Source organism: Streptomyces sp. NPDC005483, assembly GCF_040606035.1.
GTDB lineage: Bacteria > Actinomycetota > Actinomycetes > Streptomycetales > Streptomycetaceae > Streptomyces.
The window spans coordinates 1-55,228 of sequence record NZ_JBEXEA010000020.1 but is presented as its reverse complement, the minus strand read 5'-3'; the positions used below and the strand labels follow the sequence as shown (position 1 = coordinate 55,228).

The following is a 55,228-nucleotide window of genomic DNA, read 5'->3' as shown; positions in this document are numbered from 1 at the left end:
CTCCCCGCGAGGGCCGTCCCGACACGGCTCACCGGGGCTCCGGCGGTCGCTGCCGGGGCATGTTCGGGCGGGCCGACGGCCCCGGGGGCAGCGGAAAGCGGCCCTGAGCGCCCCCGGAGTCCTGACGTCCGCCGGACGTCACCGCCCCCTGGATGCCCATCGGCGCGGACCCGTTGCGGAACTCCACGATCCAGTCGGCCGTCTCCACCCGGATCAACTCCGACACGTCCTCCGAGAAGCGGCGCAGGACGCCCAGGCAGCGCTCGGTGGCCTCGGCGGCCGTGCCCTCCGTGGGGCCGAGCACCTCACGGACGCTCTCCGAGGCCCAGTCGAACTGGAGGGCCTGGAGGCGGCGCTGCACGGCCTGTGCGGTGGCCACGTCCCTTATCCAGCCGGAGGTCACACCGAAGAAGCGGTCGACGGCCACGCAGGCCACCGCGAGGAGGAGGGCGAGATAGCCCCAGGGCGCGATCCCGGCCCCCACCACTCCCGTCAGCCCCAGCAGCGGCAGCACGGACCCGGTCACCGCCCCCATCGCGGCCCCGCCCCGCAGGGCCCGCGCACAGCGTCGTTTCCCCACCCGGTCCGCGAGATACCAGGACGCCGCCTCCAGCGCCCCGTGCTCCACCCACCGGTACAGCTCGTCCAGCCGTTCGGCGGGCTCGCCCCAGTCGCCGAGCGGAAACGTCCGCCCGGCCAGATCGGCCCGTCCGTCCTGAGGCGGGCCCTCGGGCTGCATCTCCGGCTGACCCACCCGGCGCTCCCTACTGATCGGTCACCCTGCGTGACGCCTGATGCTGATGTGCCGGACCCTTCCTACCGCCCAATGGGTGGCGAAGGGGGTGCTTTGGTCGCTTTTCCGCTCGGAAGAGGGTCTTGATCAGGTATAGGAATCCAGGCCGACTCACTCGAAAGAGTGCTGGGGCGACGCCCGTCCCGACCACGTAGGCTCGTGCCAGGGAGGAAAAACCTCGCCCACACAGCCGTATCGACACAGGAGCTGATCGTGATCCCCGGTGGTGGCCAGCCCAACATGCAGCAGCTGCTCCAGCAGGCCCAGAAGATGCAGCAGGACCTGGCGAACGCGCAGGAGGAACTGGCCGGGACCGAGGTCGACGGCCAGGCGGGCGGCGGTCTGGTGAAGGCGACCGTCACCGGCGCCGGAGAACTGCGCGCGCTGAAGATCGACCCGAAGGCGGTGGACCCGGAGGACACCGAGACCCTCGCCGACCTGATCGTGGCGGCCGTGCAGGCGGCGAACGAGAACGCCCAGACCCTCCAGCAGCAGAAGCTCGGCCCGCTCGCCCAGGGCCTCGGCGGCGGCAGCGGCATCCCGGGTCTGCCCTTCTAGGGGGCCCGTCTTCCGGAGTCGGGTGTCGGCCAACTAGCGTACGTATCGCAAGGAACCCAGGAAGGACGGCAGTCCGTTGTACGAAGGCGTGGTCCAGGACCTCATCGACGAACTGGGGCGGCTGCCCGGCGTCGGTCCCAAGAGCGCCCAGCGGATCGCCTTCCACATCCTCCAGGCGGAGCCGACGGACGTCCGTCGGCTCGCGCAGTGCCTGATGGAGGTCAAGGCGAAGGTCCGCTTCTGCGCGACCTGCGGCAATGTCGCGCAGGAAGAGCTGTGCAACATCTGCCGTGATCCCCGCCGCGACCTCTCCGTCATCTGTGTGGTGGAGGAGCCGAAGGACGTGGTCGCGATCGAGCGCACCCGGGAGTTCCGTGGCAAGTACCACGTCCTGGGCGGCGCGATCAGCCCCATCGAGGGTGTAGGACCCGATGATCTGCGCATACGAGAACTGTTGGCCCGGCTGGCCGACGGCACGGTCACGGAGCTGATCCTCGCCACCGACCCGAACCTGGAGGGCGAGGCCACAGCGACGTACCTCGCCCGCATGATCAAGCCCATGGGCCTCAAGGTCACCCGCCTGGCCAGCGGCCTCCCGGTGGGTGGCGACCTGGAATACGCGGACGAGGTGACCCTCGGCCGCGCCTTCGAGGGGAGACGACTCCTAGATGTCTGACGCCACACTGCACGCTGCCCAGGACCCCGACGACTTCGCGGTCCAGATCGCCGACCAGGTCGAGAGCTTCCTGGTGGCCGTCATGGAGGTGGCGAAGGGCGACGAACCCGACTCGGCCGTCCCCTTCCTCCTTTTGGAGGTCTCCCAGATCCTGCTGGCCGGCGGCCGCCTGGGCGCCCACGAGGACATCGTCCCCGACGAGCGCTACGAGCCCGACACGGGCCCGGACGCCGACGTGGACGACATCCGCGAGAACCTGGCCCGGCTGCTGGACCCGATCGACGTCTACTCCGAGGTCTTCGACCCCTACGAGCCCCGCAAGGCCCCGGTTCCGGCCCGTATCTCCGACGACCTGACCGACGTCATCGCCGACCTGCGCCACGGCATGGCCCACTACCGCGCGGGCCGTACCTCGGAGGCCCTGTGGTGGTGGCAGTTCTCCTACTTCTCCAACTGGGGCTCCACGGCCTCCGCGACCCTGCGGGCCCTGCAGTCGGTGGTGGCGCACGTGCGCCTGAACCAGCCGCTGGAGGAACTGGACGGCCTCGACACCGACCAGGCGGTGGGCGACGAGACGCTGGAGTTCGAGGCGGGCAAGGTGATGGTGGAGGAGATCGCGGCTCCACTGGGCCTGCGATCCCCCAAGTAGCGGCTATGTGACGCGGGTCATACGAGAAGACTTCTGGAACGGCGTAATGCGCGGGCACCTGGGGTGGTCTGACTGCACAACGGCCACACCCGGCCCGTGCCCCCCGCCGACTTGGAGCCCCGCATGCATGTCACCCTCCAGCAGCCGACAGGCGCCCGCCTGATCACGGCCGCGAACCAGGAGCTCGCGATCCCCGCGACCCTGCGCTACACCTCCGCCGACCCGCTGGCCGTGCACATCGACTTCCCGCCGCACGTCACGGTCGACGGCGAGGTCACGACGTGGACGTTCGCCCGCGTCCTGCTGAAGGAGGGGCTGCGCGTACCGGCCGGCATCGGCAACGTCCGGGTCCGCCCGGCCGGTCCCGCCCACACGTACGTGGAGTTCCGCGCGTCGCAGGGAGTGGCCGTCCTCCGGTTCACCTCCGCGGACCTGACCCGCTTCCTGGCCCGCACGTACACGGTCGTCGCCGCGGGCGAGGAGACGGTGGGGGCTGAACTGGACCACGGGATGGTGGCGTTGTTCGGGGGGGCGGGTGTGATGCGCGTCGGCACCCGGGGTCCGCTGTCCGCCCCGCACGCGTACGTCCTCGGCCACCGGTTGCGCGAGGTCCGCGAGGAACAGGGCCTGACGCGGGGGCAGGTGGCCGTGACGGCCGACTTCTTCCCCGCGTGGGTCACCCAGATAGAGGGCGGCGAGATCCACGACCTGCAGACCATGCGCGAGTACGCCCGCGCGCTGGGGGCGCGGATCAGGGGGACGTGGGCCGCGCGGGTACGGCGTTCGTGACCACGCCGAGCAGGAGCTGGGCGTCGACATACGGGGCGGTCGGCGTCGGCTCGCTGTACCAGCGCAGCGGCCAGGTGTTGCCGTCCAGCGCGGGAATCCCGATGTACGTGACGGCGCGTGAGCCCCGCTCGCCGAAGCGCTGCACGCCGAGTGGCCAGCGGTGCCCGCGCACTTCGCCGGGCGCCAGCAGGAAGTACATCCACCGGTACCCGGTCACCTCGCACACGACGGGTCCCGCGTCCCCGTCGGCCGCCTCGCTGGAGTTCATCAATGGGAAGGTGCAGGTCAAGCCCGTGCCGGACGGCAACCACAGCGAGATCTACATGTGGCTTCTGGAACGGTGCATGCAGTCGCGCCAGGACCTGCGGCTTCATCCGGAGCGAGGACTCAAGACCGAGGCCTACCGCAGGGGGCGCGCTCGGGTGGACGCAGTACTGGTGCCCAAGGGCAGCCTCAAGGGGCACGGCGAGTGGTCGGAAGCCGATGGCGTGCTGATGGTCGAGATCACCTCGCACGACTCCGACACCAACCGGGGTGACCGAGTCGAGAAGCCCGACGGCTACGCCGCCGCCGGCATCCCCGTCTACCTCCTCATCGACCGCGACGACTGCTCGGTAGTCGTCTTCAACCAGCCCAGGGACGGTCGGTACCGGCACGAGGAGAAGCTGCCGTTCGGCGCCACCGTCAGGCTCCCCGAGCCGGTTGGCTTCGCCCTCGACAGCGAGCCGCTGAAGGAGTTCGTGGGCTGATCAGAGGCCCCAAAGGCCTTTGCCGACGGCTGCGACCCCGCCCATCAGGGCGAGCGACAGCACCAGCAGGCGGGCTCGCTTCTCCGGTGTCCGGGAGGCGAGGCCCCTGCCTATCAGGCCGCCCGCCACCATCGCCGCACATACCAGGGCCCACTGCGTCCCGGTCAGCCCCGGCACCCCGTTCGACGCCACCGAGAAGGCGTTCACGATCACGCCGTAGAACATCGCGTTCGGCACGAACTCCCGTACCGTCCAGCCCGCGTTGACGGCGTAGAGAGAGAACGGCGGGCCGCCCACCCCCGCCGCGGAGTTCATGAAACCGCCCGCCGCGCCCGCGAACACGGCTCCCCGGGTGCCTTGCAGTGCCGCCGCCCGCGCGCCCCGCATGACCAGCAGGACCGCCACCGTGACCAGGCCGCCCGTCATCAACAGCAGCCAGGGTGCGGGGAGCCGGTGGGTCATCCAGGTGCCCGCCGGGACCGTGCAGGCGGCTGCCAGGCAGAAGGGGAGCATCGCCCGGGGGCGGATCAGGCGCCGGCCGCCGGCCAGGCCGACCAGGCAGATCACCCCGGCCGCGCAGTTGGCGAGGACCACCCCTTGCGTCGGGCCGAGGAGAAGCACCAGCGCGGGCACGGCGACCAGGGCGAACCCCATCCCCGTGAGCCACTGCACGGAGGAGCCGAGCAGCACGATTCCCGCCAGAAGCACGTCTCCCGCCATGGTCATGGTGTACCCCACTACACCGCCGGTTCGGGAGAGCACCCCCTCGTGACCGTCCCCCGCAGACGGGATCGTCGATCTCGAAAGCGAAGCCCCCTGCCGAAGGAATCGACATGAAGTCCCTCCTCTCCGCCCCGCCCGTCCTCTGGTTCCTCTTCCTCTTCAACCTCGTCGTCGCCGTGGCCGCGCCGTTCGTCGTGGACGGAGCGCAGGGTGTGATGACCGCCGTCGGGATGGGCGTGGTGTCCTTGGGAGCCGGGGTCGGGCTGCTGCGCGGACAGCGACCGGGTCATCGCACGGCGTGAATTGGGCGTCGGCTGGCCGTGCCCTGTACCTGGGCTGCACGGGCCCTAACCAGCGTGAAGAGAGGCTGGAGTCACTTCACAGCACCACCTCTCACCGCACTGGAGACAGCGATGACCCGTCGTTCCATAACCAAGCGCGCCGCCCTCGTCACCGCCACCGCACTGGTGGCCGTCGGCACCGTGGGGACGGTCGCGGCCACCGCCGGTCCGGAGCACGCGAAGAAGCCCTCCAAGAAGCAGATCGCGCACCTCTTCGACACCTGGAACGCCACCCTGCAGACGGGTGACGCCGACAAGGTCGCGGACCTGTACGCGAAGGACGCGGTCCTGCTGCCCACCGTCTCCAACAAGGTCCGCACCAACCACGCGGAGATCGTCGACTACTTCGAGCACTTCCTGCAGAACAAGCCGGTCGGCAAGAAGGTCTGGACGATCGTCAACGTCCTCGACGCCGACTCCGCGATCGACACCGGCGTCTACGAGTTCACGCTCACCGACCCGAAGAGCGGCGCCCAGCGCGTCGTCGAGGCCCGGTACACGTACGAGTACGAGAAGCGGAACGGCACGTGGAAGATCGTCAACCACCACTCCTCGGCGATGCCCGAAGGCTGATCTCCACCTTCAGCCCACCCCCCGGCGCGTCCGCCAGCGTCACGGTTCCGCCGTCGTCGGTCACCAGCTGCTTGACGACGGCGAGGCCGAGACCTGAACCGGAGCGTCCGGTGAGGCCCTGACCGCGCCAGAAGCGGTCGAAGGCGCGGGACTTGTCGGCATCGGGCATGCCAGGTCCCTCGTCGAGGACGGACAGCACCACGGTGTCCGCCCGGGACTCGACCTCGACGGTGATCCGCCCGCCGTCCGGCGAGACCTCCAGGGCGTTCGAGAGCACGTTGTCCAGCACCTGGTCCAGGTGACCGGGGCTGGCCAGCACAGACGGCCGGTCGTCGACAACACTCCCCCTGAGCGCGATGGTGACTCCGCGCTCGTCGGCGGCCGGCCTCCACACCGTCAGCCGCTCGTCCACGATCTCCCTGAGCGGCAGCGGCTCCGCGGCCGTCACCTTCGCCTCGGCACGGGCGAGGACGAGAAGGCCGTTGACCAGGCGGCTCATGCGGACCACTTCCGCCGTCGCCTGCTCCACGTCCTCCCGTACGGACTCGTCGTCCACCCCGTCCGCGATGTTGTCCAACGACAGGCGCAACGCGGTGAGCGGGGTGCGGAGTTGGTGCGAGGCGTCCGCCACGAAGATGCGCTGCGAGGCCACCAGCGTGTCCAGACGTTCCGCGCCCTGGTTCAGGGTGCGGGCGAGCGTCTGCGTCTCCGGCGGGCCCGTCACCGGGGAACGCGCGGTCAGGTCGCCGTCGCTGAACTTGCTGGCCATGGAGTTGAGTTCGCGCAGCGGCGCGGTGATCCGGCGGGCGGCGAACGCGCCGATAGCGGCGGCCGCGCCCAGGACGAGCACCGCGAGTCCGGCCCGGAAGCCCCAGATCTGCCAGAGCCGTGTGGTCATGTCGGAGGTCGAGTACACGATCCGTACGGCCGCGTGCCCCTTCGCGGGGACGGTGACGGTCAGGTGCTTGCCCCAGACGAAGTCCGAACCCCAGTCCGTCGTGGCCTCGTTCTTCTGCACGGCCCGGGTCAGCGCCGCGTCCGCGTCGGGCTCCTGGAGCTTCGGGTCGCAGTCGGCGGTGGGGGTCGCCTGGACGTCGCCGTACGCCGTGGCCACCTCGGTCAGGGCCTCGCACGAGGTACTGGTGCCGTTGCTCAGCAGCAGCGCCATGGTGTTCGCCTCACGCAGGACCGACTGCCGGGTGTCGTCCCGCAGTTGTTTGGTCAGTGTGAAGGCGACCGGGACGGTGAACAGGAAGATGGCCACCGCCACCAGCAGGATGTAGCTGCGGATGAGCTGCCGGTTCATGAAGCGCCGTCGTCCCCGGCGATCTCCAGCCGGAAGCCCACGCCCCGGACCGCCTCGATGACGATCGCCCCGGCGAGCTTGCGCCGCAGCGCCGCCACGTGCACGTCCAGCGTCTTGGTCGGCCCGAACCAGTTCGCGTCCCAGACCGCTTCCATGATCTGCTCGCGGGACATCAGCGCGCCCGGCTCCTCGGTGAGGAAGGCCAGCAGGTCGTACTCCTTGGGCGCGAGGGGCACCTCCTCGCCGTCGAGGCGGACCCGGGCGGCCTTGCGGTCGACGGTCAGGCGGGAGCCGTAGGTGTCGGGGCCCGCCGCGGCGACTCCGGTACGGGGCTGCGCGCGCCGCATCACGGCCCGTATCCGCGCGATGACCTCCCGGACCCCGAACGGCTTGGAGACGTAGTCGTCGGCGCCGAGCTCCAGGCCGACCACCCGGTCCGTCTCGTCGCTGCGCGCGCTGATCACGATGATCGGCACGTCACCGCGTTCGCGCAGCGCCCTGCACACGTCGAGGCCGTCGGTGTCGGGCAGACCGAGATCGAGGAGGACGACGTCGTAGGGGCCCTGGTGGCCGAGCGCGGCCCCGCCGGTGGAGACCCACTCGACCTCGAACCCGTACCGGACCAGGCCCCGTCGCAGGGACTGGGCGACCGGCTCATCGTCTTCCACCAGGAGTACGCGCACAGCCGCACCCTAATCCTTGAAACTTAATTCACACTCGTCACACAGGTCCCACTGGGCCATGTGACGCGGTGCACTTTTCCCGAGGTCCGCAGATGGGCATGCGCTGACCTGGGCGTCCGAATCTCACGATGCGATACCGCAGAGGGGGAAACCGGGCGCTCGTTAAACTGAGCCGACACACACGGACTGAGCGAGGAGCGCACGTGGGCCTTGTCGTGCAGAAGTACGGAGGCTCCTCCGTAGCCGATGCCGAGGGCATCAAGCGCGTCGCCAAGCGAATCGTCGAAGCGAAGAAGAACGGCCATCAGGTCGTCGTCGTCGTTTCCGCGATGGGCGACACGACGGACGAGCTGATCGATCTCGCCGAGCAGGTATCTCCCATGCCTGCCGGGCGTGAGTTCGACATGCTGCTGACCGCCGGAGAGCGGATCTCCATGGCGCTGCTGGCCATGGCGATCAAAAACCTGGGCCACGAGGCCCAGTCGTTCACCGGCAGCCAGGCCGGCGTCATCACCGACTCGGTCCACAACAAAGCCCGGATCATCGACGTCACGCCGGGCCGTATCCGTACGGCTCTCGACGAGGGCAACATCGCCATCGTCGCCGGCTTCCAGGGCGTCAGCCAGGACAAGAAGGACATCACCACCCTCGGCCGCGGCGGCTCCGACACCACCGCCGTCGCGCTCGCCGCGGCGCTCGACGCCGAGGTGTGCGAGATCTACACCGACGTCGACGGCGTGTTCACCGCCGACCCGCGCGTGGTGAAGAAGGCGAAGAAGATCGACTGGATCTCCTTCGAGGACATGCTGGAGCTCGCCGCCTCCGGCTCGAAGGTGCTGCTCCACCGCTGTGTGGAGTACGCCCGTCGCTACAACATCCCGATCCACGTCCGGTCGTCCTTCAGCGGACTGCAGGGCACATGGGTCAGCAGTGAGCCGATCGAGCAAGGGGACAAGAAGGTGGAGCAGGCCATCATCTCCGGTGTCGCGCACGACACCTCCGAGGCCAAGATCACGGTCGTCGGTGTGCCGGACAAGCCGGGTGAGGCCGCGGTCATCTTCCGCACGATCGCGGACGCCGAGATCAACATCGACATGATCGTGCAGAACGTCTCCGCCGCCTCCACCGGGCTGACGGACATCTCCTTCACGCTCCCCAAGGCCGAGGGCCGCAAGGCCATCGACGCCCTGGAGAAGAACAAGTCCGGCATCGGCTTCGACTCGCTGCGCTACGACGACCAGATCGGCAAGATCTCGCTCGTGGGCGCGGGCATGAAGACCAACCCGGGTGTCACGGCCGACTTCTTCACCGCCCTGTCCGACGCCGGCGTGAACATCGAGCTGATCTCGACCTCCGAGATCCGCATCTCGGTCGTCACCCGTGCCGACGACGTGACCGAAGCCGTGCGTGCCGTGCACAGCGCCTTCGGGCTCGACTCCGACAGCGACGAGGCCGTCGTCTACGGGGGCACCGGCCGATGACCGTACGTCCGACGCTCGCGGTCGTGGGGGCGACCGGGGCCGTCGGCACGGTCATGCTCCAGATCCTGTCCCAGCACGCGGACATCTGGGGCGAGATCCGACTGATCGCCTCCCCGCGCTCGGCCGGCCGCAAGCTGGCCGTGCGTGGGGAGCAGGTCGAGGTCGTGACCCTGTCGGAGGAGGCCTTCGACGGGGTCGACGTCGCCATGTTCGACGTACCCGACGAGGTGGCCGCGCAGTGGGCGCCGGTCGCCGCCGCGCGCGGTGCCGTCGTCGTGGACAACTCCGGTGCCTTCCGGATGGACCCGGACGTGCCCCTCGTCGTGCCCGAGGTCAACGCGCACGCGGCCCGGATGCGGCCGCGTGGGATCATCGCCAACCCCAACTGCACGACCCTGTCCATGATCGTGGCCCTGGGCGCTCTGCACGCCGAGTTCGGGCTGCGCGAGCTGGTGGTGTCCTCGTACCAGGCGGTGAGCGGCGCCGGCCGGGCCGGCGTCGAGACCCTGCGCCAGCAGCTGTCCCTGGTCGCGGGCACCGAGCTCGGCACGCACCCCGGCGACGTACGGCGGGCCGTCGGCGACAACACCGGGCCCTTCCCGGAGCCGGTCGCCCTCAACGTCGTACCGTGGGCCGGTTCGCTGCGCGAGGACGGGTGGTCCTCGGAGGAGATGAAGGTGCGGGACGAGTCCCGCAAGATCCTGGGCCTGCCCGCGCTGCCGGTCGCCGTGACCTGCGTACGGGTCCCGGTGGTCACCGTGCACTCCCTCACCGTCCACGCCCGCTTCGAGGGCGAGGTCACCGTCCGCAAGGCGCGCGAGATCATCGCGACCGCCCCCGGGGTCGTCCTCTTCGACGATCCGGCGGCGGGGGAGTTCCCCACCCCCGCCGACGTCGTCGGCACCGATCCCACCTGGGTCGGGCGGGTACGGCGGGCCCTCGACGACCCGACCGCGCTGGAGCTCTTCGTGTGCGGGGACAACCTGCGCAAGGGTGCCGCGCTCAACACCGCGCAGATCGCGGAGCTGGTGGCGGCCGAGTTCGTGTGACGCTCGCCCCGCGGCCGATCTGTCGTACGCAGTTGTGCCTACGGGAAAAGCCATGGCCATGACCTGAACGCTTTGTAAGATCTGTGGGCGACATGTGGTGCGACCAATAGTCCGTACCACTTGATCCCGGCGCCCGGGCGTCCGAAGATTTTCCTCCCCGCTCTCCGCAACCGTGCGAAGGGCGGGGAGCGTCTTTGCGAACGCCCTTTCAGGGGGCGCGGGGATGTATGCGGGGCGTGGGGACGCCTCGGTCTATTGACACAGGGGAAGAGCGGGTAGGGCATGAGCGCGTTCGACGCACGGTCAGTTGTGCTGCCTGAGAGAAGATGGACGGCCGCGTACAACCCTCACCGGGGTGAGCGTGTCCAACTGTCGTGGCTCAGGTACTCGACTTCCCTGCCGCGCCGAGCGGCGCGGCTGTCCTCCGGCCCCGCAGGCCAGGGGCGCCCGGTGGCATGCCGGTGATCGCCCCCATGCCCGCAGCGCGGCCCGCCCGCATACCCAGTCAGCGTGACGGCGCCGAGGACGTGACGGCAGCCGGTACCACCGTCGATCACCTCACCGAGACCTACCGGGCGCACTACCGCTCCCTGCTCGGTCTCGCCGCCCTCCTGCTCGACGACACCGCCTCCTGCGAGGACGTCGTCCAAGAGGCCTTCATCCGCGTCCACTCGGCGCGCAAACGCGTCCGCGACCCGGAGAAGACCCTCGCCTACCTGCGCCAGACGGTCGTCAACCTCTCTCGCTCGGCCCTGCGCCGGCGCATCCTCGGACTCAAGCTGCTGTCCAAGCCGATGCCCGACATGGCGAGCGCCGAGGAGGGGGCCTACGACCTGCTGGAGCGCGACTCCCTGATCAAGGCGATGAAGGGCCTGCAGCGCCGCCAGCGCGAGGTCCTGGTCCTGCGCTACTTCTCGGACATGACCGAGGCCCAGGTCGCCGATACCCTCGGCATCTCGCTGGGCTCCGTGAAGGCGTACGGCTCCCGGGGGATCGCGGCCCTGCGGGTCGCCATGGAGGAACCGGTATGAGTGACTCCGGGGACTCAGAGGAACGGCGCCATGAACCGTACGAGTGGCATGAGCCGACTTGGGTCGGCAAGCAAGATCCGAAGCAATCGCACGCTGGGAACGGAACTGTGAACCACGGCCCCGACGATCTGAGCTCCACCGGGGAGTTCGACTCGGACGAGCTGGCACTGCGACGGATGCTGCGTCAGGCGGTCCAGGAGATGGAGCCGCGCGACGGCACCCTGGACCATCTGCGCAAGGCGGTCCCCGCCCGGCGGGCGCGCAAGCGGCAGGCCGTCGTCGGCATGGCGGCCGCGGCCCTCTTCTTCGGCACCGCGATCCCCGCCGTCGTCCACGTCTCCTCCACCGGCACCAGTGCCAACACCTCCAACGCTGGGCACACCTCCCAGATGCAGGGCGGCGCGGGCCAGGGCAAACAGGAGAACGGCGGCGAGTCCACCTCCGGCGGCTCTTCGGGCAGGACCGAGGACAAGGGCAAGGGCGAGTCGAAGGGCGAGGACAAGGGCAAGAACACGGGCGCGAGCACCGGCGCGAGCAGCGGCACCGACCCCTCCGCGACGACCTCCGCGAGCACCCCGGTCTGTACGGCCGCACAGCTCGGCACTCCCACGGCGAGCACCGCGGTGCCGGACGCCTCCGGGACGGTCTACGGCACGTTCCACGTCACCAACAGCTCCACCGCCGCCTGCACGGTCACCGGGCCCGGTGCCGTGAGCGCGAGCGCGCAGGGCGCCGCCGACAGCAGCAAGATCGGCGCGGTCCGGCACGTGTCCGGGGACGCGGCCTCCGCAGGGCTGCCCGACCCCTCCCAGGAGGTCTCTCAGCTGCTGCTCCAGCCGGGCTCCTCCTACGACGTGAAGTTCGCCTGGGTGCCGTCCGAGACCTGTCCCACCACGGAACCCTCGACCGACCCCAGCCCCGACCCCACGACCTCCCCGGACGCCTCCGCCGGCGGCGAGGGCACCTCCACCGGCGGCGACACCGGCACCTCCACCCAGCTCCTCACGGACGGCGGCACGGCCGACGGCAGCGTCCTGGTGACGAACACGGCGCAGGCCGGACCGTCGGTGTCGACGACGGTGTCCAATGCGTGCGCGGGGGTCGTGTACTGGACGGGCGTGCTCACGTCGTCGTGACGCACCGCTGGAGCGGGTTCAGGCGGTCGCCTGCTCCTGGGGCTGCCGGTCCCGCTCCTGCTGTTCGTCGTCCGGGTCCGGGAGGATCCCCAGCTCCGCGTCCCGGATGAACTCCACCTCGCGGCGCACCAGCCGGAACCACATGAAGACCACGAACCCAGCGAAGACGAACCACTCGCCGGTGTAGCCGAGGTTCTGGAACGCCTTCAGGTCCAGCCCGCTGTCGGCGGGCGCGGTCGCCGGTACCGCCTTCATCCCGGCGTCACCGGTGTTGAGGGTCACCCACGCGTCGTACACGTCGTACGGCACGATGTTGATCAGCGAGGCCGCGCTGATCGCCGCGGTCTGCCCGGCCGGAAGCCCGCCCCGCGTACTGACGCCGTTGTCCCCGGGGGTCTCCGACGCCTGCAGCGCACCGGTGACGGTGACCTCGCCCTTCGGCGCTGCCGGGACCTTCGCCGGGTCCGGGGTGCCCGGCAGCCAGCCCCGGACCACGGGCAGGGCCTTGCCGCCGTCGGTGCGCAGCAGCGCCAGGACGTAGTAGCCGTCGCGGTCGTCGAGTTGCCGGTCGGGGACGAGCAGCTGCTTGTCGTACCGGCCGGTCGCGGTGACCTGCTTGCCGGAGGTCGCCTTGTCCACCGGCAGCAGCTCGGCCAGCGGCCGCGCGGCCTCCCGCTCGTCGGTGACGACCGACTGCTTCGCGTCCCGGCTCTCCGCCATCCGGTCCTCGAACCGGCTCAGCTGCCACGACCCCATGAAGACGCAGAACGGGATGGCGAGCAGCACGAAGACGTTGATGCCGAACCAGCGGGGCGTCAGCAGAAACCGGTACACACTCCCACGGTACGGGGCCGCCCGGGGCCGCCGGGGCGCGGGGTCAGTACCGCTCGGTGAGGTGGTCCCGGCCCGCCGGGGGCTCGTACGGCTCCGGCCAGAAGTCCGTGACGGTGGATATCCGGCCGCTGTCGTCCCCGGTGAAGAACGAGATGGCGTGCATCTCCTCCAGACCCACCGTGAAGTGGGCCCAGGTGACGACCTGGCCCGGCTCGGCGACGATCCGCTCGATGCGCAGGTGCCAGTCGCCCGGGTACTCACGGTTGAACTCGACGTACCGCTCCCGTCCGCTGATGCGCTCGCGGGTCTGCGGCAGGGTGTAGACGACGTCCTCGGCCAGGGTGTCCGCGAACGCCGTCCAGTCGCGGGCCTCGGCGAGGGCCCAGAAACGCTCCACGGTCTTGCGCAGATCGGTCATGGGGACGAGTGTGCACCCCGCCACTGACAACGGGCCCGGCCGGCCTTTTCGACCAGCTCGGAAGGGGTTCGGGTAAGCGGCTTGTAGAAGTTGTCCACAGGCTGGGGGCCTCGTCTACGGATTGTCTGTGAGGGCAGGCAGTATGGGGTCATGACTGAGAGCAACGGGTCCGCCGCGGCCGAGCGGAACGACGAGATGCCGGACTGGGAGAAGCGCTTCCGGGCACCCCGGGTGTCACTGCCCGACTGGGCGGAGGACGCCCCCGACCGCTCCTTGTTCGTGTCCAACGCGACGGGGACGTACGAGCTGTACGCCTGGGACCGAGTGACCGGCGTCCAGCGTCAGGTCACCGACCGGCCCAACGGCACCACGGACGGCGTGCTCTCACCGGACGGCGCGTGGATCTGGTGGTTCGACGACAAGGACGGCGACGAGTTCGGTGTCTGGCGCCGCCAGCCCTTCGAGGGCGGCGCGGACGAGCTCGCCGCGCCGGGCCTGGAGGCGTCCTACCCGGCGGGCCTGGCCCTGGGCCGGGACGGCCGGACGGCGGTCGTGGGCCGCTCGACCGACGACGAGGGCACCTCCATCCACCTCGTGCGCGACGGCGAGGACCCGGTGGAGATCTACCGGCACCGCGAGTCCGCGGGCGTCGGCGACCTCTCCCACGACGGCTCGCTGATCGCGGTCGAGCACACCGAGCACGGCGACGCGATGCACTCGGCGCTGCGCGTGGTGCGCCCCGACGGCAGGGCGGTCGCCGAGCTCGACGACACCGAGGGCGGCAGCCAGGAACTGGGCCTGGAGGTCCTGGGCTTCGCCCCGGTCGTCGGCGACACCCGGCTGCTCATCGGCCATCAGCGGCGCGGCCGTTGGGAGCCGCTGGTGTGGGACGTGGCCACGGGCGAGGAGACCGACCTCGCCCTGGACCTGCCCGGTGACGTGGGCGCCGAGTGGTACCCGGACGGCACCGGCCTGCTCATCGTGCACAGCTTCGAGGCGCGCAGCGAGCTCTTCCGGTACGACCTGGAGAGCGGCAAGCTCGAGAAGGTCCCGACGCCGCCCGGCTCGGTCTCCGGGGCGACGGCCCGCCCCGACGGCAGCGTGGAGTACCTGTGGTCCTCGGCCGCCGAGCCGTCGGCGGTGCGCTCGACGACGGGCGAGGTGGTTCTGGACCCGCCGGGTCTGAGGTCACCCGGTTCGGTGCCGGTGGAGGACGTGTGGGTGGAGGGTCCGGGCGGCCGGATCCACGCCCTGGTCCAGAAGCCGGCGGGGGCGACTGGGCCGCTGCCGACGGTCTTCGACATCCACGGCGGCCCGACCTGGCACGACAGCGACTCCTTCGCGGCGGGTCCGGCGGCGTGGGTGGACCACGGGTACGCGGTCGTCCGGGTCAACTACCGCGGTTCCACGGGGTACGGGCGCGAGTGGACCGACGCGCTGAAGCACCGGGTCGGCCTGATCGAGCTGGAGGACATCGCGGCGGTGCGGGAATGGGCGATCACGTCCGGCCTCGCCGACCCCGGCCGTCTGATCCTCACCGGGGGTTCGTGGGGCGGCTACCTCACCCTCCTCGGTCTGGGCACCCAGCCGGACGCGTGGGCGCTGGGCATCGCGGCGGTACCGGTCGCGGACTACGTCACGGCGTTCCACGACGAGATGGAAGCGCTGAAGGCGATGGACCGGACGCTGCTGGGCGGCACACCGGAGGAGGTCCCGGAGCGCTTCGAGGCGTCGTCGCCCCTGACGTACGTGGACCAGGTCAAGGCACCGGTGTACATCTCGGCGGGTGTCAACGACCCCCGGTGCCCGATCCGGCAGGTCGACAACTACGTGAAGCGGCTGGAGTCCCGTGGGGCGGTGCACGAGGTGTACCGGTACGACGCGGGGCACGGCTCGCTGGTGGTGGACGAGCGGATCAAGCAGGTGAAGCTGGAACTGGACTTCGCGGAGAGGTATTTGGGGTAAGCGGGATTGTCGTCGGCTGCGGGTCCGTCGTGGCTGGTCGCCCAGTTCCCCGCGCTCTCGAAGGGGCGATCAGGCCTCGCCTTTCAGGGGCGCGGGGAACTGCGAGACCAGCCGCCCCACTCGCCCCCGCCCGCAGCCGCACAACGACCCGCCCTGGCACGGCGTTCGGGTACGGCTATGCCCCCGCCCGCCCCCTCCGCCCCAGCAACTCCGCCAGCCCCCGCCGGGTGGCCGCCAGCACCACCCGGTCCGACGCCTGCAGCACATAGGTGTCCGGCAGGTCCCACGCCAACCCCGGCGCGTCCCCGGACTCCTCCCGGGCCAGCACCCGCCAGGACCCCGCCCGGAACGCCTCGCCGACCGTTCTCCCCTCCAGCTGCGGATGCCCGCCCACGTCCAGCGCCGCGAACAGCAGCACCCGCCGCTCGACCGGGAACGCCCCCAGGATCTGCCGCCCCATCATCGCCCCGGCGAAGGCCGGAGCCGCCAGATGGGAGACACTCCGGCTGCGGGTGGAGGCGCGGGGATGCGCGGCCCGCAGGGTCCGGTACACCGCCGTCGCGAAGTCGTCGTCGTACAGCCGCAGTACCACCCGCAGGTCGGGCCGCACGGCCCGCGCGTACAGCACGGCCTCCAGGTTCGTCGTATCCGCGCTGGTCACCGCGAGCAGCGCGTGCGCGCGGTGGATCTTGGCGGCCTCCAGGACCCCCTCCTGGGTGACGTCCCCGAGCACCACCGGCACCCTCAGCCTCCGAGCCGTGGCCAGTCCCCGGGCCTCGGGGTCGGACTCGACGCACACCACGGGGATGTTCAGCTCCCGCAGCCGCGTCAGCACCCGGGTGCCGATCTTGCCGAGGCCGAGCAGCACGACATGGCCGCCGAGGCCCCGGGGCGGTTTGCGCAGGGAGGACGCGGTGCGGAAGGTGCCGAGCACCTCAAGGACCGCCGCGAGGAGCACCGGAAGCAGCAGCAGCCCGGCGAGCCCGGAGAGGAGCTGGAGGATCTGGCGCCCGACGGACTGCCCGATCGCGGGGTCGTCGATCGCGAACAGGTCGAGCAGCGTCAGATAGAAGGCGCGCAGGGGATGGATCCCCGTCACCAGCCACAGCGCGACGGCGAGCGCGATCACGCACCCCACCATCCCGGCCAGCGACCACCGCAGCCGCCTCGAGAACAGCGAGGCGAACCACGGCATCACACCCCGCCCGTCGGGCAGCACGGGCCCGGCGTACGAGACCTGCTCCAGCACGACGGTCGCGCGCCCGCCGCCGTTGCGCACCGCAGCCGCGTCCGGCAGCAGCGCCGGGCCCTGGTCGCCGCCGGGCCCGGCGCTGTCGGTCGGCGAGAGCAGGGCGAGAGTGGCAAGACCCGGATCGGCGGTCTCGCCGGCCCCGGCCGGGGGCCGTTCGACCGCCCGCAGCAGCAGGCCACCGGTCTGGAGGACCTTGCTGGTGCCGGTGAGGGCGGTGGCGGCCAGTGCGGGCGCGGCCGTGTCGGCGTCGGAGAGCACGGTCGTGGAGGCGTCTAAGCCGGTCCCGTCGGCCGGGTCGCCGGAGGCCAGCACGGCGGCCTGGTCGAGGAGTTCCTCGATATGCTGGCCGAGGCGCCGGTTGTAGAGCCGCAGGACGAGCCGCAGCCGGGGGTTGAGGCGGCGGGCGGTGAGGGCGGCGCGGATGTTGGTCTCGTCGTCGTCGTACACGAGCGCGAGCGCGTCCGCGCGTTCCACGCCCGCCGCGGCGAGCGCCGCCTCGTTCGGCTCGGCGGCCTCCATCAGCCGTATGCCGCCCGGGGGTTCACCGGCGGCGGTGACGGTGGCGTTGGCGTTGGTGTTGCCGTTCCCGTTGCCGGTCAGGCCGGCGGCGGCGGTGACCACTCGGTCGAGGAGTGCGGAGGCCGACCGGGCCCGCACCACCACCGGTGGCCGCACGGACCGTTCGGAGGCCGGTACGACGAGCGTGACCTGCTCGCCGTAGACCCCTCTGAGCTCGGCGGCCAGCCGGTGCGCGAGCCCGTCGTCCCCGCACACCACCATGTGCGCGGCGGCGTCAGCCGGCAGCCCTGGACTCTGGTTCGGAACGCTCCCCACGAGGGAGAAGACTGCCCTACCGGGACGGGTGGTGCCACGGGCGGCAGGTGATGAGCCTCTCTGCCAAGAATTCCCCAAACCGCCGCGCACGCTGAGCAAAGGGACCTTCCCTGTCGTACGCACCTGCAGGGGAACCAGCACCTCACCACCGGAGGGATCCCGGCCGTGGCCGTCACCAAAGCACCCCCGCCCACGCGGGACACCGGCGAGGACCGGCGCCCGGCACCGGACGCGGAGGCGCGGCGTCTCAACTCACCGCTCGCTCTGACGCTGCTGATGCTGCTGGTGGTGCTGTGCCAGGGGCCGATCCGCGGGGCGCTGGGCGCGCCGGTCATGCAGAGCTGGATGACGGTGTTCGTCGCCGTGCTCGTCCAGGCGCTGCCCTTCCTGGTGCTCGGGGTGCTGCTGTCGGCGGCGATCGCGGTGTTCGTGCCGCCGTCGTTCTTCGCCCGGGCTCTGCCGAAGAACCCCGTCCTCGCGGTGCCGGTGGCCGGGGCGGCGGGCGTGGTGCTGCCGGGCTGCGAATGCGCGTCCGTGCCGGTGGCGGGCGCGCTGGTCCGGCGCGGGGTCACCCCGGCCGCGGCCCTCGCCTTCCTGCTCTCCGCACCGGCGATCAACCCGATCGTGCTGACCGCGACCGCGGTGGCCTTCCCACGCGACCCCGAGATGGTCGTGGCCCGGCTCGTCGCGAGCCTGCTGGTGGCCTGTGCGATGGGCTGGCTGTGGCTGCGTCTCGGCCGCACCGACCTGCTGAAGGAGCCGGCTCGCCACTCGTACGAGGGCCAGGGCAAGGGCGCCGCCTTCTGGGGTTCGGTCAGGCACGACGTGATGCACGCGGGCGGTTTCCTGGTCGTGGGGGCGATGGCGGCGGCGACCCTGAAGGCCGTCGTCCCGCAGACGTGGTTGCGTACGGCGGCGGAGAACCCGGTGATCGCGGTGCTGGCCCTGGCCGCCCTCGCCGTGGTGCTGTCGATCTGCTCGGAGGCGGACGCGTTCGTGGCCGCGTCGCTCACCCAGTTCTCGCTCACCGCGCGGCTGACCTTCCTGGTCGTCGGCCCGATGATCGACCTCAAGCTGTTCGCGATGCAGACGGGCACCTTCGGCCGTGCCTTCGCCCTGCGGTTCGCGCCCGCCACTCTCGCCCTGGCGATCGTGGTCTCGGTCCTGACCGGGCTGGTGATGCTGTGAACCGGCAGGCGCAGTCGGCGGTCCTGTTCGTCCTCGGCGCGGCCCTCCTGCACGCGGGCCTCACCGACCTCTACCTCCGCTACGTCAAGGCGGGCCTGCGCCCGCTGGTCCTGGCGGCCGGGGTCGTCCTCATCGCGACGGCGCTGGCGACGGCCTGGTACGAGTGGCGGGCCAGGCCCAAGGAGCAGGGGCGTGAGGATGAGCAGGAGCATGAGGATAAGCAGGATCATGGGCATGGGCATGGGCAGGAGCACGCCCACCGCGAACCCCGCGTCTCCTGGCTCCTCGTCCTGCCCCTGTTCGCCCTGATCCTCGTCGCCCCGCCCGCCCTCGGCTCCTACAGCGCGATGCGCACGGGTACGGCCCTGCAGCAGTCGTACGGCTACATGAAGCTCCCGAAGAGCGGACCCCTGCGGCTCGGCCTCGCCGACTACGCGGGCCGCGCCGTCTACGAGCACGGCCGGGGCCTGGCCGGACGGCAGATCACCATCACCGGGTTCGTCGCCCTGGACCACTCCGGCGCGCCCTACCTGGTCCGCATGGCTCTCAACTGCTGTGCGGCGGACGCCCAGCCGGTCAAGGTCGGCCTCACCGGGCAGATCCCACCGGTCCTCAAGCCGGACGGCTGGCTCCAGGTCACCGGCACCTACACGGCCAAGCGGACCAAGGACACGGTGAACGGCGGCCCGATCCCGTACCTGGACATCACGGAGGCCAAGCCGGTCCCGACGCCACACGACCCGTACGACGAGACCTGGAACAACTGAGTTCGGTTCCTTCGGTGTCCCGTCCCCTTGTGACCACGCCATGGCCGAGGGCTGACATGATCACTTGATATCGCCTCAACGCCCGCCCCGTCTGGGCTGACGGACGGGTCCTGAGTGACTGGCGGCATGTGCAGGGCGTGAGCGAAGATGAGTAACAACGGGGAGCCAACGGGGAGTTGGGTATGGCGGAGCAGTACAAGGTCGATCTGAGCGAGATCGAGGGCACGATCACGAAGCTGAATCGTGCCATCAGGGACATGGGGACGTCGGGTTCGAACGCGAAGAACTCGACCTACCTGCCTGCCGGGGCACTGGGCAAGAACTTCGGCGAGGCCGAGGCGCTGTACAAGGCCCACGAGCAGATGAAGGAACGTCTCTACGAGATCGTCGCGCACCTGGAACGGGTGCTGGACTCCTTCGGCCAGAAGACGAAGAAGACACATGACGCGTACGCCGACGCCGAGGCGGAGAACCTCGCCGCGTTCAACAAGAGGTGAGCCGGTGTTCTTCTCTGTGGAGAGCTGCATCGAGATGAGGGGGCTGTAGTCATGGCAGACGAGGGCATCGACAACTTCGAGTACGTCCCCGCGAACCAGTGCTTCGCGATGAAGCACACCACGCAGTTCGGCGTCGACTCGGACATGGACCAGATGAAGGAGATGGTCCGGGACGCGGACCCCGGAACCGTGAAGTCGGTCGCGGCGGGCTGGTCCCGGCTTGAGAAGGATCTGGTGGGACCCGGCGGAGTGAAGGAGATCCTGGACACCGCCGTAGAGCATGTGATGGCCCACTGGGAGGGTCAGAGTGCGGATCTGTTCCGGGAACAGGCGCAGATCATCAGCACGAAGCTCACCGACAGCTCCAAGTACGCCCACAACGTCTCGCAGTCCCTCACGGGCGCCGCCGCGATTCTCGAGAAGGTCAAGCCAGAGGTCCTGGCGATGGAGAAGCCGGGCACGGTCTCGCGCGCGGCGGACTTCCTCGCCAACGGCGGCGACCGCAGCGGCGGCAAGGCCGCGGACGACGCCATCAAAAGCGGGGTCAGTTCGCAGGAGGCCCTCGACAGCTACGGGACCAGCCTGTCGGAGGGGCGGGAGGCGCAGCTTCGGATGGCTGCGAAGATGGAGGTTCTGGGGGCGGCTTATAACAGTCGGGCTGCGGAGATGGGGTCGTGGAAGCAGAAGGCTCCAATCTCACCAGGAAAGACGAATGATGATAAGGATTTTCCCGGTGATCCGGGCGGAATTGCGCCTGCTCCCGTAGTAATCCCAACGGAGCTCGCACCTCGAAGCCCGCAGGCCGTAACTACGGGCGTTTCGCGACGCGGTCAGGTCGGCCCGATTAGCTCGTCGAAGCCCGTTGCACCGCCGTCGGGCGTCACGGGCGGCGCGCACAAGCCGACCGTGTCACAGCCCCAGGTTGGCACGGCGATTGACGGCATCTCCGGTGGCCGGACAGGGGCACCTGCAGGCGGCGTCGGCCCGGTCGGCGGCGGATCCGCTGTCGGCGGTGGTATCGGTGGTGGTGCCGGTTTCGTCGGTGGTGCGGTGGGCGGGGCTGCTGGAGCCGGTGCCGCTCGCGGTATGACGGGGCGTGCCGGGAGCATCGGTGGCGTCGCCGGCGCGGGTGCGGCTGCCAGGGGTGGCGCCGCGCGGGCTGGAGGCGCGGCCGGCCGAAGTGGCGGTGTAGTCGGTGGCACACCCAAGGCCGGTGCCGGTGCCGGTGCCGGTGCGGGCGGGGGCCGGGGCACGACAGGTGGTTCGGGCTTGCACAGTAGCCGCGGTGCTGCAGCACGGGGAGGAGCCAGCGCTGTCCGCAAGGGCGGCGTCGCAGGCGCCCCGGGCTCCCGCACGGGGCGCCGTAAGGATGACGAGCAGCGCGAGGGCGAGCGTCCCGACTATTTGGTCGAGGACGAGGAGACTTGGACCCCGCAGACCAACGCGGCGCCTCGGGTCATCGAGTAGCCGCTGGGCGCTTACCGGCACATGACAGGATGCGTGGGCGTGGCCTTCGGGTCACGCCCACGTCTGCGATGGGAGAGGGAGACGGAATGGCCTTCACACGAACGGTGCGTGTGCTGGGCGCCACGGCACTGACGGGCGCGCTGATCCTGGCGGCGGCGCCTGCCGCTTCCGCCGACCAGACCAGAAGCGCCCAGTGGGCACTGGACACACTGCAGGCCGAGTCCGCATGGCAGTACTCCAAGGGAAAGGGGGTGACCGTTGCTGTAATCGACACCGGCGTGAATGCCGAGCATATCGACCTGAAGGGAAATGTGCTTAGGGGTAAAGACTTTGTCGACGGAGACGATGATGCTTCGCCAGATCTTTCCCAGGATAAGGCAACTCATGGTACGGCAATGGCCTCGATTATTGCTGGCCACGGGCATGGTGCAGGCGCGGCTGACGGTGTGATGGGGTTGGCGCCGGAAGCCAAGATTCTGCCCGTCCGGGACAATACCGAGACCGACAATAGTTTTGCCGACGAGATTCGCTACTCGGTCGACCAAGGCGCTTCAGTCATCAATATTTCCGGATTTGTTGGCCTGGATAACCCTGAAGATCGCGAAGCGGTGTCCTATGCATTTGAACACGATGTTTTGATCGTGACGGCATCAGGAAACGATGGGCGCGCTCACAGTACTTACTTCCCTGGGGAATATCCTGGCACTCTGACGGTCGGTGGCGTTGGAGCGGACGGAAAGATTTGGGCAAAGTCTAACTATGGCCCTGAAGTACTACTAACGGCCCCCGCCACGCAGATCGTCACTGCAGGCGCTCCAGGTAACAAGCTTCGCATCGGAGATGGAACTTCTGACTCGGCAGCTTTCGTCTCCGCAGCCGCAGCCCTACTCCGTTCAAAGTTCCCCGACCTAACGGCGGGGCAAATCGCCAATCGCCTCACAAAGACCGCCGCCCTCCCCGCTTCCGCTAAGGGCCTTTCCCTCCCCGACGAAAAGTACGGCTACGGCGAGATCCGCCCGCTCGCCGCGCTGACAGAAGACATCCCCGCGGGCCCGAAGTACGGCCCCCTCAAGGCCCCGGTGTCTGCGTCAGCGAGCTCCCCCGCGGCTCCGGGCGCCAGCAGCAAGTCCGACGCTGACTACGCCGCAGAGGCCGAACAGGCAGACCAGAAGCAGACGCTCTTCGTCACCGTCGCCGGTGTCGTCGCCCTGGCGGTGCTCGCCCTCGTCGTGTTCCTGATCGTCAAGCGTTCCCGGCGCAACAAGGACAACAACGGCGGCCCCGGCGGCCCGGCTGGCTTTCCGCAGTACGGCCAGCAGCCCGTCCCGCCGCAGCAGTACCCGTACCAGCAGCAGCCTGTCCCGCCGCAGCAAAATCCTTACCAGCAGCCGCCTACCCCGCCCCAGGGCCAGTGGCCGCCCCAGCAGTAGCCACCCGAATACAGCCCCGACCACCGGCGGGCGTGATGCGACCAGGCATCGCGCCCGCTCGGCGTTCCGGATGGAATGCCCGGTCAGACCTTGATGCCCGTGGCCCGTCCGTCGCACAGGATGGCCAGGAAGTCAGGATCGAAGGTGAGGTCGGTCGACGCTGATCGATGGCACGGATGCAGGCGTCCCCACGTCGACTGCCCGAGCCTGGAGGTGCGAGAGGTGATCAGTCTCGGACTCTGAAGGAGCCTATGGCGGTGGGGCGGGCGCGCGTCTTGAGGCTGCCTACGAAGGTGGCGAAAACGCCGGTCGGGAAGTTGAGGGTTGCCCTGGTCGGGGTCTTGGAGTCGCGTATCGCCACCCGGGTGAGGTCGTTCGCGATTTCCACGCAGGAGTTGCCGTCACCCGGACCCGAGTAGGACGACTTCCGCCAATTGTCGGGGGTGTTCATGAAGCACCTCACAGCTCTTTCGTCAGTCCGTGGATGAGGTCACGCGAACCCTTGGGGTCGAGCGACGCGTCTTCCACCTTACGGAAGAGCGTTCGAAAAGCGCCGAGTTGTGCTTCGGAGTCGATGAGGGCCGTGCCGTGGGGTGCGTCGCGTACGACGGTGTCCAGCTTGGGTACGGCGCCACCCGCGTACACCATGGCACTCGCGGCGCCGGCGAAACCGTCCAGTGCGAAGGGGATGATCCGTACGGTGGTGTTGTCGGTTTCTGAGAGTTCGACGAGATGCTCGAGTTGAGCTCGTGCGGCGGCGCGATCGCTGACGTTGATGCGTAGGGCCGCCTCATGGATGACCGCTTCGTACGGAGTGCTTCCGAGGATCACCTTGCGCTGCATCCGGTGGCGGACACGCAACTCAAGCTCCTCCTGGGGCAGCTCCGGCACCCGGTACGCGAAGATCGCGCGGGCGTAGTCCTCCGTCTGAAGCGGGCCGGGGATGAACAGGAACTGGACCTCCCTCAGGAACGAGGCGTGGTGCTCCAGCTCGGCGAGGTCGAGAAAGGGCGCGGGCAGCACACCCCGGTACTCGCTCCACCAGCCACGTGTCCGGTCGGTCGCCATGAAGACCAGGGCATCGACCAACTCCGTGTCCGTGCAGACGTAGTGAGAGGCAAGGCTGCGAAGTCGTTTCTCGCTCACTCCCGCGAGGGCTGACTCGATGTGAGTGATCTGTGCAGGGCTCACCCCGAGGAGAGCAGCCGCCTGACGGGCGTTCAGGCCTGCGGCCTCTCGCAGTCTGCGCAGTTCCACCGCCAAGCGCATCTGACGTGCTGTCGGCTCGCGCCTCAAGGCCATGGAACCGCTCCCTGCTCCCAACGCGCTGGTGTGCGCGACTCGTTCGGGGGTCAGATTACGCGACCCACTTGCGAGACATGTAGATATAGACCTACCGTCAGTGACGCGACGCATACGCCGCGGAAGTCTTGGGAACCCCGGAAGCGCACCGCCCTGTCCTGCCACGACGGCTGCGGCACTGCCACCGCCCGTCAACCGCGGACTCCGAAATACCCACCAGTGAACGGGAGTTGACCCATGACCGAAAACGACCCCTGGGAATACACGCTGTACGTCCCGAACGACGTCCGAGCCGTCACCGTCAGTCGCCGCACCCTCCGCCTGATCCTCACGATGCACGGCCTGATCCGCCTCGTTGACCTCGCGGAGTTGCTCGCGGCCGAGCTGGTCACCAACGCCGTACGTCACACGAAGGGGCCCGCTGCCCTCAGGGTGCGCTGGTCAGGGGGTGTGCTGCGGATCGGGGCATGGGATGCCGACCCCGAACCGCCGTCGCCACCAATGGAGTTGGAGGAGATCACCGAACTTAAGGCGGGGAGGGGGCTCGCGATGGTCCGGGCGTGCGCCGACCTGTGGGGGTGGCAGCCCTTGTCGAGGGACGGCAACCGAGGGAAGTTCGTATGGTGTGAGCTGGCCGCGGCCTGACCTGCCTTCGTTGAGGATCTTGTGCCTCCGGCGTCGGTGGTTCGCCAAGCCGGGTGACCGGAGCGGGTTTGACGAACCATCGGTAGGTGCGAGGGGAGGAGTACCTGAAGCTTCCCGTCGATCCTTGCCTCAGCAGCCGTTGGCTTTCGCCACGGCAGGGACGATCTCTCTCAGCAGTTGCGTGAGCGACTTTTCTACCGAAAACACGTCTTTGGGGAAGTACGTAACGACCTCCACGGAGAAGCTCTTCCGTGGTAGACCGTCCGTGTTGGACGGGTAGCCGGGACACGCTTCCGTCGCTACACCACCGCGGGAGTACACGGCGACATCGCCCGAGGCGGCGACTATGACCTTCGTATCTCCGCGCCCGTACTGTGTGGCCCTGTGCTGTGCTATCTGGCGGGCAGTCGGTGTGTCCTCGTGGAAGAAGCTGGTCACCAGGAGTGTTTTTGTGCCGTCGACTGCGTAGTCGCACCCCGAGGCATATTTACCGTTATCGAGGGCGTCGCCTGTTTTCGTCAGCTTGCCGCCAGGTGGGAAGAAGGGCTTGAGGACTCCCTTCCCGAGGTGCGCTCCGCACAAAGTGGTCGGCAAAGCGTATTCGACTTCGGGTTTCTTCTCGCCAGAGCAGGCTGCAAGGAATAGTGCGGCGAGTGATAGCACCGCGCAGCCGATTCGATACAGGGGGGCGTTCAACATCCGTCAGCTTTTGCGGCTGTGGGAAGAAACGTCTTCATGAACTGAGTGAGTTTAGTCTGCGCTTCCCGCCAGTTCTTGGGATTCCCGATGCTCGCCGTTATCGCGTAGCTGTGAGCTTCCTCGCCGTCAACATCTGAGGGAAGCCCTGAGCACTCCGCTACGCCTACGGCATGTCCTCTGTACGTGGCGATGTGGCCGGAAGAGGTGACTGTAATCTCGTTGTGCTGGCTGTCGGGGACGGATTTTATGAGGACTTCCTGGGCCGTCAGCTTCTCCTGGTAGCGCTGATCCGAGAAACTGACGGCGGTATTTCCGTCTACCAGATAGGAACAGGCGGACTGAACCTGGCCGTCCGCAAGGGCTCCGCCGGTCTGTGTGAGTTCATTACCAGCAGGGAAGAGTGGCTCGATCACGCCCCGGCTGACCGATACTCCGCACAGACTTTCCGGCAGTGTGTAGTCCTGCTGCTGCTCGGTTGAGCATCCGGACATAAGTGCCAACAACCCTAGGAGTGCCCAGACTGGCTGTTTCGGAATCCGCCGAGAGTCATCCATGGCGCGCATCCTCCCACTTGGCTCCGGCGGCGTGACTCTGGAAGGCCTCCCCCGCTACCTCATTCTTGATGTCACGCACGGTGTCGGCGCTGTAGCTGCCACGCTGTGCTGCCTGCTCGACGGCGGCCTGCGCCGACCTCTGCGCCTGTTGACTACCGTTGGTGTAGTCCCGGCTTGTCTCGTCCTGTGCCTGAGTGGTCGTGTCGCGCTGGATGCTGTCCATCACGCTCGACTGAATGTCCTCGATCGCCCAACCTGCGACGTCGCCGACCACAGGCACCTTGATGGCACCTGTGGCCAAGCCCAGGCCCCGGCCGACCCACTTGCTGGCCGTTTCAGCCGACTCGTTGAAATCCGCGTCCTTGGCTCGATGAGTTTCGAAGATGGCATCCGCGCGGGCCTCGCTCATGATGCCGGCGATGGTCGCGCCAGGACGGACAGCGCTGGATGCCCGCGCTTCGACGGACACGGTCGAGTCGGTGTCGGCATTCATCGCCCGGTCGACCTCAGCTGCTGTGTACGCCTGCTGTGAGGCGGTGATCGCCGCGTATGCGTCAGGATCCTGGCCGACTTGGGACAGAAACGCCTCAGTGCGCGCGGGATTGAGCTCTGCGGCGGAGCCGAAGACCGGCAAACTCTCCTGAGTGGAGACGGCCCGCTGAACATCACCCATGTAGTCGGCGGCGATGTTGCCAAGGCTGTCGCGGGCGGCCTCATAGGGGGCGCCGTCTTTCCCGTTGAGGAGTTCGGAGCCTCCGTCGCCGCCGAACTTGTCCACGATCTGACGGGCCAGACTGGCCTGGTCAGCGGTGTGTGAGACAGAGTCGGCACTGGGATCGCCGTCCCACGGGCGGCCGTTGGTGGCTGCCTCCAGGGCATGCCCCAGCGCGTCTGGGAAGTTCTTCATCGACTTCTCCGCGGCGTCCGGATCGTGCCCTGTGATGTCCGGGAACGACTCGTAGTCCTTGTTGACCAGGTAGTCGAGGTAGCTGTCGGCGCCGCCGATCTCGATCGTCTGCCGTTCCCCGCCCTTGGGAGTGCCGTCCTCGGCGTACTCCTGCCAAGGCGGGGAGAAGTAGTCCGTGGCGGCCTGCGGACTGTGCCCCAGTGCCTCCAGGACGCTGTTCATCGGGTCGTAGCCGGCGCCGTTCTTGCCCGAGGGGTTGAAGCCGTACTCGGGGTCGCCGAAGTCCGCCTTGGTGCCGGCGAAGAACATCGGGTTGTCGGCGTGGAGTTGCGTGACGTGTTCCGCGATCGGGGTCAGGAAACTGGAGTCGTAGTCGCCGTAGCGGAGGATGCCGCCGAGGAGCTGGTAGCCGTAGGGGCCCTCGTTCATGCTGTCGGGGTACAGCTGGACGTGCTGCGTGCCGAGCTTGCGGAACTCCGCGGACCACTGCTCGGACAGGTGTGGCTTCTTGTCCGGGTCGGTCGCGGTGGCCAGCGTGTTGCCCATGTTGCGCTGCATCTCCCGGAGCAGCGCCTTGCGTTCGTCGCTCGCGTCGGAGGTCTGCAGGGCGAGCTGGCCGTAGAGCTGGAGGCTGCCCTTCTGGCCGAGCTGCTGGTAGAAGTCGGTGGAGAACTCCGCGTCGCCCCGGTTGGACTTCATCAGGTGGTTCAGCTCGGTCAGTTCGGTGTCGGTGAGCTTGTCGCCCTTCTTCATCAGCTCGGCCGCATGGGTGGCGTCGGCGGCGTCGAGGGATGTGACGACCTTGGAGTTGAAGTCGTCCGAACGGCCGCCCAGATCGCGGTTCAGCGCCCAGCAGGCGCTCTCGTCGGCGTCGGCGGCCTGTTGCAGGACGGCTTCGATACGGCGGACCAGTGCGTCGCAGGCCTGCTGCTGCTCGCGGATGAGGGCCTGGCCGTCGGGGTCGTGGCGGGCGGCGCCGTGGGAGAGGTCGTTGCGCGGGGTGACGACCCCGGTCGCGCTGACGTGCAGGTCCTGTTTCTGGGCCTCGACGTCGGCGAGGTGGTGGAGGTCGTTCTTGGCCTTCTGCAGCGCGGTGTGCAGGGTGGTGAGGACACCGGCGATGCCGGTCGCCTCCTCGTGGGCGTCGGAGAACTCCTGGTGGGCGGCGCGTACGTCGCTGTCCGCCTTGGCCGCCGTCAGCACCGGCTGCCGCCAGCCCGCCTGCTTGAAGGGCCGGGCGACCTCGTCGCCGAACCCGGTGTGCAACTGCTCGAACTTGGTGGCCGTCTCCTCCCAACGGGCGGCGGCGGCTTTGAGGTTGCTGAGGTTGAGGTGGTAGAGCTGCTCGTACGTCGGCATGGCTGCGGTGGGCCCCCATGGCTCGCGTGTCTCGTCAGACGGCGTGGTCAGTGGTCGTGGGCGGGCCGAACTACCCGAAGGGCGACGGCTCGCCGGACAGTGATCGCATGGTCTGCGTGTTCGCCGCCTCGGTGTTCTGGTACAGCAGGCCCGAGCTGCCGCACTGCCGGGAGAGGCCTTCGCATTTCTCCGCCAGCGACGAGACCTGGATCGACCACGTCTGCGCCAGACCGCTGAGCGCCCCGCCCAGCCCGCCGTCCCAGTTGCCGCCGGCGAAGTCCCGGGACGCCGAACGCGTCTCGTCCACCGGGTGGGCGCCGGTGGTGCGCGTGCGGCCCGCGATCTCGTGCGCACCGCTGCCGGCCCGGTTCAGGGCTGTCGGATCGTCGATGTCTGTTCCGTCTGACATGCCACACTCCCGTGTCTCTCGCCGCATGAAGGAGCGGAATCCTTCATTGTGCGAGGCAAATGAACCAACGATCAGCAAAGGGAAACTAGCACCGCGACACGCCGTCGCCCCAGGCGTTCGCGGCCTTCCGAGTGGGATGTCGCCACTGGAGGGCTTCCGTCTCTTGCCGTCGCAACACCCCCCCTCTAGCCTGAATCTGACGACCCATCAGATACCGGCTAGGGGGCAGGCAATGGCCGTCACCACCGAGAGCGGAACCGGACCGGGACCGGGCACCAGGGACATCCCCAAGGTCATCAGCGTGGACGATCACGTGATCGAGCCCGCGCATCTCTTCGAGACCTGGCTTCCGGCCAAGTACCGGGACCGGGGGCCGAAGCCGCTCACCGCCGGCATCGGGGACCTCGCGTACGTCGGCGGGAAGTACCGGTTCACCACCGATCCGGAAGGCCAGCTCACAGACTGGTGGGAGTACGAGGGAGAGCTCTTCCCGTACAAGCGGATCATCGCGGCCGTCGGCTTCTCGCGGGACGAGATGACCCTCGACGGGATCACCCGCGAGCAGATGCGGCGGGGCTGCTGGGATCCCAAGGCACGGCTGGAAGACATGGAGATGAACCATGTCGAGGCATCCCTGTGCTTTCCGACCTTCCCGCGCTTCTGCGGGCAGACCTTCGCCGAGGCCAAGGACAAGGAGGTCGGGCTCGCCTGTGTGCGCGCCTACAACGACTGGATGGTGGAGGAGTGGTGCGGGGACAGCGGGGGCCGGCTGATCCCGCTGTGCCTGATCCCGCTGTGGGACGTCGAGCTGGCGGTCCAGGAGATCCGGCGCAACGCCGAACGGGGCGTACGGGCCGTCACCTTCAGCGAGATCCCGACCTATCTGGGGCTGCCGTCGATCCACTCCGGCTACTGGGACCCGTTCTTCGCCGTCTGCGAGGAGACCGGGACGGTCGTCAACATGCACATCGGCAGCAGTTCGCAGATGCCGGCCGCGTCCCCCGACGCCCCGCCCGCCGTGCAGGCCTCCCTGTCCTTCAACAACGCCATGGCGTCGATGATGGACTTCCTGTTCTCCGGGGTCCTGGTGAAGTTCCCGCGGCTCAAACTGGCGTACAGCGAGGGCCAGATGGGCTGGATCCCGTACGCCCTGGAACGCGCCGACGACGTCTGGGAGGAGCACCGGGCCTGGGGCGGGGTCAAGGACCTGATCCCGGAGCCGCCGTCGACGTACTACTACCGGCAGATCTTCTGCTGCTTCTTCCGCGACCGGCACGGCATCGAGGCCATCGAGACCGTCGGCGTGGACAACGCGACCTTCGAGACCGACTATCCGCACGTCGACTCGACCTGGCCGCACACCAAGAAGGTCGCCGAGGAGCATGTGGCCGGGCTGTCCGAGGACGTCACCTACAAGCTGCTGCGGGGGAACGCGATCCGGATGCTGGAGCTCGGCTTCGACAGGTAGCTCGACAGGTAGTCCAACAGGCCGGTCACCGCGCCGGCGAGAGAGCAGCGCCTCGTCCGGCCGTCCTCCCGTGCGGGCACGAAAAGACCCGACCGCTGGCGACGGGGGATGCACCAGCGGTCGGGCTGTGGCCAACACTAACAAGGCCGCAGGAACAGCGGGAGCGGACTGCTCGGCTGTGGAGAGAAGTTGTGAGCGGGATCACGTCATGCGCTTCAGTCGCACGGAGGATCGTACGAGAGCCGCGGCAGGTACTCCTCCCAGGCCCGGCGGGTCAGAACGTTCGAGGTCGTGGCACAGATGCGGCTGATCGCGTCGTCGACGTCCAGGTCCCACAGCCGGATGGTGTCCGAGCCGCTGGAGACCCCGAGCATGCGGCTGTCGGGGCTGAAGGAGAGGAAGCTGCCGGTCTTGGCGCTGGGGCTCATCGACTGCCCGATGGGGCCGGCCGAGGACGGGTCGGCCACGTCCCAGAGCCGGACCGTGTTGTCGTTGCCGCCGCTGGCCAGCGTGGATCCGTCACGGCTGTACGTGAGCGACACGACCGCCTCGGTGTGCCCGGTGAGCGCGGCGCCCGTCCGCTCGGCGTGCGCGGGGTCGGCCACGTTCCACAGCCGGACCGTGTCGTCGTTGCCGCCGCTGGCCAGGGTGTGCCCGTCCGGGCTGAAGACGAGCACGTTGACGGGTCCGGTGTGGCCGGTGAGCGGTTCGCCGAGCGGGGTCGTCCGGGCCGGGTCCGTCACCTTCCACAGCCGGATCGTGCCGTCCGCGCTGCCACTGCCCAGGGTCCGGCCGTCCGGGCTGAAGGCGAGGCCGTCGATGTACCCCTTGTGGCCGGCGATCGGGCCGTGGGAGGCCGGGTGGGCCGGGTCGGTGACGTCCCACAGCTGGAGGCTGCGGCTGTCGTAGGCGGTGGCCAGGGTGCGTCCGTCCGGGCTGAACGCCAGTGCGTCCGGACCCATGAACCGGGAACGCAGGACTAGCGCCGGGCCATAGGGGACGGGGTGGGCCGGGTCGGTGACGTTCCACAGGTGGACCCGGCCGGTGGTGAGGACCGCGAGGGTGCGGCCATCGGGGGAGAACAGCACCTGGGAGTCCGGGTCGCGCACCACGGGTGTGAACGGATCGCTCAGGGCCACGGGCCGGGCCGGGTTCGTCACGTTCCACAGCCGGATCCTCCCGTCCCGCCCGGCCGTGGCGAGCACCTCGCCGTCCCGCCGGAACGCCCCGCTGCTGCCCACCAGGTCCCCCGCCGGGATCGACCACAGGCGCACCTTGCTGTCGCCGCTGCCGGTGACGAGGGTCCGGCCGTCGGGGCTGAAGCCCAGCGCGTACATCTCACCGCTGCTTCCGGCGAGGGGCTCGCCGATCTGCGAGGGGTACGCCGGGTCCCTCACGTTCCACAGGCTCGCCGTGCTGTCCGCGCTGGCGGCCGCCAGCATGCCCCCGTCGGGGCTGAAGGCCACCGACCAGATGGGACCGGTGTGCCCGGTGAGCGGCGAGCCGACCGGACTCGGCTCGGCCGGGTCGCTCACGTCCCACAGCCGTACGCTGTCGTCCGCGCTGCCGCTGGCCAGCTCGGTGCCGTCCGGGCTGAAGGCGACCGAGTGCACCAGACCCGTGTGCCCCTTCAGCACCTGGTCGTACTCCCGGGGCCGCCGCGGATCGGCCGTGTTCCACAGTCGGACCGTGTTGTCGTCACCACCGGCCGCCAGCGTGCGCCCGTCGGGGCTCCACGCCACGGACCGCACGGCGGCACCGGCACCGGCCAGCGTGGTGGGCGGCCTCTTGGCGCCGCGCATGTCCCAGAGCCGTACGGTCCTGTCCTCACCGGCGGAGGCCAGGGTCTCGCCGTCCGGGCTGAAGGCGATCAGATAGATCGTGCCGCGATGACCGGTCAGGGGAGTGCCGAGGGGCCTGGGCCGGCGGGGGTCGGCGAGGTCCCAGCGCCGGATCTTCCCGTCGTCCCCGGCACTGGCCAGCGTCCTGCCGTCCGGGCTGAAGACCGCGCTGCTCACCCAGCTCGTGCCACCGGCGAGGGGTTCGCCCAGCGCCCGGGGGTGCCGGCGGTCGCTGACGTCCCACAGCCGGACGGTCCGGTCGTAGCTGGCGGTGGCGAGGAGCTTTCCGTCCGGGCTGAACGAGGTCAGGTAGACGGCGCCGGTGTGCCCGGTGAGCGGGGTGGCCAGCGGCGCGTTGACGATGGAGATCAGACGGGTGTTGGTGCCCTCGTCATCGGGCCTGAGCCGGTGGGCGACCAGGTCGATCCGGGCGGACAGCGACGGATCCGTGTACTGGACGCGGTCCGACTCCGCAACGACCTGCTCGAACACGGCGTCGTTGCGCTGCTGCCAGGCGACCACCGCCGAACCGACGGCCACCATCGCGAGGACCACCAGGGCCGACACCGCGCCCCGCGCGATCAGGACGGTACGCCGGCGCAGCCGGACCGAGGCGGCCAGGAACTCCACCGCGCTGCGGGTGAGATAGGTGTCCCCGGCGGACTTCGCCCAGGTGCGCGCCTGTTCCAGCCGCGATCCCCGGTACAGCAGCGAGGAGTCGCGGTTCGAGCCCTCCCAGGAGCGGCCGTCCTCCTCGATGCGCTGGCGCAGCAGATGGTCGCTGCGGTCCTCGTCGATCCACTCGCGCAGCCGCGGCCAGGCCGTCAGCAGCGCCTCGTGGGTGATCTCCACGGTCTCCGCGTCCAGCGTCACCAGCCGGGCGCGCACGAGTGCCTCGAGGGACTCCTCGGTCTTGCCGGGGTCCGTCGACTCCGCGACCAGCCGGCGCCGGGTGCCGCGCCGGCGGGTGGCCTGGGTGTCCTCGCCGAGCCGCACCAGACGGAGCAGCAGCAGCCGGGCCGCCGTACGCGCCGCCGGGTCCAGACCGGACCAGGCCCGCTCGGCGGTCGCGGCGACCGCGCCCTGGATACCGCCGGCCGCGCGGTAGCCGGCCACGGTCAGCCGGCCCGCCTTGCGGCGCTGCCAGGTCGCGAGGAGGGCGTGCGAGAGCAGCGGCAGCACGCCCGCGTCGTGCGCCCCGCGCGGACCGTCGGCGCTCACCTCGCGCACGATCAGCTCCACGAGCCCCGGCTCCAGCTCCAGGCCCACGGCCCGGGCCGGACCGGTCACGGCCTCGCGCAGTTCCCCGCCGGTGAGCGACCCGAGCACCATGTGCCGGTGCTGGAGCGCGTCGGCCAGTTCGGGATGGTCGAGGCAGCGCTCGTAGAAGTCGGCGCGGATGCCGAGGAGGACCAGCGCGGGCGCCTGCGCGTCCGGTCCCGCGGGCGTACAGGCGGCGTGCAGCAGCTGGACGAACGTACGCCTGGCCGTCTCGTCCGCGCAGAGCGTGAACGCCTCCTCGAACTGGTCGACGATCACCACCGGCCGGGCGGCGGCGGCCTCGCGCTGAGCCCACGAGGCGACCGCTTCCCGGACGGCCCGAGTGAATTCCGGCGGATGGTCGATGTCCGGTCCGCCCGTCTCCGCGCCCGAGACGACCGGTTTCAGCTCGGGTATACGACCGGTCAGTTCTGTGAGCGGATCGGCGCCCGGCACGAGTTGAAGGATCGTGCGGCCGCCGCCCTCGCCGAGCGCGCCTTCCTCCAGGGCCGTCACCAGACCCGCGTTGAGCAGCGAGGACTTACCCGCGCCCGAGGCGCCCACGAGCATCACCAGACCGCCGGTGCCGGTGCCGGTCGCGGTCGCGGTCGCCGAGTGGAGCAGGGTGACGAGTGCCTCCGTGCTGCGTTCCCGGCCGAAGAACCAGCGGGCGTCCTCCTGCCGGTAGGAGGCCAGGCCGCGGTACGGGCAGACCCCGGCGGGAGGCTCCGGCTGGGAACCCTCGTCCTCGTCCGGCGCCAGCGCGCGCTCCCACAGCCGCTGCCACTGGCCGAGGTCGTACAGACCGGCGGAGACGGGGGTGGGACTGATACGCCGGGCTTCGGGAATGAGGATGTGCAGGACGGCCGCGAGGGCGGTGAACTGAGCGGGTACGTTCCGGGCCCGCCGCCAGTCGCTGATCCGCTGCGCGGACACCCGGACGGGCCGCCCCCGCTCGTCCACCCGCTGGAGCCGGCCGACTCCCTCGGACACCCGCTTGAGGGGCGGATTCCCTGCCTCTCTGTACAACAGCGCGAGACGCTCCGCGAAGGCCGTGCGTGCTCCTGAGTCGGAGCTCAAGGTCTTCCACCCCTTACGTGCCTCGCGGTTGAAATCCGGACCGGAAAACTCACTTTATATGGCTGACCTGCGGTGACGCACCGCCTCCGGCACCGGAACCTCCTCATACGGGTCCCCTGGCTGGCAGGATCACGACCCTGCGGCGCAGCCAACGGGCGATGCCGTGACAGGCCACCAGCCAGGCGCTCCAGATGCCAACCAGCGCGCCGTACGTTCTCGGCCACACTCAGCCCACATTCAGCCCACGGTCACCCGCTTCCTCCGGTACCGGTCCCCACGAGGGGAGGGACCGGTACCGGACGAAGCGGGACGATCACTGCGCCGCCCCTACACTGGGGCCGGCGGTTCGATGTGATCGATGCGGTTGACCCGGTCGCCGCGGTTGACCCGAGAGGACGGGAGAGGGCTGTGGCGAAGATCGTCGGCGGTGTCCAGGACCCGTCGGCGGAGGTGCTCGCCGAGGCGGCCGCCGTGTTCGGACTCCTCGCCTCCTCCGCCCGGCTGCACATCATGTGGGCGCTGTCCCAGGGCGAGAGCGACGTCACCCACCTCGCCGACCGGGTCGGCGGCGCGCTGCCCGCGGTCAGCCAGCACCTGGCGAAACTGAAACTCGCCGGGCTCGTCCGCTCCCGCCGCGAGGGCCGCCGGCAGATCTACTACGTCGACGACCCCGACATCGTGACCGTCGTCCGCGTCATGGTCGGCCAGCTGACGGCCCGGGAGACCTCCTCCGGCCCTTCGGACCGACTGCGCGAGGCCGGTGTCTGAGGAGTCGGAGGCGCCCGGAGCGCCCGGGGACCCGGACGGGGCGGTGTCCGGGAGTGCCGCTCCGGACGCCCCGCCCTCTGAACCGGCCCCGCCGGGTGTGGGGGGCGAGTCGAGGCCGGCGTCTGTTCTTCGGGGGTCTTCGAGCCCCGCGCCCACCGACCCGGCTGGGTCGATGGCGGTGCCGGGTGACTCGGATCGGCTGACGGGGGGGCCGGTTTCGCCGGTCGTGGGCACCGGTTCGGTCGGGTCGGCGTCCGGCGGGCTCTCCGCTTCGGTTTCGGCCGTGTCTGGGTCGGGTTTTGAGGCCGGGTCGGCGGGCGGTTCTGTCGCTTCTGACTTGTCGCCCCGCGCTTCTGTCTCTCCGGGCCCGGCTGGGTCGATGGCGGTGCCGGGTGACTCGGATCGGCTGACGGGGGGGCCGGTTTCGCCGGTCGTGGTCACCGGTTCGGTCGGGTCGGCGTGCGGGGGGCCCTCTGCTTCGGTTTCGGCCGTGTCTGGGTCGGGTTTTGAGGCCGGGTCGGCGGGCGACCCCGCCGCTTCTGACCTGTCGCCCCCCGCCTCCGCGTTTCCGGCCGCCCCCGAGGCTTCGCCCGCGTCCCCCTCGCCTGCCCCTCCGGTCCTGCGCGCTGTCCCTGCCGCAGCCGGTGCGGGCGCGGGCGACCTCGGACCCCGCCCAGGTGCCCCCGCAGCGAGCCTCCTCGAAGTCCTCCGTCGACTGGACAGTGGGCCGCGAGGGCTGAGCGAGGTGCAGGCGGCGGAGCGGTTGGCGCGGTTCGGCGAGAACGTGATCCCGGACGCCCGGGACCCCTCCTGGCCCCGCCTGTTCGCACGGAGTCTGCGCGACCCCTTCACCGCGGTGCTGCTCTGTCTGGGACTGGTGTCGGCCGCCGTCTTCGCCTGGGGCACCGCCTCGGTGATCCTCCTGCTGGTCGCCGTGAGCAGCGTCCTGCGGGCCTCCGGTGAGCACCGGGCCGACCGCTCCACGGCAGGCCTGCGCCGCCTGGTGGCGACCACCGTCACGGTCCAGCGCCGGGTCGACGAGGACACGGCCCCGGCCACCCGTGAGATCCCGGTCGAGGAACTCGTCCCCGGCGACGTCGTACGGCTCGGCCCGGGCGACCTGGTCCCCGCGGACGTACGACTGCTGCGGTCGACCGGGTTCACCGTCCACCAGGCCGCACTCACCGGGGAGTCCGCACCGGTGGAGAAGTCCGCGGGCGAGAAACCGGGGGAGGGGGACGGCGACGGGGACGGGGACGGGGACGGGGGTGTCTTCCAGGACCCCCGGCTCTGCTTCCAGGGCAGCAGTGTCGCCTCCGGCAGTGCCACCGCCGTGGTCACCGCCACCGGCGGCGACACCCGTTTCGCCGCCGCGCACCGCCGTACCGGAAAGCCCCCGGCGACCACATTCGAACGTTCCGTCCAGGGCGTCTCCTGGATCCTGATCCGCTTCGCGCTGCTGACCCCGCCCCTGGTGCTCATGGCCAACGCCGCTCTGCGCGGCCGCGGTCTGGAGACCCTCCCCTTCGCCGTCGCGGTGGCGGTCGGGCTGACCCCCGAGATGCTGCCGGTCCTCGTCACCACCTGCCTGGCCCGCGGCGCCGCCCTCCTCGCCCGTACGCACGGCGTCATCGTGCGACGGCTCCCCGCCCTGCACGACATCGGCGCCATGGACGTCCTGTGCGTGGACAAGACCGGCACCCTCACCCAGGATCGCCCGGTGTTCCACCGCGCACTGGACGCCGACGGCCACGACGACCCCGGGGTACTGCGCTGGGCGGCGGCCGCCGCCTGGTGGTCACTCCAACTCACCGACCTCCCGGCCCCCGACGCACTGGACGAGGCCCTGCTCGCCGCCGCCGACGAGGACGCCCTCACGTCGTACGACGGCGTCACGGCCCTCCCGTTCGACCCGGGCCGCCGCCTGGCCACCGTGGTCGTCCGCACCCCCGGTCGGCTCGGCACGCACACTCTGATCACCAAGGGCGCCGCCGAGGCCGTACTGCCACGCTGTTCGCTGTCCGACGAGGAGCGCTCCCGCCTGCGCGACCTCGCCGACGCACAGGCCGCGGACGGGCTGCGGGTCCTCGCCGTCGCCACCGCCGAACGCCCCGCCGGAACCCGTCCCCTCGAACGCGGCCTCACCTTCCACGGCCTCGTCACCCTGCGGGACGACCTCGCCCCCACCGCCGCCGAGGCCCTCGCCCAACTCGCCGGGCGGGGCGTCACCGTCAAGGTCCTCACCGGCGACCACCCGGGCACCGCGGTCCGGGCCTGCCGTGAACTGGGGGTTCCGATGGCCGGCGTCGTCACCGCCGACCGCCTCGACACCCTCACCGACGCCGAACTCACCGACCTGGCCCGCCGTACGACCGTCTTCGCCCGCTGCACCCCCGAGCACAAGACGCGGATCACCCGGGCCCTCCAGGCCGGCGGCCACACGGTCGGCCTCCTCGGCGACGGCGTCAACGACCTGCCCGCCCTGCGCACCGCCGACGTAGGCATCGCCCCACGCGACGCGGCCGGGGTGACCAGGGAGAACGCCGATCTCGTCCTCGCCGGGAAGGACCTCACCGCGATCGGCCACGCGGTCGCCGCCGGCCGGCACGCGGGCGGCAACATCTCCACCTACCTGCGCATCACGCTCTCCTCCAACCTCGGCAACGTGATCGCGATGCTCTCCGCGGGCCTCCTGCTGCCCTTCCTGCCGATGCTCCCGGCCCAGGTCCTCGTCCAGAACCTGTGCTTCGACGCGGCCCAACTGGCCTTCGCCTACGACCGTCCCGCCCCGTCCGCCCTGCGCCGGCCGAGCGTCCTGGACCCCCGGGAGCTGCTCCGGTTCATCGTCGGATTCGGTGCCCTGAACGCCGTGGCGGACCTGGCGACCTTCGGTGCCCTGGCCTTCGCCCTGCGCGGCCCGGGCGACGACGAGGCGCTGTTCCACTCGGGCTGGTTCACGGAGAACCTGCTGACACAGGCCGTGGTGATGGTGCTGCTGTCACTCGGCTCGCTCGGGTCACTCGCGTCGCGCGGCTCGCGCGGCGGGCGCCGTCGGCGGCCGGGCCCGGTGACCTGGTCCGCCGCCGCACTGGCCGCGACCGGTCTGCTCCTGCCCGCGTCCCCGCTGGGCCCGTCCCTGGGCCTGACCGCACTGCCCGGCGTGTACTACGGACTGCTCGCGGCCGTCCTGGCCCTGTACGCCGTAGGGCTGCTGGCGGCGTGGACGCGCCACGAGCGCCGCCGCACGGGTGGCCGGGCGAGAGACTGACCGTCTCAGGGGCAGGCGATGTCGAACCCGTACCGCAGGGGTTCGTCCGTCACCCCGTGATCGAGCCGGTAGACGTAGACACCGTCCACCCGCACCCCGGACGGCGCGCCCTCCGCCCGGCAGGGGTACGACACCTGCACGACCCGGGGCCGGTCGGCGACCTTGACCCGCATCCCGTCGGCCGGTCCGCCGTCGAGGACGGCGACTTCCCACCCGGTCACGTCGGCCGTCTCCACCACTGTCTCCGCTGCGTCCACGCCGACAGTTTAGAGGTTGCGCAATCGTACCGGGGGTCGACTTCGGTGGGTCCGTCTTAGGCGGATGTGCGTGTGGGTGTGGGTGTGCGGGCGGGTGCGGGTGAGGAGGCCGATGCCGATGCGTCCTCGACCGTTTTCTCGCCGGTCCGGGCAGCCGCCGAGGCCGCGGCATCCTTCCGCCGGGTCAACCCGACCCCCACCAGCACGACGGCCATGCCCAGCACGACCCGCACGCTCAGGGCCTCGCCCAGGACGACCGCGCCGAGGAGCACGGAGACCACGGGCAGCAGATAGCCGACCACCGCGGCGTTGGTGGCGCCCTCGTCGTTGATGATCCGGTAGGTGAGGTGGAAGGTGATCGCGGTGCAGAACACGCTGAGGACCAGCGCCGCGACCACGACCGCCGGGCCGGGATCGATCGACTCCAGGCCGCCGATGGGCATCGCGACGGCGGTCAGCCCGCTCGCGGCGACGAGCTGGGCGGCGGAGAGCGAGATGGTGGGGGTGCCCCGGCGCACCAGGGTGCGACCCATGTAGGTGAAGGCGACGGCGTAGCTGGCGGCCCCGCCGAGAATGGCGAGGGCTCCCCAGCCGGTGGCCCCGGCCGACCGCCACGGGGCGAGGATGAGAACCGTGCCGGCGAAGCCGAGGAGCAGGCCCGCCAGACGGGCCGGGCGCAGTCCGCGTTCCGAGCCGAGGGCCAGGCCGAGGGCGATCGACCATAGCGGGGTCGTGGCGTTCAGGACCCCCGCGAGGCCGGAGTCGACGGTCTGCTGGCCCAGGCTGAACAGGGCGAAGGGCAGCGCGTTGCAGAAGAGGGCGGCGACGACGATGTGCCGCCAGACGGTCCGGCCGCGGGGCAGGCGCCGGCCCGACGCGTAGCAGGCGACGGTGAGGACGAGCGCGCCGAGGAGACAGCGGACGAACGTGACCTGGAGCGGGGAGAGGCCGCGCAGCGCCAGTTCGATCCAGAGGAAGGTCGAGCCCCACAGCAGCGCGAGCACGGCCACCCGTACTCCGCCCCGCAGACTCCGTGGCCCACTGCTCACGTCGCTCTCCTTCATCCGGCCGGCAGACGACCGGTACGTGGTCCAACCGGTGCGTGATCCATTCCGTCCGGTTCTTCGACGATGCCCCAGCCGAACTGTGAGGACAAGCAAATGGTTCTACCCATTCTGTTAAGCTGCGCTACATGCTTGATGTGAGGCGCCTCCAGGTCCTGCGCGCGGTGGTGACCAGTGGGACGGTCACCGCGGCCGCGGCCCACCTCGGCTACACACCGTCCGCCGTCAGCCAGCAGGTGGCGGCGCTGGAGAAGCAGGCCGGTACCGCGCTCCTCGAACGGGTCGGGCGCGGGGTGCGGCCCACCCCCGCCGGTCTGCTGCTCACCGAGCACGCGGCCCTGATCAGTTCGGCGGTCGCCCAGGCGGAGACCGCCCTCGCCGACCTGCGCGCCGGGCGCATCGGCACCCTGTCGGTCCGATACTTCGCCACGGCGGGCTCCACACTGGTGGCCCCGGCCCTGGCCCGGCTCCGCGCGGAACACCCGGGCGTACGGGTCGACCTCGAACTCGCCGACCCGGAGGACCCGTTCCAGGAAGTGGCGCGGGGGCGGGCCGACCTCGCGGTGGTCGTGCAGGCGCGGGGCCGGGCCGCGGACGGCTTCCGCCTGGTCCATCTGCTCGACGACCCGTACGTCGCCGTCCTGCCGCTGGGACATCCCCTGGCGGACCGGGAGGGCATCGACCTGAACGAGCTGTCCGGGGAGCAGTGGGTCGGCAGCGAACCACCCGGCCCGTGCCTGGAACCGGTGCTCGACTCCTGCGCGGCGGCCGGTTTCAGCCCCGACTTCGTCATCCGCAGCGAGGACTACGCCACCGCGCAGGGCTTCGTCGCGGCCGGTCTCGGTGTCGGCCTGATGCCGAGGCTGGGCCTGCGCGCCCGGCACCCCGGCGTCGTCGTACGCCCGGTCCGCAACCCCGAACCGGTCCGGTCCATCTCGGCGATCGCCCGCGAAACCGCCCTCGACCAGCCAGCCCTCCGCAGCCTCCTCTCGGCCCTGCGAGACGCGGCCACCACCGACGGGCCGTGAGACCGGTCCGGGCGGCGGGGCCGGTGTGCGGGTTGCCTTGGCGGGGGCGACGACTCGGACCGGTGCGTGCGGCCGGCGTGCCTGCTGCCTCGGATGGGGGGTCAGGAGGCGGGGCTGGGAGCGCGGTGGCCGGAGTAGTCGTGCTGCCGGGCGCCGGCCCGCGTTTACGACGTACTGCGCGGCGTCCCCGACTCTGCCGCAGACCGCCGATCCTGGCCCGGCGACGGTCATTGAGGTTGCTGTACTTCGCAGCTGTCTGTACAGCGGTCACGGGATCAGGACAGCCGCCCGGCCTCGTGAAGCGCGTCGAAGACCATCGCGTCGACGGCCGAGACCCGGCCCCTGTCGGCGTAGCGGAACCACGCCTTCTCAGCGATCTCCCGCGACGGAGTCAGCTCACCCCGGTGATCGGCGGTGTAGCAGATCATCCGGAAGGGGTCGTGCTCCGGATGGCCCTCGCCGATCTCGAAAGTGCCGAAGTGCACCATGGAGCCGGAGTCGATCGCCGTCCGCAGTTCCTCGTCGATCTCCCGCACCAGGGTCTCGCCGTCGGACTCACCCGGCTCACGATGACCGCCCGGGAGGTAGAAACGATCTCTGCCGTGACTACGCGTCACCAGCACCCGCTCATCCCGCACCAGGATCCACGCCACCTTCTCGGGCACAGCGTCGTTCGCCATGGTCTGTGACGGTACCGATCGGCCTGATCTACGTCAGCACCGTCCGCACGCTGAGTTCGGGAACCTCGCTGAGCTGGACGAACGGCCGACCTGTGGCTTCCCTGGGCTGAAGGCTATGCCCGCCTGAACTGGTTGCCGCTGTGGTGTGCGCCGGTGCCGGCTCCGCAACGGCGGCATCTACCGCTTCTGGGCTCTGCCGCTGGAGGAGATCTCCCGTCTCGGCGGACACTGCCGGCCCGGCCGTGACCGAGAAGGTCTACCGGAGGCAGATTGAGCCCGTGATCCAGACCGGTGCCGTGGTCATGGACGGCATCAGCAACGCCAGAGGGCCCTCACTGAATCAGTGAGGGCCCTCTGAACTGGTATTTAGCTGTCGGGGTGGCGGGATTTGAACCCACGACCTTCGTCCCGAATGAGGTTCGGTTACTGATCTTGCCAGTGCCGATGTCGTTTGGCCTGGTCGCAGCGTCGGGCTGTCGTGGTCTCGGGTGGTTTCGAAGGGGCTCGGGGAGCGGGTTGGCTCCCAGATGGCTCCCAGGCGTCCGGACTGGCTGGGCCTCGCCGCGCAGGGCGTGGCCGACCGAGAAGCCGGCGTTGTGCAGTCTTTGTGTCGCCCGGACGTCGATCGTTGCGATCCTCGATGGCCTCCAAGACCTGCTGAACTGCTGGACCGGCCTGTGCACCATGTGCCACCAGCCCCTGGCCCGACCCTGGACCACACACCAATCAGCGAGATCCCCCCGACCTGACGGAGTCCTACCAGGCCGAGAGCCCCTGTTCCCTCAGGGCCGCCGCCGCCGCCGTCCGTTCGGCCACGGCCGCGTCGGCGTCGGTCACCAGGACCCGGGCGCCCGTCGCGTCGGTGAACTCCGTATTTCTCGAAGCGCTTCGTATCGCGCATGAGCCGAACCGACTGCCGGAATGATCAGCCGGGCAGACACCCCGGCAGGCATGGGTGGCCCGAGCGGCGATGCAGTCAAACCTTGACATTACGCACTAAGTGTCGTACGTATGGATACATCGTAAACTTACGAGTGCAGCGCGGATGGGACGGAGAGAAGGCAGCCCTCCAGCCGCACGGAGTGCGTGGTGATCGACATGACGACGAGTTGCGACCGGCCCTTCCCGAGCCCCCTTCGCCGGCAACCCGAGCCGGGAGCCCCGAGGGTGACGGCGCTCGTACCCGCCTACAGGGAGACGGACTCGCTCCCCCAAGTCCTCGATGCGCTGCAGACGCAGACGCGTCCCGCGGACCGCATCATCGTGACTCTGGATCCGCACCAGGACAGCGGTCGAACCGAAGAACTGGAGCGAATTGCCCGAGAGGCGGGCGCCGAAGTCTGGCATTCGGTCGGCAACAGGCATAAGAAGGCCGGTAATCTCAACGGAGCGCTGGACAGATTGCTGCCGAACCTGGCAGACGACGACGCAATCCTCATCCAGGACGCCGACACGTATCTGGATCCTCACTTCATCGAGGTGACCACCCGGAAGTTGGGGCAGGGCTACGGCGCCGTGGGCGGGAACTTCCGGGGTCGTTCGGGCGGCAGTCTCTGTGGCGTCTTCCAACGCAATGAGTTCGCCCGGTACGCCCGGGACACGGCTCGAAAGAACGGCAAGGTACTTTGCCTGACAGGCACCGCCTGCCTTTTCAAGGCCGGCGCTCTGAAAGGTGTGCTCGCCGCCCGAGAATCTGGTCTTCTGCCACCGGCCGACGGAGTGTACGACACGAAGGCACTGACCGAGGACAACGAGCTCACGCTCGCTCTGAAGCATCTCGGATTCCGCATCGTCGCTCCGGCCCGCGCGACCATGAGTACTGAAGTCATGGAAACATGGCGAGCCCTTGCGAAGCAGCGGCTTCGCTGGAAGCGCGGAGCGCTCGAGAATCTGATCGGCTACGGCGTGACTCGTTACACCGCAGAAGGTTGGGGCAGGCAGGTCGTGGCGTTCCTCGGAGTATCCGTGTCGACCGTATATGTAGGTTCGGTCCTGTGGTTCCTCGCTGCTGGATCGGGCCTGAGAATTGCGCCGTTCTGGATTGCCTTCACCGCCTTCTACTCGATTGAGCGGGCAGTCACCGCAAAATCCAGGGGTTGGCGTGTGTCGATTGCATCGATGCTGGTCATACCTGAATGGTTCTACGACCTGTTTCTGCAGGGAGTGCACCTCCGTGCGCTCGTCGATACAGCTCTTCAACGAGAGCGAAACTGGTAGTTCCAAGCAGTCCCCGGAAAGGGACCGAACAGACAGAGGAGACGATCATGGCAAACTATGCAGGCGCAGGGGCCACAATGGGCGGAACCAGTGGGGCAGGGGTTCTGCCCCTCACGGGCGGCCCGGGAAGCATCTGGTTCTGGATCATCGTGTTCGTTCTGATCTCGTCGGGATTCGCTGTGCTGCGGCTGTTTCCCCGAAACGTCAAGGACGACTCCTGACCGGGGTCGCACATGAAAAAGGCAAGTCAACTTCTGGGTATCGGCCTGATACTCGTCGGTTTGCTCCTGGGAGGCTTCACGCTTCTCAAGACCTGGCACTCGGACAATCAGTACAGAGCCATCCAGCAGACACTGCACAAAGAGGCCCAGACGTCGGCCGAGGTCCCTCACGAAGGCGGCGCGCTCGCGACGCTGAGGATTCCTCGATTCGGCTCGGGCTATGACCCCGTGATCGTTGAGGGCGTGTCTCAGAGTGCTCTTGCGAAGGGCCCCGGGCACTTTCCGGGGACGGCCATGCCGGGCGAAATCGGCAACTTTGCGATTGCCGGTCACCGCACGGGGTGGGGGCAGCCGTTTCATCGGCTGCCGGACCTGACAAAGGGCGACGAGATCAAGATCTATTGGCACCGTAAGGCATACACCTACCGGGTCACCCGGACCGAGGTCGTCAAGCCCTCCGACGTCGGCGTCGTGCTTCCCGTTCCCAACAGGCCGGGTGCCAGGCCGGACAAGGCTCGGATCACGCTCACCACCTGTACGGACCGCGGTTGGAACGGAACATACATCCACCGGCTCGTCGTATGGGGCGAGCTGGAGAAATGATCACTAGGTGGCATCGGCCCCGGCGCCGCGTCGAGCCTTGAGGAGGCAGGCGAATGGCGAACGAATCAGCCGCCGGCACGGATCGATCCGGCGACCGCGGGCGTCCTGCGAAACTCAGCCGTGAGCGTGTCCTGGCCGGCGCTTTGGAACTGGTTGATCGCGAAGGCCTCTCCGCACTGAGCATGCGTCTCCTGGGAGCCGATCTCGGCGTGGAAGCCATGAGCCTGTACCGCTACGTGCCCGGCAAGGAAGCCCTGGTGGACGGGCTGGTCGAGGCCCTCTACCTGCAATTGGAGGACCGCCTCGACCAGGCGCCCGTCTCGGCCGCGGCACCGACCGCCGGTGACTTCGAGCAGCGAGCCGACCTGCAACGCATCGCTCTGACCATGTACCAGGTCTGCATGGACCACCCCCAGGTGGTGCCGCTGCTGTCCACCCGCATGATGGCGGTCCCGCTGGCCCGCAGACCGCTGCCCGTCCTCAGGGATCACGAACGGGTGCTCACCCTGCTCCGCGACGCCGGACTGGACGAGGCCCAAAGCGCCACAGTCCTCCGCGCCTTCACCGCCTGGGTGCTCGGGTATACGTCGGTGGACCTGCGCGCCATGGTGGATAATCCAGAGGAACCGGACCCCGCGTTCCGGTTCGGCCTGCACCGCCTTCCCGCCAAGGACCTGCCCAGGCTGCGCGAGAGCACCCCCGCCCTCGCCGAACGCGGCGGCCCGGAGGGCCTGGCAGCCGGATTGGACGCACTGCTCGACCGCTTCTCCGGGCCACACGAGTAAGTCCCCGGCCAAGCACACTCCGGCGGCATGCGGGTCACCGGTATCCGGTCGTGCCCGCCGGTTTGCCCGCGTCCTGGACCTCGACGAGGTAGCGCAAGGAGTCGGGGCGGCTGCCGTCGAGGTCCGTGAAGCCGTAGACCTGGGCGAGTCCGTCGCTGGAGAGGGACTAGCCGTTGAACCGCGCCGCGTCGCGAGGGCGACGGCGCGCCCCGCGAAGCGCGGCGGGAGCGCCACACCGCGACGTGCGGGAGTGGACACCATGGGAGTTGCGGCACAGATTCGTTCGTTGCTCTCTGACAACGGCATCCCGTTGGAGCGGATCGCCCTCTTGGCCGGTCACAGTAGCCAGGCGACGACAGAAGTGGTCTACCGCAAGCAGCTCCGTCCGGTGATCACACAGGGGGCTGAAGCGATGGACGAGATCTTCGCCGAAGATCAGGAAGAGGGGGACACGGGAAGAGGGCACCTACTCAAGTAGTAGATGCCCTCTAACCTGGTCGGGGTGGCGGGATTTGAACCCACGACCTCTTCGTCCCGAACGAAGCGCGCTGCCAAGCTGCGCTACACCCCGATCGTCGCTGCTCCTCGCGGCGACGTCGTTTACTTTAGCCCACCGGTGGCTGGAGACGAAATCCGGTTTTGGCGCGGTGGCGGATGAGGTTCGGGCGGGCGTGGTCGAGGGCGACCAGGAGGATCGCGAGGGCGTAGAAGGAGAGGCCGAGGAGGAGGGTGTTGCCGAGGACGTTCTTGTAGCCGCGGAGGTCCACGTCCAGGAAGGGGTAGAGGTAGCGGCCGGCCGTGCCCGGGAGGATCAGTTCGCCTCGGGTGAAGGAGAACAGCAGGTACGCCAGGGGGTACAGCAGCCAGGTCGCCGCCTGGCGCAGGTGCAGGCGGCCGGGGGCCGTCAGCAGGAGCCAGTCCGCCAGTGCCGCCGCGGGGATCACCGTGTGCATGAGGTGGGTGGTCACCGCGTGCCAGCCCGTCGGGTTCGCCGCCTGGCCCGTCAGGACGAAGGGGCTGGCCGCGTTCGCCAGCAGCACGTGGTGCACCAGGGCCGTGATCGTGACGTAGAGAAGGGCCGCGCCCGTCAGGGCGGACGGCAGGGGGCGGCGGGCGGTCCATGCCCTGCGGGCCGACAGCAGGAGCACCATCGCCAGCAGGATCGTGCTCTGGACCGAGAAATAGCTCAGGGTGCGGACCGCGCTGCTCAGGAGCAGTTCGACAGTCACGGCCCCTGCGGCCAGCACTGCCACCAGCACACGGTAGGCGGCGGCCAAGGGATGGCGTACGGGAGCCACCACCGCCGTGGCGGGGACGATCGAGGGCAGGAAGACGGGCATGCCCGGAAGCGCGGGGAGGTCGGGGATGTCCCTGGGTATCGGCGCGGTCATGCCCTCACGTTAGGCATAACCGGCAAAAGGGGCGATACGGGCGAACCGTGCGGGTTAACGCTTCCTACCGGTAACCCTTCCTGCTCCCGAGGCCCTTCCTCTCCCGAAGCCCTCCCTACTCCCGGCCCACCAGCGTCAGCAACGTCACCTCCGGCGGGCACGCGAACCGCATCGGCGTATAGCGGTTCGCGCCACAACCCGCCGACACGTGCAGATACGACGTCCTGCCCTCCGCCGTGTGCCGGGACAGACCCTTCACCCGGTCGGTGTCCAGGTCGCAGTTGGTGACGAAGGCGCCGTAGAAGGGGAGGCAGACCTGGCCGCCGTGGGTGTGGCCGGCGAGGATCAGCCGGTAGTCGTCCGCCGTGAAGGCGTCCAGGACGCGGAGATACGGGGCGTGTACGACGCCCATGGAGAAGTCGGCCGCGCCCGACGGGCCGCCGGCCACCTCGGCGTACCGGTCCCGCTTGATGTGCGGGTCGTCCAGGCCGGTCAGCTCCACCGACACGCCCTCGATCTTCAGCATGCCGCGCGTGTTCGTGAGGTTCTGCCAGCCCGCCGCGTCGAACCCGTCCCGCAGGTTCTCCCACGGGTTGTGGATGACGTTCACGGCGGGCGGGTTGCCGTTCAGGCCGTGGCGGCCCTGCGCCTTCTCGTACAGGTAGCGGACGGGGTTACGGAACATGGGGCCGTAGTAGTCGTTGGAGCCGAAGACGTACGCGCCCGGGAACTCCATCAGCGGGCCCAGCGCGTCCAGGACCTCCGGCACGCCCTCCGGGTCCGACAGGTTGTCGCCCGTGTTGATCACGAAGTCCGGGCGCAGGCCCGCCAGCGAGCGCAGCCAGCGCTGCTTCTTGCGCTGGCCGCCGACCATGTGGATGTCGGACACCTGGAGCACCCGCAGGGGGCGCATACCGGGCGGCAGGACGGGGACCGTCACTCGTCGCAGCCGGAAGGAACGGGCTTCGAAACCCGCCGAATAGACGAGGCCGGCGGTGCCAACCGCCGCGATGCCCAAGGGAACTCCGTATCGCGCGCGCATGCCTCCATCGTGTCAGATCACGAGGACATCCTTGACCGGGCGGCCCACCGGGCGGCCGAAACCCCGTAATGCCCCTCGTAAATGCGCGAGCACCCCCCACCCCGCACCTGCGACAATCAAACCCATGACCACGCTCAAGTCGAAGCTGCAGGTAGACCTCAACGCCGCGATCAAGGGGCGCGACGAGCTGCGCTCCTCGACGCTCCGGATGACGCTCGCCGCGATCACCAATGAGGAGGTCGCCGGCAAGGAGAAGCGCGAGCTCTCCGACGCCGAGGTCCTGAAGGTGATCACCAAGGAGGCGAAGAAGCGCCGCGAGGCGGCGGACGCGTTCGCCCAGGGTGGTCGCGCCGAGTCCGCCGAGCGGGAGAAGGCGGAGGGCGAGGTCCTCGCCGAGTACCTGCCCAAGCAGCTCAGCGACGAGGAGCTGAAGGACATCGTCGCCCAGGCCGTCGAGGAGGCGAAGGCGGCCGGCGCCGAGGGGCCGCGGGCCATGGGCGCCGTCATGAAGATCGTGAACCCGAAGGTGGCCGGTCTGGCCGAGGGCGGACGGGTCGCCGCCGCGGTGAAGAAGCTCCTGGCCGGCTGAGAACAGCACCTGCCCGTCGTACGAGAGCCCGGTCCCGCGCATTCAGCGGGACCGGGCTCTCATCCGTAGGGGAGTGTGCGGGCGTCAGCCGCGCCCGCCGGCGCCCCCGTTGCCGTTCCCGTTCCCGTTGCTCGTGCCCTGGATGAAGTTCTCCGGGATCGAGAAGGTCGGCGACGGGAAGGTGGTGTTTCCGTCGTTGCCGCCGTCGTTCCCACCGTTGTCGTTGCCGCCGTTGTCGTTCCCGCGGCTGTCCCCCTTGTCACCGTCGCCCTTCCCGTCGCCGTTGGCCTTCGGCGGGTCCGGGATGTTGACGAGGGTGAAGTTCGGGGCGTCCTTGCCCTCCAGGGCGCCGCTCATCATGTCGCGCCAGATGGGTCCGGGGACCTCGCCACCGAACACCTTGGAGTGCCAGACGCCACCGATGGTGATGTTCTTCATCTGGCGCTTGTGCGCCGGGTCGCCGACCCAGACCGCACCGGCCATGTTCGGCGTGTAGCCCACGAACCAGGCCGCGTAGCGCTCGTCCGTCGTACCGGTCTTACCGGCGCTGGCGCGGCCGCTGAGGCCCGCCTGGCTACCCGTACCGTCCTCGACCACGCCCTTGAGGAGCGTGTTGATGGTGTCCGCGGTGGTCTCCGACATCGCCCGCGAGCAGGTCGACTTCGGCACCTGGAGCGACTTTGACTTCTCGCCGACCCGCTGGGTGATCGACTCGATGGCGACCGGGGTGCAGTACATTCCGCGCGAGGCGAAGGTGGCGTACGCGTTCGCCATCGTCAGCGGGGACACCTCCTGGGTGCCCAGGGCGATCGACGGGGCCTGCTGGATCTTGCCGCCGTCGGCGCGCTCCACACCCATCTTCGCGGCCATCTCCGTCACCGGGCAGATGCCGATGTCGCTGATCAGCTGCACGTAGTAGGTGTTGACCGACTTCGCGGTCGCCTCCTTCATCGCGTACGGGCCCACCTCGGACTCGTTCTCGTTGGTGACGGGGATGCCCTTCTCGTTCCAGACCTTGCCGTTGCAGGCCTGGACCGGGGCCGGGTAGTCCATCTTGTACGGCGACGCGTACTGCTGCGTCGCCGGCGTCCCGCCCTCAATGGCGGCCGCGGCCACGATCGCCTTGAACGTCGAACCGGGCTGGTAGCCCGCGCCGCCGCCCATGTCCTGGTTGACCGACAGGTTGAGCGTCGTCTGGTTCTGCTTGTTGTTGATGCCGTACGGCCGCGACTGGCCCATCGCCAAGATCTTGCCGGTGCCGGGCTGGACGATGGTGGCGGCGGTGGCCACGTCGTCCTTCTGGTAGACGTGCTCCTTGATGGAGTCCTGGGCCGACTCCTGGGCCTGCGGGTCCATGGTGGTCCGGATCGTCAGGCCGCCCTGGTTCCAGACCTTGGCCCGGGCCTCCTGGGTCTTGCCGAAGACCGGGTCGGTCAGGAAGACCTCACGGACGTAGTCGCAGAAGAAGCCGGCGCCCTTGACCGCGGTGATGCAGCCGTTCTTCGGCTTGCTGACCTTGAGGCCCAGCGGCTGCTCCTTGGCCTTGTCGGCCTCCGCCTGGGAGACGTCGCCGACCTCGGCCATGCGCTGGAGCACGGTGTTGCGCCGCTTGATCGCCTCGGCCTCGTCGTTGACCGGGTCGTAGCGGCTCGGGGACTGGACGATGCCCGCGAGCAGCGCCGACTGCTCCAGGCTGAGGTCCTTGGCGTGCCGGGAGAAGTAGCGCTGGGAGGCGGCCTCGACGCCGTACGCCTGCTGGCCGAAGAAGGTGATGTTCAGGTAGTTCTCGAGGATCTTCTTCTTGCCGAGTTCCTCTTCGAGCTGGATCGCGTACTTCAGCTCGCGGATCTTGCGGCCGAGGGTCTGCTGGGTGGCCTGGGCGACCTTCGTCGGGTCGTCACCGGCCTCCTCCACCGCGACGTTCTTCACGAGCTGCTGCGTCAGCGTGGAGGCGCCCTGGGCGACACCCCCGCTCTGGGCGTTCTTGTTGAGCGCGCGCAGGACGCCCTTCAGGTCGACCGCGCCGTGCTGGTAGAAGCGCGAGTCCTCGATCGCGACGATCGCCTTCTGCATGTAGGGCGAGATGTTCTTGAGGTCGACCACCGTACGGTCGCGTGAGTACACCGTGGCGATGGTGCCGCCCTCGCTGTCGAGGATCGTGGTGCGCTGGCTCAGCGGCGGGGTCTTCAGGTTGGTCGGGAGGTCGTCGAAACTCTCCACCGACCCCTTGGCCGCGAGCCCGAGCGCGCCGGCCGCGGGCAGCGCGATGCCGGCCATCACCGCTCCCGCGAGGACACTGACACCGAGGAACTTGGCGGCCTGCTGCGTGGGCGACAGACCGCCACCCGAGCGCTTCTTCGACATAGGGGGCAGCCTAATCCGTCCTCATGAGCGTTCAGAGGGAGCCCATGTCACGGCATGGCGACGGAAGCGGGCACGACCGCGTCGGAGCGGGCATGGCGACAGGAGCGCCCTACCTTCTCATTCGCCGGACACGCGCACAGGCGTTGGCCTAAGCTGCTCTCAACTGTCACAGCAGTAGGGCCACGTATCAATACGTCCGGCGACCCCGAATCGTTCTGGTCGTTCCCCAACTTTTTTGTCGGGGACGTGTCCGAATCCGCCTCGTGTGTCATCAGGTGCCCGTTGTGACGCAAGACAAGTGTCCTGGTTTGCCGGGATAGTCATGTATGTCGCGGGCTCACTCCCCCGGGTGATCTGCCGCTTACGCATAGTCCGTTCGGGCCATTCAAGATTGGGCCCGAAGGGGGTGTTGCGCTGTGCCTGCCTTCCGTAACGTCCTCAACTGGCGGCGGTGAATATGCCGCTGCCGCCGTGGGGGAGCCTCGATTCGGGAGAGGACGGCGCCGGTATGGGCTGGGTAGTCGACTGGAGTGCGCAGGCGGCCTGCCGCACTACCGATCCGGATGAACTGTTCGTTCAAGGAGCAGCGCAGAACCGGGCGAAGGCAGTGTGCACCGGATGTCCGGTGCGTACGGAGTGCCTCGCCGACGCGCTGGACAACCGCGTCGAGTTCGGCGTGTGGGGAGGCATGACAGAGCGCGAGCGCCGCGCCCTGCTGCGCCGGCGCCCGACGGTCACGTCGTGGCGCAGGCTGCTGGAGACGGCGCGCGTCGAGTACGAGCGGGGGGTCGGCATCCTGCCCCTCGAAGACGACGAGATCTACGAGAACTACGCGGCGGTGAGCTGAGGGGGACACCCCTCGGCGCTGAGGGGGGCACCCCTCAGGACAGCCGCCACGTCAGGCACCGGGTCAGTCGACGGCAGTCGCGGGCAGCTCCGGCTGCCCGGCCGCGAGCCTGTTTCCGATGTTCCGCAGCCCCGCGAGGTCGTGCACATCGCCGGGCAGCGCGGCCACTTCGGCCACCGCCACCTCGGGGTGGAGCGCCGTGAAGCGGTCACGCGTGCGCTGCTCGCGGGAGAGCAGTTGCATACGGTCGGCATGCAGCCTCAGCAGGCCTGCGGTGAGCTGGTCGACGGACCGGTCAGCCGGATGGGCGGACCGCTCCTCCCCCGTGTGCTCCGAGCTCGGGTTCTCCGAATCGGCGGGGGAGCCTTCGTCGGAAGCCGGTGCCTCGGTAGCGGGAGATTCTGAACTGCCGTACGTGTCGGGAGAGTTACGAAGTCCAGCTTTCCCGCCCTCCTGATCGACAATGCGGGGCTCTTCAAGATTTTCCGCGGCCTCGGGATTTTCCACGGTCCCAAGATTTTCCGCGGCCTCGAGGTTCTCGGTGACCTCGAGGTTCTCCGCGGCGGCGAGTGCCCGCTCGGCCGAGAGCCGCTCGGCGCCGCTGCCGTGGACCCGGTTGAGCACCAGACCGGCGAGCGGCATGCGCTCCGCGGCCAGCCGCTCCACGAAGTACGCGGCCTCGCGCAGCGCGTCCCGCTCCGGGGCGGCGACCACCAAAAACGCCGTCCCGGGTGCCTGCAGCAGCTTGTACGTCGCGTCCGCGCGCGTACGGAACCCGCCGAAGGTCGTGTCCATCGCGGCCACGAACGTCTGGACGTCCTTGAGGAGTTGGCCACCCAGCAGCTTGCCGAGGGTGCCGGTCATCATCGACATCCCGACGTTCAGGAACTTCATCCCCGCCCGTCCACCGAGCTTGGCCGGGGCGGTGAGCAGCCGGATGAGCTTTCCGTCGAGGAAGGAGCCGAGCCGCTTCGGCGCGTCCAGGAAGTCGAGGGCGGAGCGGGAGGGCGGCGTGTCGACGACGATCAGGTCCCACTCGTCCCGGGCCCGCAGCTGCCCCAGCTTCTCCATCGCCATGTACTCCTGCGTGCCGGCGAAGCCCGCGGAGAGCGACTGGTAGAAGGGGTTGTTCAGGATCGCGGCCGCCCGCTCGGCGTCCGCGTGCGCCTCGACGATCTCGTCGAAGGTGCGCTTCATGTCCAGCATCATCGCGTGCAGCTCGCCGCTCGCGGAGTCGTCGAGACCCTTCACCCGGCGTGGGACGTTGTCCAGCGAGTCGATGCCCATCGACTGGGCCAGCCGGCGGGCCGGGTCGATGGTGAGGACGACCACCTTGCGGCCCCGCTCGGCGGCACGCAGGCCGAGGGCGGCAGCGGTGGTGGTCTTGCCGACGCCGCCCGAGCCGCAGCACACCACGATGCGGGTCCCCGGGTCGTCGATCAGGGGGTCGAGGTCGAGCACGGGTGCGGGGGTGAGGCGGTGGGGGCGATCGGAGCGGTCCGGGCGTGGATTCCGGGGGGTTCCGTTCTGCCGGTCGGCGTCCGGGCTCATGACATCCCCTGCTTCCGCAGCTCGGTGGCCAGTTCGTACAGACCCGCCAGGTCCATGCCCTCGGTCAGCAAGGGCAGTTCGTGCAGCGGCAGCCCCAGTTCGCCGAGGACCGAGCGCTGTTCGTGCTCCAGGTCGTACCGCTCGGCGTACTCCTCGGCCTGCTGGATCAGCGGGTCGACCAGCTTCTCCGCGTTGCCCCCGCGGCGGGCGCCGCCGAGCCCGGCCGAGGACAGCGCCTTCGCCACCGCTGAACGCTGTGCGGTCCGTACGAGTTCCAGGTCGGTGCCGTCCAACACCTCCGGGCGCACCATGTTCACGACGATCCGGCCCACGGGCAGGTGCGCGGCCCGGAGTTCGGCGATGCCGTCCGCGGTCTCCTGGACGGGCATCTCCTCCAGGAGAGTGACCAGGTGGACGGCCGTCTCCTTGGACTTCAGCACCCGCATCACGGCCTGCGCCTGATTGTGTATCGGGCCGATCTTGGCGAGTCCCGCGACCTCGTCGTTGACGTTCAGGAAGCGGGTGATACGGCCGGTGGGGGGCGCGTCCATCACGACGTAGTCGTAGGCGAAGCGGCCGGACCTGTCCTTGCGGCGGACCGCCTCGCACGCCTTGCCCGTCAGGAGGACGTCCCTGAGGCCGGGCGCGATGGTGGTCGCGAAGTCTATGGCGCCGAGCTTCTTCAGGGCGCGTCCCGCTCCGCCGAGTTTGTAGAACATCTGGAGGTAGTCCAGAAGGGCCAGTTCGGGGTCGATGGCCAGTGCGTACACCTCCCCGCCCCCTGGAGCGACGGCGATCTTCCGCTCCTCATAGGGCAGCGCCTCCGTTTCGAAGAGCTGCGCGATTCCCTGGCGACCCTCCACCTCGACGAGAAGCGTCCGCTTCCCCTCGGTGGCGAGGGCCAACGCGAGGGCTGCGGCGACCGTCGTCTTTCCGGTCCCGCCCTTGCCGCTGACGACCTGGAGCCTGCTCACGTATTCGAGCGTAACCAGTCGGCGGCGAACCTAAGCAGGAGGCTGTGGATAACTCGGTCACAAGCTGTGGGTGAGCAGCGGCTGAAAGCCGGGCTTGAGCAGCGGCTAAAGTCGGCCGCATGACCAAGAAGTGGGAATACGCGACCGTGCCGCTGCTCGTCCACGCCACGAAGCAGATTCTGGACACCTGGGGCGAGGACGGGTGGGAGCTCGTGCAGGTCGTGCCCGGGCCGAACAACCCCGAGCAGCTGGTGGCGTACCTGAAGCGGGAGAAGTCGGCGTGAGCGGGACGGTCGAGGCACGGCTCGCGGAGCTGGGGCTGACGCTGCCGGCGGTCGTGCCGCCGCTGGCCGCGTATCAGCCGGCCGTGCAGTCGGGTGTGTACGTGTACACCTCGGGTCAGCTGCCCATGGTCGACGGCAAGCTTCCGGTCACCGGGAAGGTGGGCGCGGAGGTCACGGCCGAGGAGGCGAAGGCGCTGGCCCGCACGTGCGCGCTGAACGCGCTGGCGGCGGTGAAGTCCGTGGCGGGTGATCTGGACCGGATCGCGCGCGTGGTGAAGGTCGTGGGGTTCGTGGCGTCCGCCGCGGACTTCACGGGGCAGCCGGGCGTGATCAACGGCGCGAGCGAGCTGCTGGGCGAGGTGCTCGGCGAGGCGGGCGTGCACGCGCGCAGTGCGGTGGGGGTGGCGGTGCTGCCGCTGGATGCGCCGGTCGAGGTCGAGGTGCAGGTCGAGCTGACTTCGGCGTGATGCCTCCGGCGGTTGCGCGGTTGTCTGTGCGGGTTCGTTGGGGGCGGGCGTTGTTGCGCAGTTCCCCGCGCCCCTGATGCCTGCGCGTGCCTGCGGCGGGCTGGGCGGGTTCGGT

Annotated in this window: 52 protein-coding genes, 1 tRNA gene and 4 pseudogenes; 32 read left to right on the top strand and 25 right to left on the bottom strand. The window is 69.5% G+C overall.

Annotated elements, in window-relative coordinates; genetic code table 11:
* Positions 1–28 precede the first annotated feature (28 nt).
* Positions 29–754: an SLATT domain-containing protein gene (locus ABZT06_RS32950; RefSeq protein WP_355749226.1), complete on the bottom strand. Its 726-nt coding sequence runs from the start codon at positions 752–754 to the stop codon at positions 29–31.
* A gap of 252 nt (positions 755–1,006) precedes the next feature.
* On the opposite strand from ABZT06_RS32950, the gene ABZT06_RS32945 reads away from it, so the two are divergent.
* From ABZT06_RS32945 to ABZT06_RS32925, 5 genes and pseudogenes are all read left to right on the top strand, one after another.
* Positions 1,007–1,351, top strand: a complete 345-nt coding sequence (locus ABZT06_RS32945) for a YbaB/EbfC family nucleoid-associated protein (protein WP_355749223.1) — start codon at positions 1,007–1,009, stop codon at positions 1,349–1,351.
* A 76-nt stretch (positions 1,352–1,427) separates the two neighbouring features.
* On the top strand, positions 1,428–2,027 hold the full coding sequence (gene recR, locus ABZT06_RS32940) for a recombination mediator RecR (protein WP_007383602.1): 600 nt from the start codon (positions 1,428–1,430) through the stop codon (positions 2,025–2,027).
* A complete protein-coding gene (locus tag ABZT06_RS32935; RefSeq protein WP_355749216.1) occupies positions 2,020–2,676 on the top strand; it encodes a DUF5063 domain-containing protein in 657 nt (218 codons plus the stop codon). The genes recR and ABZT06_RS32935 overlap by 8 nt, the downstream gene beginning before the upstream one ends.
* A 123-nt stretch (positions 2,677–2,799) precedes the next feature.
* Positions 2,800–3,207 (top strand): annotated as a pseudogene (locus ABZT06_RS32930) (SsgA family sporulation/cell division regulator); the annotation flags it as partial.
* Positions 3,187–3,465 (top strand): helix-turn-helix transcriptional regulator, encoded by a 279-nt coding sequence (locus tag ABZT06_RS32925; protein ID WP_355749578.1) that lies wholly within the window; start codon positions 3,187–3,189, stop codon positions 3,463–3,465. The pseudogene ABZT06_RS32930 and the gene ABZT06_RS32925, both read left to right, overlap by 21 nt.
* Here the strand turns inward: ABZT06_RS32925 and ABZT06_RS32920 are convergent.
* Positions 3,428–3,733 (bottom strand): hypothetical protein, encoded by a 306-nt coding sequence (locus ABZT06_RS32920; protein WP_355749215.1) that lies wholly within the window; start codon positions 3,731–3,733, stop codon positions 3,428–3,430. The genes ABZT06_RS32925 and ABZT06_RS32920 overlap by 38 nt on opposite strands.
* A 10-nt stretch (positions 3,734–3,743) precedes the next feature.
* Between ABZT06_RS32920 and ABZT06_RS32915 the strand changes: the two genes are divergently transcribed.
* A complete protein-coding gene (locus ABZT06_RS32915) occupies positions 3,744–4,214 on the top strand; it encodes a Uma2 family endonuclease (RefSeq protein WP_355749214.1) in 471 nt (156 codons plus the stop codon).
* Here the strand turns inward: ABZT06_RS32915 and ABZT06_RS32910 are convergent, their stop codons facing one another.
* On the bottom strand, positions 4,215–4,934 hold the full coding sequence (locus ABZT06_RS32910; RefSeq protein ID WP_355749212.1) for a sulfite exporter TauE/SafE family protein: 720 nt from the start codon (positions 4,932–4,934) through the stop codon (positions 4,215–4,217).
* Between the two features lie 113 nt (positions 4,935–5,047).
* Between ABZT06_RS32910 and ABZT06_RS32905 the strand changes: the two genes are divergently transcribed.
* Together ABZT06_RS32905 and ABZT06_RS32900 are read left to right on the top strand one after the other, a co-directional pair.
* Entirely contained in the window at positions 5,048–5,239 is a 192-nt protein-coding gene (locus ABZT06_RS32905; RefSeq protein ID WP_355749209.1) for a hypothetical protein, read from the top strand.
* 111 nt (positions 5,240–5,350) lie between these two features.
* Positions 5,351–5,851, top strand: coding sequence for an SgcJ/EcaC family oxidoreductase (locus ABZT06_RS32900; protein WP_355749206.1), 501 nt, complete (start codon positions 5,351–5,353; stop codon positions 5,849–5,851).
* Here ABZT06_RS32900 and ABZT06_RS32895 read toward each other — a convergent pair.
* Both ABZT06_RS32895 and ABZT06_RS32890 read right to left on the bottom strand, forming a co-directional pair.
* Positions 5,817–7,157 carry a HAMP domain-containing sensor histidine kinase gene (locus tag ABZT06_RS32895; protein ID WP_355749203.1) on the bottom strand — a complete coding sequence of 447 codons (1,341 nt, stop codon included), beginning with the start codon at positions 7,155–7,157 and terminating at the stop codon, positions 5,817–5,819. The genes ABZT06_RS32900 and ABZT06_RS32895 overlap by 35 nt on opposite strands.
* A complete protein-coding gene (locus ABZT06_RS32890; RefSeq protein ID WP_355749200.1) occupies positions 7,154–7,840 on the bottom strand; it encodes a response regulator transcription factor in 687 nt (228 codons plus the stop codon). Before ABZT06_RS32890 ends, ABZT06_RS32895 begins: the two co-directional genes overlap by 4 nt.
* A gap of 203 nt (positions 7,841–8,043) precedes the next feature.
* On the opposite strand from ABZT06_RS32890, the gene ABZT06_RS32885 reads away from it, so the two are divergent.
* The 4 genes from ABZT06_RS32885 (at position 8,044) to ABZT06_RS32870 (ending at position 12,537) form a co-directional block, all read left to right on the top strand.
* Complete coding sequence (locus ABZT06_RS32885; protein WP_355749197.1) at positions 8,044–9,321, top strand: aspartate kinase; 1,278 nt, start codon at positions 8,044–8,046, stop codon at positions 9,319–9,321.
* Positions 9,318–10,370 (top strand): aspartate-semialdehyde dehydrogenase, encoded by a 1,053-nt coding sequence (locus ABZT06_RS32880; protein WP_355749194.1) that lies wholly within the window; start codon positions 9,318–9,320, stop codon positions 10,368–10,370. The genes ABZT06_RS32885 and ABZT06_RS32880 overlap by 4 nt, the downstream gene beginning before the upstream one ends.
* A gap of 455 nt (positions 10,371–10,825) precedes the next feature.
* Positions 10,826–11,401 (top strand): SigE family RNA polymerase sigma factor, encoded by a 576-nt coding sequence (locus ABZT06_RS32875; RefSeq protein ID WP_355749191.1) that lies wholly within the window; start codon positions 10,826–10,828, stop codon positions 11,399–11,401.
* Between the two features lie 107 nt (positions 11,402–11,508).
* Positions 11,509–12,537, top strand: coding sequence for a hypothetical protein (locus ABZT06_RS32870; RefSeq protein ID WP_355749188.1), 1,029 nt, complete (start codon positions 11,509–11,511; stop codon positions 12,535–12,537).
* 18 nt (positions 12,538–12,555) lie between these two features.
* Here the strand turns inward: ABZT06_RS32870 and ABZT06_RS32865 are convergent, their stop codons facing one another.
* A complete protein-coding gene (locus tag ABZT06_RS32865) occupies positions 12,556–13,371 on the bottom strand; it encodes an SURF1 family protein (RefSeq protein ID WP_355749186.1) in 816 nt (271 codons plus the stop codon).
* 43 nt (positions 13,372–13,414) lie between these two features.
* The gene (locus tag ABZT06_RS32860; RefSeq protein ID WP_355749183.1) at positions 13,415–13,789 is read right to left on the bottom strand and encodes a nuclear transport factor 2 family protein; all 375 of its coding nucleotides are present in this window, start codon (positions 13,787–13,789) and stop codon (positions 13,415–13,417) included.
* Between the two features lie 150 nt (positions 13,790–13,939).
* Between ABZT06_RS32860 and ABZT06_RS32855 the strand changes: the two genes are divergently transcribed.
* Positions 13,940–15,754 (top strand): prolyl oligopeptidase family serine peptidase, encoded by a 1,815-nt coding sequence (locus ABZT06_RS32855; protein ID WP_355749180.1) that lies wholly within the window; start codon positions 13,940–13,942, stop codon positions 15,752–15,754.
* A 175-nt stretch (positions 15,755–15,929) separates the two neighbouring features.
* Here the strand turns inward: ABZT06_RS32855 and ABZT06_RS32850 are convergent, their stop codons facing one another.
* Positions 15,930–17,786 (bottom strand): NAD-binding protein, encoded by a 1,857-nt coding sequence (locus tag ABZT06_RS32850; protein ID WP_355749575.1) that lies wholly within the window; start codon positions 17,784–17,786, stop codon positions 15,930–15,932.
* 219 nt (positions 17,787–18,005) lie between these two features.
* Between ABZT06_RS32850 and ABZT06_RS32845 the strand changes: the two genes are divergently transcribed.
* The 5 genes from ABZT06_RS32845 to ABZT06_RS32825 all read left to right on the top strand — a co-directional run bounded on the left by ABZT06_RS32845 (position 18,006) and on the right by ABZT06_RS32825 (position 23,189).
* Positions 18,006–19,028 (top strand): permease, encoded by a 1,023-nt coding sequence (locus tag ABZT06_RS32845; protein WP_355749178.1) that lies wholly within the window; start codon positions 18,006–18,008, stop codon positions 19,026–19,028.
* On the top strand, positions 19,025–19,795 hold the full coding sequence (locus ABZT06_RS32840; RefSeq protein ID WP_355749175.1) for a TIGR03943 family protein: 771 nt from the start codon (positions 19,025–19,027) through the stop codon (positions 19,793–19,795). Before ABZT06_RS32845 ends, ABZT06_RS32840 begins: the two co-directional genes overlap by 4 nt.
* 182 nt (positions 19,796–19,977) lie before the next feature.
* Complete coding sequence (locus ABZT06_RS32835) at positions 19,978–20,292, top strand: hypothetical protein (protein ID WP_355749172.1); 315 nt, start codon at positions 19,978–19,980, stop codon at positions 20,290–20,292.
* A 51-nt stretch (positions 20,293–20,343) separates the two neighbouring features.
* The gene (locus ABZT06_RS32830; RefSeq protein WP_355749169.1) at positions 20,344–21,759 is read left to right on the top strand and encodes a hypothetical protein; all 1,416 of its coding nucleotides are present in this window, start codon (positions 20,344–20,346) and stop codon (positions 21,757–21,759) included.
* 86 nt (positions 21,760–21,845) lie between these two features.
* A complete protein-coding gene (locus ABZT06_RS32825) occupies positions 21,846–23,189 on the top strand; it encodes a S8 family serine peptidase (RefSeq protein WP_355749166.1) in 1,344 nt (447 codons plus the stop codon).
* A gap of 226 nt (positions 23,190–23,415) precedes the next feature.
* Here ABZT06_RS32825 and ABZT06_RS32820 read toward each other — a convergent pair whose 3' ends face one another.
* Positions 23,416–23,640, bottom strand: coding sequence for a DUF397 domain-containing protein (locus ABZT06_RS32820; RefSeq protein ID WP_355749163.1), 225 nt, complete (start codon positions 23,638–23,640; stop codon positions 23,416–23,418).
* A gap of 8 nt (positions 23,641–23,648) precedes the next feature.
* Positions 23,649–24,491, bottom strand: coding sequence for a helix-turn-helix transcriptional regulator (locus ABZT06_RS32815; RefSeq protein ID WP_355749160.1), 843 nt, complete (start codon positions 24,489–24,491; stop codon positions 23,649–23,651).
* Positions 24,492–24,728: 237 nt separating this feature from the next.
* Between ABZT06_RS32815 and ABZT06_RS32810 the strand changes: the two genes are divergently transcribed.
* Positions 24,729–25,136 (top strand): ATP-binding protein, encoded by a 408-nt coding sequence (locus ABZT06_RS32810; RefSeq protein WP_355749158.1) that lies wholly within the window; start codon positions 24,729–24,731, stop codon positions 25,134–25,136.
* Positions 25,137–25,265: 129 nt separating this feature from the next.
* On the opposite strand, the gene ABZT06_RS32805 is transcribed toward ABZT06_RS32810, so the two are convergent.
* The 4 genes from ABZT06_RS32805 to ABZT06_RS32790 all read right to left on the bottom strand — a co-directional run bounded on the left by ABZT06_RS32805 (position 25,266) and on the right by ABZT06_RS32790 (position 29,064).
* Complete coding sequence (locus ABZT06_RS32805; protein WP_355749155.1) at positions 25,266–25,835, bottom strand: hypothetical protein; 570 nt, start codon at positions 25,833–25,835, stop codon at positions 25,266–25,268.
* On the bottom strand, positions 25,829–26,389 hold the full coding sequence (locus tag ABZT06_RS32800; RefSeq protein WP_355749152.1) for a hypothetical protein: 561 nt from the start codon (positions 26,387–26,389) through the stop codon (positions 25,829–25,831). Before ABZT06_RS32800 ends, ABZT06_RS32805 begins: the two co-directional genes overlap by 7 nt.
* Positions 26,382–28,655, bottom strand: a complete 2,274-nt coding sequence (locus ABZT06_RS32795; RefSeq protein WP_355749149.1) for a DUF6571 family protein — start codon at positions 28,653–28,655, stop codon at positions 26,382–26,384. Before ABZT06_RS32795 ends, ABZT06_RS32800 begins: the two co-directional genes overlap by 8 nt.
* 70 nt (positions 28,656–28,725) lie before the next feature.
* A complete protein-coding gene (locus ABZT06_RS32790; protein WP_355749146.1) occupies positions 28,726–29,064 on the bottom strand; it encodes a hypothetical protein in 339 nt (112 codons plus the stop codon).
* 232 nt (positions 29,065–29,296) lie between these two features.
* On the opposite strand from ABZT06_RS32790, the gene ABZT06_RS32785 reads away from it, so the two are divergent.
* The gene (locus tag ABZT06_RS32785) at positions 29,297–30,532 is read left to right on the top strand and encodes an amidohydrolase family protein (protein WP_355749143.1); all 1,236 of its coding nucleotides are present in this window, start codon (positions 29,297–29,299) and stop codon (positions 30,530–30,532) included.
* 215 nt (positions 30,533–30,747) lie between these two features.
* On the opposite strand, the gene ABZT06_RS32780 is transcribed toward ABZT06_RS32785, so the two are convergent.
* A complete protein-coding gene (locus ABZT06_RS32780) occupies positions 30,748–34,713 on the bottom strand; it encodes a WD40 repeat domain-containing protein (RefSeq protein ID WP_355749140.1) in 3,966 nt (1,321 codons plus the stop codon).
* A 408-nt stretch (positions 34,714–35,121) separates the two neighbouring features.
* On the opposite strand from ABZT06_RS32780, the gene ABZT06_RS32775 reads away from it, so the two are divergent.
* A complete protein-coding gene (locus ABZT06_RS32775; RefSeq protein WP_355749137.1) occupies positions 35,122–35,481 on the top strand; it encodes a metalloregulator ArsR/SmtB family transcription factor in 360 nt (119 codons plus the stop codon).
* A gap of 619 nt (positions 35,482–36,100) precedes the next feature.
* Positions 36,101–38,749 carry a magnesium-translocating P-type ATPase gene (gene mgtA, locus ABZT06_RS32770; RefSeq protein WP_355749572.1) on the top strand — a complete coding sequence of 883 codons (2,649 nt, stop codon included), beginning with the start codon at positions 36,101–36,103 and terminating at the stop codon, positions 38,747–38,749.
* A 5-nt stretch (positions 38,750–38,754) separates the two neighbouring features.
* Here the strand turns inward: mgtA and ABZT06_RS32765 are convergent, their stop codons facing one another.
* Positions 38,755–39,006 (bottom strand): hypothetical protein, encoded by a 252-nt coding sequence (locus ABZT06_RS32765; protein ID WP_355749134.1) that lies wholly within the window; start codon positions 39,004–39,006, stop codon positions 38,755–38,757.
* Between the two features lie 56 nt (positions 39,007–39,062).
* On the bottom strand, positions 39,063–40,055 hold the full coding sequence (locus ABZT06_RS32760; RefSeq protein WP_355749131.1) for a DMT family transporter: 993 nt from the start codon (positions 40,053–40,055) through the stop codon (positions 39,063–39,065).
* 143 nt (positions 40,056–40,198) lie between these two features.
* On the opposite strand from ABZT06_RS32760, the gene ABZT06_RS32755 reads away from it, so the two are divergent.
* A complete protein-coding gene (locus ABZT06_RS32755; RefSeq protein ID WP_355749128.1) occupies positions 40,199–41,098 on the top strand; it encodes a LysR family transcriptional regulator in 900 nt (299 codons plus the stop codon).
* A gap of 275 nt (positions 41,099–41,373) precedes the next feature.
* Here the strand turns inward: ABZT06_RS32755 and ABZT06_RS32750 are convergent, their stop codons facing one another.
* Entirely contained in the window at positions 41,374–41,778 is a 405-nt protein-coding gene (locus ABZT06_RS32750; RefSeq protein WP_355749125.1) for an NUDIX domain-containing protein, read from the bottom strand.
* Positions 41,779–41,971: 193 nt separating this feature from the next.
* Between ABZT06_RS32750 and ABZT06_RS32745 the strand changes: the two are divergent.
* From ABZT06_RS32745 to ABZT06_RS32730, 4 genes and pseudogenes are all read left to right on the top strand, one after another.
* Positions 41,972–42,125, top strand: a pseudogene (locus tag ABZT06_RS32745) (site-specific integrase); the annotation flags it as partial.
* A gap of 820 nt (positions 42,126–42,945) precedes the next feature.
* On the top strand, positions 42,946–43,995 hold the full coding sequence (locus ABZT06_RS32740) for a glycosyltransferase family 2 protein (protein WP_355749122.1): 1,050 nt from the start codon (positions 42,946–42,948) through the stop codon (positions 43,993–43,995).
* Between the two features lie 233 nt (positions 43,996–44,228).
* The gene (locus ABZT06_RS32735) at positions 44,229–44,819 is read left to right on the top strand and encodes a class E sortase (protein ID WP_355749119.1); all 591 of its coding nucleotides are present in this window, start codon (positions 44,229–44,231) and stop codon (positions 44,817–44,819) included.
* A 53-nt stretch (positions 44,820–44,872) separates the two neighbouring features.
* Positions 44,873–45,604, top strand: coding sequence for a TetR/AcrR family transcriptional regulator (locus ABZT06_RS32730; protein WP_355749116.1), 732 nt, complete (start codon positions 44,873–44,875; stop codon positions 45,602–45,604).
* 34 nt (positions 45,605–45,638) lie between these two features.
* On the opposite strand, the pseudogene ABZT06_RS32725 reads toward ABZT06_RS32730, so the two are convergent.
* Positions 45,639–45,794, bottom strand: a pseudogene (locus tag ABZT06_RS32725) (short-chain dehydrogenase); the annotation flags it as partial.
* Between the two features lie 58 nt (positions 45,795–45,852).
* Between ABZT06_RS32725 and ABZT06_RS32720 the strand changes: the two are divergent.
* Positions 45,853–46,082: pseudogene (locus tag ABZT06_RS32720) on the top strand (tyrosine-type recombinase/integrase); the annotation flags it as partial.
* Between the two features lie 16 nt (positions 46,083–46,098).
* Here the strand turns inward: ABZT06_RS32720 and ABZT06_RS32715 are convergent.
* The 3 genes from ABZT06_RS32715 to ABZT06_RS32705 form a co-directional block, all read right to left on the bottom strand.
* A tRNA-Pro gene (locus ABZT06_RS32715) sits at positions 46,099–46,175 on the bottom strand.
* Positions 46,176–46,209: 34 nt separating this feature from the next.
* The gene (locus tag ABZT06_RS32710; RefSeq protein WP_355749113.1) at positions 46,210–46,995 is read right to left on the bottom strand and encodes a Pr6Pr family membrane protein; all 786 of its coding nucleotides are present in this window, start codon (positions 46,993–46,995) and stop codon (positions 46,210–46,212) included.
* 115 nt (positions 46,996–47,110) lie between these two features.
* Positions 47,111–48,037, bottom strand: coding sequence for a metallophosphoesterase (locus ABZT06_RS32705; RefSeq protein WP_355749110.1), 927 nt, complete (start codon positions 48,035–48,037; stop codon positions 47,111–47,113).
* Between the two features lie 124 nt (positions 48,038–48,161).
* Between ABZT06_RS32705 and ABZT06_RS32700 the strand changes: the two genes are divergently transcribed.
* Positions 48,162–48,626, top strand: coding sequence for a GatB/YqeY domain-containing protein (locus ABZT06_RS32700; protein ID WP_355749107.1), 465 nt, complete (start codon positions 48,162–48,164; stop codon positions 48,624–48,626).
* Between the two features lie 84 nt (positions 48,627–48,710).
* Here ABZT06_RS32700 and ABZT06_RS32695 read toward each other — a convergent pair whose 3' ends face one another.
* The gene (locus ABZT06_RS32695; RefSeq protein ID WP_355749104.1) at positions 48,711–50,990 is read right to left on the bottom strand and encodes a transglycosylase domain-containing protein; all 2,280 of its coding nucleotides are present in this window, start codon (positions 50,988–50,990) and stop codon (positions 48,711–48,713) included.
* Between the two features lie 508 nt (positions 50,991–51,498).
* Here ABZT06_RS32695 and wblA point away from each other — a divergent pair.
* On the top strand, positions 51,499–51,837 hold the full coding sequence (wblA, locus tag ABZT06_RS32690) for a transcriptional regulator WblA (RefSeq protein ID WP_030324083.1): 339 nt from the start codon (positions 51,499–51,501) through the stop codon (positions 51,835–51,837).
* Positions 51,838–51,900: 63 nt separating this feature from the next.
* Here the strand turns inward: wblA and ABZT06_RS32685 are convergent, their stop codons facing one another.
* Both ABZT06_RS32685 and ABZT06_RS32680 read right to left on the bottom strand, forming a co-directional pair.
* On the bottom strand, positions 51,901–53,388 hold the full coding sequence (locus ABZT06_RS32685; RefSeq protein ID WP_355749101.1) for an ArsA family ATPase: 1,488 nt from the start codon (positions 53,386–53,388) through the stop codon (positions 51,901–51,903).
* A complete protein-coding gene (locus tag ABZT06_RS32680) occupies positions 53,385–54,362 on the bottom strand; it encodes an ArsA-related P-loop ATPase (protein ID WP_355749098.1) in 978 nt (325 codons plus the stop codon). The genes ABZT06_RS32685 and ABZT06_RS32680 overlap by 4 nt, the downstream gene beginning before the upstream one ends.
* Before the next feature lie 119 nt (positions 54,363–54,481).
* Here ABZT06_RS32680 and ABZT06_RS32675 point away from each other — a divergent pair, with 119 nt between their 5' ends.
* Together ABZT06_RS32675 and ABZT06_RS32670 are read left to right on the top strand one after the other, a co-directional pair.
* The gene (locus ABZT06_RS32675) at positions 54,482–54,646 is read left to right on the top strand and encodes a DUF4177 domain-containing protein (protein WP_099966959.1); all 165 of its coding nucleotides are present in this window, start codon (positions 54,482–54,484) and stop codon (positions 54,644–54,646) included.
* Positions 54,643–55,113, top strand: coding sequence for a RidA family protein (locus ABZT06_RS32670; protein WP_355749094.1), 471 nt, complete (start codon positions 54,643–54,645; stop codon positions 55,111–55,113). Before ABZT06_RS32675 ends, ABZT06_RS32670 begins: the two co-directional genes overlap by 4 nt.
* Positions 55,114–55,228: the final 115 nt, after the last annotated feature.

Bases quoted from the DNA above. Each gene is read 5' to 3' on its own strand.
- ABZT06_RS32860 (WP_355749183.1), bottom strand. From the start codon at position 13,789: ATGACCGATCTGCGCAAGACCGTGGAGCGTTTCTGGGCCCTCGCCGAG.
- ABZT06_RS32835 (WP_355749172.1), top strand. From the start codon at position 19,978: ATGGCGGAGCAGTACAAGGTCGATCTGAGCGAGATCGAGGGCACGATC.
- ABZT06_RS32825 (WP_355749166.1), top strand. From the start codon at position 21,846: ATGGCCTTCACACGAACGGTGCGTGTGCTGGGCGCCACGGCACTGACG.
- ABZT06_RS32920 (WP_355749215.1), bottom strand. From the start codon at position 3,733: ATGAACTCCAGCGAGGCGGCCGACGGGGACGCGGGACCCGTCGTGTGC.
- ABZT06_RS32820 (WP_355749163.1), bottom strand. From the start codon at position 23,640: ATGAACACCCCCGACAATTGGCGGAAGTCGTCCTACTCGGGTCCGGGT.
- ABZT06_RS32810 (WP_355749158.1), top strand. From the start codon at position 24,729: ATGACCGAAAACGACCCCTGGGAATACACGCTGTACGTCCCGAACGAC.
- ABZT06_RS32685 (WP_355749101.1), bottom strand. From the start codon at position 53,388: ATGAGCCCGGACGCCGACCGGCAGAACGGAACCCCCCGGAATCCACGC.
- ABZT06_RS32800 (WP_355749152.1), bottom strand. From the start codon at position 26,389: ATGGATGACTCTCGGCGGATTCCGAAACAGCCAGTCTGGGCACTCCTA.
- ABZT06_RS32730 (WP_355749116.1), top strand. From the start codon at position 44,873: ATGGCGAACGAATCAGCCGCCGGCACGGATCGATCCGGCGACCGCGGG.
- ABZT06_RS32855 (WP_355749180.1), top strand. From the start codon at position 13,940: ATGACTGAGAGCAACGGGTCCGCCGCGGCCGAGCGGAACGACGAGATG.
- ABZT06_RS32830 (WP_355749169.1), top strand. From the start codon at position 20,344: ATGGCAGACGAGGGCATCGACAACTTCGAGTACGTCCCCGCGAACCAG.
- ABZT06_RS32790 (WP_355749146.1), bottom strand. From the start codon at position 29,064: ATGTCAGACGGAACAGACATCGACGATCCGACAGCCCTGAACCGGGCC.
- ABZT06_RS32695 (WP_355749104.1), bottom strand. From the start codon at position 50,990: ATGTCGAAGAAGCGCTCGGGTGGCGGTCTGTCGCCCACGCAGCAGGCC.
- ABZT06_RS32710 (WP_355749113.1), bottom strand. From the start codon at position 46,995: ATGACCGCGCCGATACCCAGGGACATCCCCGACCTCCCCGCGCTTCCG.
- ABZT06_RS32755 (WP_355749128.1), top strand. From the start codon at position 40,199: ATGCTTGATGTGAGGCGCCTCCAGGTCCTGCGCGCGGTGGTGACCAGT.
- ABZT06_RS32735 (WP_355749119.1), top strand. From the start codon at position 44,229: ATGAAAAAGGCAAGTCAACTTCTGGGTATCGGCCTGATACTCGTCGGT.
- ABZT06_RS32700 (WP_355749107.1), top strand. From the start codon at position 48,162: ATGACCACGCTCAAGTCGAAGCTGCAGGTAGACCTCAACGCCGCGATC.
- ABZT06_RS32850 (WP_355749575.1), bottom strand. From the start codon at position 17,786: ATGGTGGTGTGCGGGGACGACGGGCTCGCGCACCGGCTGGCCGCCGAG.
- ABZT06_RS32935 (WP_355749216.1), top strand. From the start codon at position 2,020: ATGTCTGACGCCACACTGCACGCTGCCCAGGACCCCGACGACTTCGCG.
- ABZT06_RS32900 (WP_355749206.1), top strand. From the start codon at position 5,351: ATGACCCGTCGTTCCATAACCAAGCGCGCCGCCCTCGTCACCGCCACC.
- ABZT06_RS32705 (WP_355749110.1), bottom strand. From the start codon at position 48,037: ATGCGCGCGCGATACGGAGTTCCCTTGGGCATCGCGGCGGTTGGCACC.
- ABZT06_RS32675 (WP_099966959.1), top strand. From the start codon at position 54,482: ATGACCAAGAAGTGGGAATACGCGACCGTGCCGCTGCTCGTCCACGCC.
- ABZT06_RS32925 (WP_355749578.1), top strand. From the start codon at position 3,187: ATGGTGGCGTTGTTCGGGGGGGCGGGTGTGATGCGCGTCGGCACCCGG.
- wblA (WP_030324083.1), top strand. From the start codon at position 51,499: ATGGGCTGGGTAGTCGACTGGAGTGCGCAGGCGGCCTGCCGCACTACC.
- ABZT06_RS32880 (WP_355749194.1), top strand. From the start codon at position 9,318: ATGACCGTACGTCCGACGCTCGCGGTCGTGGGGGCGACCGGGGCCGTC.
- ABZT06_RS32895 (WP_355749203.1), bottom strand. From the start codon at position 7,157: ATGAACCGGCAGCTCATCCGCAGCTACATCCTGCTGGTGGCGGTGGCC.
- ABZT06_RS32910 (WP_355749212.1), bottom strand. From the start codon at position 4,934: ATGGCGGGAGACGTGCTTCTGGCGGGAATCGTGCTGCTCGGCTCCTCC.
- ABZT06_RS32785 (WP_355749143.1), top strand. From the start codon at position 29,297: ATGGCCGTCACCACCGAGAGCGGAACCGGACCGGGACCGGGCACCAGG.
- ABZT06_RS32905 (WP_355749209.1), top strand. From the start codon at position 5,048: ATGAAGTCCCTCCTCTCCGCCCCGCCCGTCCTCTGGTTCCTCTTCCTC.
- ABZT06_RS32815 (WP_355749160.1), bottom strand. From the start codon at position 24,491: ATGGCCTTGAGGCGCGAGCCGACAGCACGTCAGATGCGCTTGGCGGTG.
- ABZT06_RS32795 (WP_355749149.1), bottom strand. From the start codon at position 28,655: ATGCCGACGTACGAGCAGCTCTACCACCTCAACCTCAGCAACCTCAAA.
- ABZT06_RS32875 (WP_355749191.1), top strand. From the start codon at position 10,826: ATGCCGGTGATCGCCCCCATGCCCGCAGCGCGGCCCGCCCGCATACCC.
- ABZT06_RS32750 (WP_355749125.1), bottom strand. From the start codon at position 41,778: ATGGCGAACGACGCTGTGCCCGAGAAGGTGGCGTGGATCCTGGTGCGG.
- ABZT06_RS32805 (WP_355749155.1), bottom strand. From the start codon at position 25,835: ATGTTGAACGCCCCCCTGTATCGAATCGGCTGCGCGGTGCTATCACTC.